Source organism: Paracoccus methylovorus (assembly GCF_016919705.1).
GTDB classification, from domain to species: Bacteria; Pseudomonadota; Alphaproteobacteria; order Rhodobacterales; family Rhodobacteraceae; genus Paracoccus; species Paracoccus methylovorus.
Window position 1 is genome coordinate 1,843,181 of the sequence record NZ_CP070368.1, and the last position, 55,718, is coordinate 1,898,898.

A 55,718-nucleotide genomic window follows, 5' to 3' on the forward strand; every position below is an offset into this window, starting at 1 on the left:
GCAGACCGCAGCGGCCGATCTGGGGCTGGACCCCTCGACCCCGCTTGTGGGCTATGTGCTGCGCGACGACTGGATCGCGGCCAATCCGGCGCTGGCGGCAGGGCTGTCCCGTGCCTCGCGCGCGGCCAAGGACCTGCTGGCCAGCGACGATGCGGCGTGGGAGGAGCTGCGCCCCTTCATGGAGGCCGCCGATGAGGCCGAATTTCAGGCGCTGAAGGCCGGCTGGCGCGCCGGTATCCCCGCCCCCGGACCCGTGGATGCGGCCAATGCGCAACAGATGTTCGCCACCATGGCCGAACTGGGCGGCGAAGAGCTGACCGGCGGCCTCGCCACGCTGCCCGAGGGCCTGTTCTGGTGGCCGGAGTAACCCCGCATTGACGGAAACACCCAAGCCCCCCTCGTTACGTCCGGGCCTTGTGCCCGGCGTGCTGTCGATCCTCGCCATGTTGCTTGTCTGGACGCTGGCCTCGCAACTGACGGACCGGCCGCAGACCCTGCCCCCGCCGTGGGAGGTCGCGGCGCGTATCGCACGGCTTTGGTCCAGCGGAGAGCTGTGGTTCAACGCCGGCATGACCCTGTTCCGGGTGGTCGCAAGCTTTGCGCTGGCAATGGCCGTCGGCATGGCGCTGGGGTTGTGGATGGGTCGTTCGCGCGGCGCGGATCAATGGCTGAACCCCGGCCTCATCATCTTGCTGAACGTACCGGCGCTGGTGGTGATCGTGCTGTGCTATATCTGGATCGGCCTGAACGAGACCGCGGCAATTCTTGCCGTGGCGCTGAACAAGATCCCCGTGGTGACGGTGATGATCCGCGAAGGTACGCTGGCGCTGCGCCCCGATCTGGACGACATGGCCCGCGCCTTTCGCATGCCTCCCCTCAGCCGGCTGCGCCATGTCGTGCTGCCGCAGCTTGCACCGCATATCGCGGCCTCGGCGCGGGCCGGCATCTCGCTGATCTGGAAGATCGTGCTGGTCGTCGAATTTCTGGGCCGCTCGAACGGCGTGGGGTTCAAGATCCACCTGTTGTTTTCCAGCTTCGATGTGACGGGGGTGCTGGCATGGGCGCTGGCCTTTGTCGCCGTCATGCTGGCCATCGACCTGTTCCTGCTGCGGCCATTGGAACGGCGCGCCAACCGCTGGAGGCAGGATGCAGCTTGACCTGACCGGCAAATCCTTTGGCGCGCGCGAGGTGCTGGGGGCGCTGACGCTTTCCGTCACGCGCGGGGAACGACTGGCCATCCTTGGCCCGTCCGGCATCGGAAAATCGACGCTGCTGCGCATACTGGCCGGGCTGGACCGGGAATATCGCGGCCGGCTTGAGGGTGCCGACCGTCTTGCCGTGGTGTTTCAAGAGCCGGTATTGCTGCCATGGCGCGATGCGGTGGCGAATATCACCCTGCCGACCGGCTGCGACGCGGCCACCGCGCGGGACTGGCTGGGACAGGTGGGGCTTGCGGGGCACGAAGGCAAGTTTCCCCGCCAGCTTTCTCTGGGCCAACAGCGGCGACTGGCCTTGGCCCGCGCCTTTGCAGCGGGCCCCGATATCCTGCTGATGGATGAGCCCTTCGCCTCGCTGGACGCCGGGACCGGCGCGCGGATGGTGGCGCTGACCGCCGCACTGCTGACGCGCACCGGCGCGGGGCTTGTGCTGGTCACCCACGATCCCGCCGAAGCCGGGGCGCTGGATGCCCGAGCCCTGCAACTGACCGGCAACCCGGCCCGGCTTCAGAAGGACTGATCCCAGATCCTGCCGTCGGTATCCTCGGCATGGACCGTCACCGGCCCGTCGCCCGGTGCATGGGCAAAGCGAAACACCGGATCTTCCGAGATCGAGATGCCGGCCTCCATGGTGAACAACGGCGTTTCGCCCTGTTTCACCTCAAGCGTCTGGATGAACTCGGCGGGGATGGTCAGCAGCGTCAGCTGATCGCGTTGCAGGCCCGAGAAATTCGGGTGCCGGATCATCAGCGTGCCGATCCGGCGGCCGTCCTCGTCCGCCGTGCGATAGCGCATCTCGCCCATGGTGGCGCGCACCTCGTCCATGCTTTTGCCCGCAGGCGCGGCGCACCCGCCCGAAGCTTTCACGAACCGCCCCGCCATCACCTTGCGCCCATCCGCCAGCGTGGCGATGGCGCGCAGGTCGGAATAGGTATCGACCCGGACCCGGACCTCGAAATCCAGGGGCATCAGCGCCTCGCCAAAGGTGAATTCGGCCGCCACCGGCGCGGGGTTACCGTCGACCACCAAAGCCAGCGAACGGATCGCAGGCGCGCCGGCCGGTTGGGTGATGCGCACCGGTACCAGCGCCGGATTGTCGGCGCGCGGCGGCGCATCCAGATCGAAGATCGCCGGATCGACCGGCGGTTCCTCGTCAACGCCGATCACCGCAAGCCGCATGTCCTCCCACAGAGCCGAGGGCTGCATGGGGTTCGCCACCTCGGCTGCCATGGCACCGAGCCCAAGGACCGGCACAGCCAGCAGGGCAAGCACCAGCGCACGTTTCATCCCCGCTTCTCCCTTGTCATGCGGCGATAGACCAGTGCGGTCGAATCGCTGGCGGCCTCGGCCTCGGCGGTGGCGCGCAGCCGGGCATGCAGATCCGAGAGCGAGCAGACCGGATCGGTCGCCCGCGCATCGCCGGCAAACGCCATGGCCTGACAGCGGCAGCCGCCAAAGTCGATCTCGCGCCGGTCGCAAGAGGCGCAGGGCTCGGGCATCCATGCGGTGCCGCGAAAGGCGTTGAAGGCCGGGCCGTCATGCCAGATCCGGGCCAAGGGCACATCGCGCACATTTTCGAACTCAAGCCCCTTGATGGTCTGGGCAGCATGGCAGGGCAGCACCATGCCATCGGGCGCGACGTTCAGCCCGGTCGAGCCCCAGCCGCCCATGCAGCTTTTCGGATAGGCGGCCAGATGGTCGGCGGGCACATAGTCGATGACCATGCGTCCGTGCAAACGCCGGCGCGCCTCGTCCACGACCTGGCGGGCGCGGGTCGCCTGATCCTGGGTGGGCATCAACGGACGGCGGTTCAGATCGGCCCAGCCGTGGAACTGAACGGTTGCGACCTCGATCCGGCGGCATTCCAGCCGCTCGGCCAGATCGATCATCTCGGGCAGGCGGTCGAGGTTCTGGCGGTGAACCACGGCGTTCAGCGTCATCGGAAAGCCGATGGCCCGCACCCATTCCGCGACCTGCATCTTGCGCGCGAAACTGCCGCCATAGCCGCTGATCCAGTCAGCCATCTCGGCGTCGATGCCTTGCAGGGAAAGCTGGATGTGATCGACCACGCCGTCCAGTTCGCGCAGCCGCGCCTCGGTCAGCCCGATCCCCGAGGTGATGAGGTTGACGTATAGCCCGGCATCGCGGGCCGAGGCGGCGATTTCGGTCAGATCCCGCCGCGAAGCCGGCTCGCCCCCCGACAGATGCACCTGAAGCACGCCCATATCCGCGGCCTGCCGGAACACATCGGCCCATTCCGCCGTCTTCAACTCGGCGCTGATGCTGGTCAGCTCCACCGGGTTCGAGCAATAGGGGCAGGCCAGCGGACAGCGATGCGTCAGTTCCGCCAGCATCGCCATGGGCAGGCCGACCCGGACCGGATTGCCGTCGATGTCGCGGGGGGTGGGATCGTCTCTCATGATGCCCCCTCGGGGTTATCGTTCAGAAACACCATGCGCCGGTCCATCAGACCGCGCAGGAATTCCTGCACGTCGCCCTCGATCTGCTCGGCCGGCGCGTCGTAGCGGGTGCAAAGCGTCAGCACCACGTCCGACAGGCTGCGCTTGCCGTCGAGTTCGGACAGGATCGCGTGGCCCACCGGATCAAGCTGGATCACCCGTTCCGGCGCCAGCAGCACGCGAATGCCGCGCACGCGGTCGTCATGCAGCCGCACCCCCCGCGGCAGATAGGGCACCGCAGCGCCGCTGATGCGATCCGCGGTCATGAAACCGCCGCCCTCTCGGGTCCGGCAGGCTCGGGGATGGCCGCGGCCAGCAGCCCCTCGGTCGGGCGCCAGGCGCCGTGCGGAATATTGCCCTGCACATAGCCGTGCCAAAGCGCATCAAGTTGCGCCCAAAGCACATCGGTCTTGAAGATCAGCGCCGCCGCTGCCGCATCCTGTTTTTCCAGCGTGTCGGCATGGTCCAGCACATAGTTCAGGCCGAACTCCACGTCCTTGGGGGCCTCGGCCAGCCGCTTGCGGAAATAGGCAAGGCTGGTGTCGTCGGCGAAATCATAGTGCTTCAGCAGACCTTCGATACGCTCGGCATGGATCTTGGGCGCAAACATCTCGGTCAGGCTGGCGGCCACGGCATCCAGCAGCGGCATGTCGCGCACGAAACGCACATAGGCATCGACGGCAAAGCGGGTGGCCGGCATCACGCCCGCACCGCTGGCGACGTAATCGGGATCAAGGCCCACGGCGCGCGCCAAGGCCAGCCAGCGCCGGATGCCGCCGCCCTCATCGACGCCGCCGTCGTGATCCTCGATGCGCGACCGCCAGATGCGGCGCAGTTGCGGATCATCGACGCGGGACAGGAAGGCCGCATCCTTCATCGGAATGCGCGACTGGTATTGCCAGCGGTTGATGACCCAGGCGCGCACCTCGTCGGGGGTGCATTCGCCACCGTGCAGGCGTTTATGAAACGGGTGACGGTCATGGTAACGCTCGGCGCCGATGCGCCGCAGACGTTCGTGGAACTCGGCGCGTGTCTGGGCACGATGGTCGGCAAGTTTCATGGCGCGATCTCCATACCGTCATGGCCGACCTGCCAGCCCGCCGCCGCTGCCTGCGCACGTTCGGGGCTTGCCGGATCGACCAGCGGGTTCGAATTGTTCAGATGCACGTAAATGCGGGCGCCCAAGGTCACGTCGCGCAATGCCTCGAGACTGCCGTCCGGGCCGGATACCGGCACATGACCCATCCGGCGTCCCGACTTGATCCCCAGACCGGCGCGGATCATCTCGTCATCGGTCCAAAGCGTGCCGTCGAACAGCAGCGCATCCGCCCCCGCGACGCGTTCGCGCAGCCAATCAGGCACAAGGGCGCAGCCGGGGATGTAAAAGACACGCCGGCCGGCGGCCTCCAATTCGACCCCCACGGTCTGCTCGCCCATCAGATCGGTCTCCACCCGCTCGCCCTCCATATAGAGCGGCACCTTGCCGGGCACGGCGAAAAGACGTGCCGCAAGGCCGGGTGCAAGCTCGACGCTTTGCTCCAGCGCAACCTCGCGCCGGACAACGATTCCGGGGTCCAGAGCGGACAGCATCGGGTTGGCGGACAACACGGCGTGAATGGCGGGCGTCGCATACAGATCGAACCCCTGCCCCTCACGCAGGGTCAGCAGCCCCGCCACATGGTCGATGTCGCCGTTCGTGACCAGCACCGAGCGGATCGGAGAGCCACGCAGCCCCCCCGGCCGCAATGCCGGGGTCACAGCCAGTTGCTGGCGCAGATCGGGCGAGGCATTGATCAGCGCCCAATCCCGACCGTTTGCCGAAACGGCAATCCCGCTTTGGCTCATGGCGGGAATGCGCCCTGCACGCGCAGCCTCGCAGTTGGGGCAGCCGCAGTTCCACTGGGGCACACCGCCGCCAGCGCCGCTGCCTAGAATTACGATACGCATGGGAAAGGCTCCGGCAGGCCCGGCCCCCGTCATTCGGGGACCGGGTCAGGGAATATCGCCGGCGATTAGAACAGGACCGGCTCGTCCTCGGCCGGGGCATACATGTTGATCTCCATGCCGCAGGCGATTTCCTTGGGTGCAGGTTTGGTCCAGGCCATATATCCTCCTCCTCGAGTCCACCGCGTGAATGCGGCTGTAACGATGCTAAGCCGCTTACGCAGCCAGTCAACACGCCAAAAGTCGTAGATGGCCAGGTCGCGGGCTTGTGTTAGCGTTGCGACGCGAAAGGAAAGCGGATGTTCCATCTGGTCCTTGCCGCCTGTCTGGCGGCCCAGCCCGCCACGTGCCAATCGCGCCTGCTGCCCGCGGGCGACGCGCCCACGCGCGAGGATTGCGAACTTCGCGCCGCACCCATCGCCCGGGACTGGCTGGCCCGGCATCCCGACCTGACCGGAAACGGGCCGCGCTGCGTCGAAACCGCCGAACTGCCCGCCCTGACCGTGCAAGAGGTGGCGCCGGGGATTCAAGTGCATCAGGGCGCGATGGCGCAGATTTCGCCGCAGAACCGGGGGCGGATCGCCAACCTGTCCTTTGTGCTGGGCGACAGCGTGGCCGTCATCGACGCAGGCGGCAGCCGGGCCGAAGCCGAGGCGCTTTACGCCGCGATCCGTCAGATCACCGACAAGCCGATCAGCCATCTGATCCTGACCCATATGCACCCCGACCACATCCTTGGCGCCGAGGTGTTTTCCGAGGCCGGCGCGACCATCGTGGCCGATGCCCGCCTGCCCGATGCGGTGGCGTTGCGGGCGGATAGCTGGATGGCCTCGATCCCCCGGCAGATCGGCGAGGCGGCTTTTGCCGGCACCAGGGCGGCCCGCGTGGACCAGACGGTCGACGCCCCGCAAGAGCTGTCGCTTGGCGACCGGAAACTGGTGCTGACCCCCGTGGCCCCGGCCCATACCGGCAGCGACATGACCGTACTGGACGACGATACCGGCACGCTGTTCACCGGCGATCTGGTGTTTCTGGGGCTGACGCCGTCGCTGGATGGTTCGCTGTCGGGCTGGCTCGACTGGATGGCGCAGCCCCCCGACCCACTCCCGGCGCTGATCGTGCCCGGTCACGGCCCGGTCACGGAAAGCTGGGACGAGGCCATCGCCCCCCAAGACCGCTATCTGACCGCGCTGCGCGATGCCACGCGCGACGCGATCTCTGCCGGTCTGCCACTGTCGCGGGCGATTCCGGCCATCGTCGCCGCGATGAAGCCGGTGTCGGAGGGATGGGCCGATTTTCACGACACCACCGCGCGCAACGCCTCGGCAGCCTATGCGGAACTGGAGTGGGAATAGATTGCCTCGCCCGCGCACCGATGCCACAAGAGTTCCAGGCGCAGAAGGAGCAAGGTCATGGCACGTCCCATCTGGCACGGTTTTGTCACAGCGGCACTGGCCGGGCTTTTCATTGCCGGCACAGCCATGGCGCAGGACGCGCCCTTGCCCGAGCGGCGGCTGTCCTTGCAGGCCGATACCGATCTGCCGGGCGGCGACCTTGGCCCGATCTTCGACACCACGCTGCAAGCCTGCGTGCAGGCATGTGTTGGCAACGCCGACTGCCGCGCGCTGACCTATAACGAACGCGCCCGCGCCTGCTTTCCCAAGGGCGAGGCTGCGGGGACGCCAGCGGCCTTTGCGGGGGCGATTTCGGGCCATGTCCTGACGCCTTCGGCCGAAGTGCGGTTGCGCGCCGAATCGCGCATGGCGGCCGCACCCTTTATCGCCGCGCAAGACCGCGAAGCAGCGCATACTCAGGCGCGCCTGTTTGCGGCCATGCACCCGGCGCTGGGACCCGGCAATGCGGCAGATCTGGCCTCAAGCGCCGAAATGGCGGGCGATCTGGCCGGCGCAGCGCAGATCATGGCCTCGCTGGCGGCGCGTGACGACCGGGCCCCCGACTGGACCAATCTGGCGCGGCTGACGCTTTACACCAGCGAGCAATATGACCGCGAGGCGTCGGGCTCGATCGCCTCGATGTCGATCAACGGCTATCTGCGGGCGGGCGAGGACGCGGTGGCGGCCCGCGCCCTGTCATGGCTGGCCATGGCATGGGAGCGGCTGGACCGCGGCCGCGATGCGCTTTCGGCGTTGCGTCTGGCGGCGCAGCTTTCGCCCGGCGACAGCGCCATCGCCACCGCGCTGGAGGAATCCGAGGCCCGCAACGGCCTGCGCGTCACCGATACCCAGGTCGAGGCCGAGGGAAAGACCCCCCGCTTTTGCGCCATCCTGTCGCGCAACCTGTCCGAGGCCACCGACTATGCGCAATTCCTGCGCCTGCCCGGCCGCGACCTGACCGTCGAGGCAACAGGCGACAGGCTTTGCGTCGCCGGCCTGACGCATGGACAAGAGGTCGAACTGACCCTGCGCGCCGGCCTGCCCTCGGCCGACGGCGAACAACTGGCCCGCGACGTGACGCTGAAAGGCTATGTCCGCGACCGCAGCCCCGAGGTCCGCTTTCCCGGCCGCGCCTATGTGCTGCCTGCCTCGGGCGATCAGCGGCTGTCTATGGTCACGGTCAACGCCGACCAGATCAACCTGCGCCTGCTGCGCATTTCCGACCGCAACCTGATCCGCGCCATGGCCGAGGATATGTTCGCCACCCCCTTGGACAGTTGGCGTGCCGATTACTTCAGCGACCGCATGGCGCGCGAGGTCTGGGCAGGCACGGCGGATGTCGCAAAGCCCATGGGGCAAGATGCGCTGAATCAGGAATTGACCACCAGCCTTGCCATTCCCGCCCATGTCGGCCCACTGGAACCCGGCATCTATATCGTCGAGGCAGGAATCGAGAACCAGGACATCTCGGACACCGGGCTTGCGACGCAATGGTTCGTGATTTCGGATTTCGGCATCTCGACCTTCAGCGGCACGGATGGGCTGACCGTCGCGGTGCGCAGCCTTTCCGACACTTCGGCCAAGGCCGGGGCCGAGGTCGCATTGGTCAGCCGCTCGAACGAGGTGCTTGCCAAGGCCGCGACCGACGCTGACGGCATCGCGCATTTCGCACCGGGCCTGTCGCTGGGCCAGGACGGCGCCGCGCCGGCATTGGTGACGGTGACCGAATGGCAGGGCGAAGGCGCCGAGCGCGCGCCGCGCGACATGGCGTTCCTTTCGCTTTCCGACCCAGAATTCGACCTGTCGGATCGCGGAGTCGAGGGCCAGCCGCCCGCGCCGCCGATCGACCTGTTCCTGACCACCGACCGCGGCGCCTATCGCGTCGGCGAGACGGTAAATGCCACGATCCTTACCCGCAACGCCGAAGCCCGGGCGCTGGAAAACCTGCCCCTGACCGCCGTGATCCTGCGTCCCGACGGTGTCGAGGCGACGCGGATACCGGCGCAGGACGCAGGTGCGGGTGGCAGCACCGTCGCCTGGGCCATCCCCGGCAACGCCCCGCGCGGCACATGGCGGATGGAATTGCGCACCGAGGCGGATGGCCCGGCACTGGCCACCGCACGGATATTGGTCGAGGATTTCCTGCCCGAGCGCATCGACTTTACCCCGCGCCTGCCCGAAGGCGCGGCGCGCGCGGGCGGCACGCTTGACCTATCGCTTTCGGCACATTGGCTATTCGGCGCACCCGCCGCGAACCTGCCGGTCGAGGGTCAGTTGCGCCTGTCGCCGACCCGGACCCTTGACGGCTTCAATGGCTATGTCTTTGGCCGGCACGACGACGACACCTCGCCCGTGACCGACAGCCTGCCGCCGGGGGCCACCGATGCGCAGGGCAATTACCAGACCCGGATCAACCTGCCGCCGGCCAGCGAACTCGGCCCACGCCCGGTCGAGGCCGAGGTGGTGCTGGACATCCGCGAAGGTGCCGGCCGCCCGGTCGAGCGTAGTGAATCGCGCGTGGTCATGCCCGAGGCCCCGGCCATCGGCATCAGGCCGTTGTTCGAAGGCGACACCGTATCGGAAAACACCGAAGGCCGCTTTGCGCTTATCGCCGTCGGTCCCGACCTGAAGCCGGCCGCCGAGCCGGTGCGCTGGGTGCTGAACCGCATCGACACCGACTACCAATGGTATTCGCTGGGCGGCCAGTGGAATTGGGAGGTCATCACCACCCGCACCCGCGTCACCGAAGGCGTGGCCGAACCGGGCGACGCCCCGGCCGAGATCAGCGCCCCGGTCGAATGGGGCCAGTATGAACTGGTGGCCGAGCCGGCCTCGGGTCAGGGCGGACAAAGCTCGACGCAATTTTATGCCGGCTGGGGCGCGGTGGCGAATTCGGGGTCCGAGACGCCGGACCGCCTGCAGGTGACGCTGGATCAGCCCGCCTATCGCAGCGGCGATACCGCCCGCGTCCGGGTCGAGGCCGCCAGCGACGGGCTGGGCCTTGTCTCGGTGCTGTCGAACCGGCTGGTCTCGATGCAGACCGTGACGCTGAAGGCGGGCGAGAACGCCATCGACCTGCCCGTGACGGACGAATGGGGTGCGGGCGTCTATGTCACCGTCAGCGCCATCCGCCCGCTGGAGGGCGCACAGGGAGGCGACCGTCAGCCGGCGCGCGCGCTGGGTCTGGCCCATGCCACCGTCGATCCGGGCGACCGCAAGCTGTCCGCAAGCATCGAGGCCCCGGCCGAGACCCGGCCCCGCGGCTTGATTCCGGTCACGCTGAAAACCGATGGCGCGGCGGGCGAGACGGTATATGCCACCATCGCCGCCGTCGATCAGGGCATCCTGAACCTGACCGGGTTCCAGCCGCCCAACCCTTCGCAGCATTACTTCGGTCAGCGACGTCTGGGCGTGGCGCTGCGCGATCTTTACGGCCGGCTGATCCTGCCCACCGGCGCGCCCGATGGCGCGCTGCGCGAGGGCGGCGATGCCAATCTTTCCGGCAATGCCGAGGCTCCGCCGCCGACCGAAAAGCTGATGAGCTGGTTCTCGGGTCCGGTCACGGTGGGCGCTGACGGCACCGCGACGGTCGAAGTGCCCGTGGGCGATTTCAACGGCGAGGTCCGGGTCATGGCCGTGGTCTGGTCCGGCAAAGGCATCGGGCAGGCCGACGCCTCGGTTCTGGTGCGCGATCCTGTGGTCATGACCGTGACCGCCCCTGCCTTCCTTGCGCCCGGCGACCGGGCCCGGGTGGGGCTGCGGCTGACCCATGCCTCGGGTCCTGCCGGCGAAATGCGGCTGGCGGTGCAGCAGGTGGGCGGCGAGGCACCCCTGACGACGACCCTGCCCCAGGACAGCGTGACCCTGACCGAGAAGGCCGAGGCGCAGGTGCAGATGCCGGTCACCGCAGGCAATGCCGAGGGACTGGCCAATCTGCGGCTGACGCTGACCACCCCGGACGGCGAGGCACTGACCAAGGACATCACCATCCCCGTGTCGCTGAACGAAGCCGACATCCAGAACCGGGACCGGCTGGTGGTCGAACCGGGCCAAAGCATCACCGTGCCTGCCGGCCTGACCCAGGCCATGCTGCCCGGAGCCGAGATCACCGTGGCCATTGGGCCTTATGCAAGGCTGGACGTGGCGGGGGCTCTGATGCGTCTGGCGCGCTATCCCTATGGCTGCACCGAGCAGTTGACCTCGGGCGCCTTGCCGCTGATCTACCTGCCCAATCTGGCTGCCGTCGAGGGCGTCGACAGCGGCGGTGCGGGCGAGCAGGTGCAAAAGGCGATCACGCAGATCTTGACCCGTCAGGGCTCGAACGGCGGTTTCGGCCTGTGGTCGGCGGATTCGGGCGATCTGTGGCTGGAGGCCTATGTCACCGACTTCCTGTCGCGGGCGCGGACGGCGGGCTATCAGGTGCCCGACACCGCCTTCCGCATGGCCATCGACAATCTTCGCAACCGCACCAATTACGCAACCGAACCCCATGCCGCCTCGGCCGAGGAAAACGCGGCCCTTGCCTATGCGCTAGCGGTGCTGGCACGCGAACGGGCGGCGACCGTGGGCGATCTGCGCTATTACGCCGATACCGCCGCCGGGTCGTTCTCGACGCCGATGGCTGCCGCCAATCTGGGCGCGGCGCTGGCGTCCTATGGCGATCAGGGCCGGGCGGATCGCATGTTCACGCAGGCGCGCAACCTGCTGAACCTGGGCGCGCCCGAACCCCATGCCTTCCGCGCCGATTACGGCACCAAGCTGCGCGATGCGACAGCGCTGCTGGCGCTGGCGGCCGAGGCAAAGACCCAGGCCGTCGATGCCACCGACCTGACCAGCCAGATCGCCGAACGCATCGCACGGGCGGCAGAGGACGGGCGCAGCCTTTCCACGCAGGAATCCGTCTGGACGGTGATGGCGGCGCAATCGCTGTTCAGTTCCACCCCACCCGCGACGCTGAACGGGGTGGCGCTGAGCCAGCCGGTGGCAAGCCTGCCGACAGACGCCAGCATCGCCAACACCGGCGACCGCGCATTGGAGGTGACGCTGACCGCGACCGGCAAGCCTGCCGCCGCGCCATCGGCAGGCGGGCGCGGCTATTCCATCACACGCCACTATTACAGCATCGAGGGCGAGGCGCTGGACCCTGCCAACCTGCCACAAGGCACGCGAATGGTGGTGCAGCTGGAAATCTCGCCCCAGTCCGAGGGCGGTGGACGGCTGATCATCGCCGACCCCCTGCCCGCCGGGTGGGAAATCGACAACCCCAACCTGCTGCGCGCCGGCGATGTCTCGGCGCTGGACTGGCTGGATGCAGAGACCTCGGCCGAAATGACCGAGTTCCGCGCCGACCGTTTTGCTGCGGCACTGACATGGACCTCGGCTGAAAGCTTCCGGCTGGCCTATATCGTCCGCGCCGTAACGCCCGGAGAGTTCCGCCACCCCGCCGCCAGCGTCGAGGACATGTATCGCCCCGAGTTCCGGGCATGGAGCGACGGCGGCACGGTCACCGTCGCACCCTGAACCGCAGGCCACCCCGGCCCCCGAACACGGGCCGGGGTGGTGGCTTGGCGAAAGGATTGCTTGCCCCATCGCGTCCCCCCGGGCAATAATCCCCCCGATCGTATAAGGAAGGGGAGGACGCCTTGGCTGAAACCCGCCCGGTATCGCCAACCGCAACGCGCCACGAAGACCGCGTGGTCAAGGCGTCGCAATCGCCCGCCGCCGTCAGCCGGCTGGCGGCAAGCTGGCGCCGCTCGATCCTCAAGCATGGGCTTGACCCGACGCGCCCGCCCGACCGCCGCCGCCTGACCGAGCGCGAACTGTCCGAATGCGTCGAGCGCATGGACCGCTTCATCGCCATCGCCCGGCCGCAGCTCGACCAGCTTTTCCAGCTTGTCTGCCCGACCGGCTGCAACCTGCTGCTGACGGACGCCGACGGGATCGTGCTGGAACATCGCGTCAGCCAGGGCGATGCCACCACCTTTCGCGACTGGGGGCTGTGGCGCGGCATGGACTGGTCCGAGGAAGTGCAGGGCACCAACGGCATCGGCACCTGCCTGGCCGAAGGGCGGCAGGTCACCATCCACCGGGACGAACATTTCTATGCCAGCAACACCGGGCTTTCCTGCATGGACGCCCCGATCTGGGGTCCTGACGGGCGATTGATCGCGGCGCTGGACGTCAGCTCTGCCCGCTCTGACCACACCGAACGGCTAAACGCGCTGATCGCGGCACAGGTCGCGCATAGCGCCCGCGCCATTGAGGCGGCGTTTTTCCGCGTCTCTTTCCCCGGTGCGCGCATCATCACCGCGCAGGCCGAGGGGGCCGAGGACACCACGCTGCTGATTGCGGTGGACAAGGATGATCTGGCCATCGGCGCCAACCGGGCCGCACGTCGCGCCTTCGGCCTTGAGAAAGAGGGGCAGTTGCGCCCGCGCCCCGCCTCGGATCTGCTGGGCCGGCAGGACGATGCCACCGGCTTTGAACGCGCCGAACGCGCGGCCGTGATTCGCGCGCTGGCGCGGGCCGAGGGCAACGTCTCGGCCGCCGCCCGGGCGCTGGGGGTAGGACGCGCAACGCTTTATCGCCGCATGGCGCGGCTGGGTATCGACGAAAATCCCGGCAAACTGTCTCGCCCCTGAAACACATCGGCGGTGGGGCACGAAGGCTTGCGTTGACCGAACGCCCTTGCGGGCCCACCCTCTTGGACAACCGGCAGGAGGAGCCGGATGACAGGAGGAACATCATGCCGAACGATCAAACGCACCCCTTCAAGGGCGTGAACGCGCTGCCCTTCGAGGCGCGCTATGACAACTTCATCGGCGGCGACTGGGTGGCGCCCGTCTCGGGCAGGTATTTCACCAACACGACCCCGATCACCGGTGCCGAAATCGGCCAGATCGCGCGCTCGGAAGCGGGCGATATCGAACTGGCGCTGAACGCCGCCCATGCCGCCAAGGACAAATGGGGCGCGACCAGCCCGGCCGAAAGGGCGGCCGTCCTGCTGAAAATCGCCGACCGGATGGAACAGAACCTGGAACTTCTGGCCACCGCCGAAACCTGGGACAACGGCAAGCCGATCCGCGAAACCATGGCCGCCGACCTGCCGCTGGCCATTGATCATTTCCGCTATTTCGCCGGCGTGCTGCGCGCGCAGGAAGGCTCGATCAGCCAGATCGACGACGACACCGTGGCCTATCACTTCCATGAACCGCTGGGCGTCGTGGGTCAGATCATCCCATGGAACTTTCCGCTGCTGATGGCCTGCTGGAAGATGGCGCCCGCACTGGCCGCCGGCAACTGCGTGGTGCTGAAACCCGCCGAGCAGACCCCCGCCGGCATCATGGTCTGGATCGGGCTGGTCGGCGACCTGCTACCGCCGGGCGTCCTGAATATCGTGAACGGCTTCGGGCTCGAAGCCGGCAAGCCGCTGGCCTCCAGCAACCGCATCTCGAAGATCGCCTTCACGGGCGAAACGACGACCGGCCGGCTGATCATGCAATACGCATCGGAAAACCTGATCCCGGTGACGCTGGAACTGGGCGGCAAGTCGCCCAACATCTTCTTTGCCGATGTTGCGCGCGAGGATGACGATTTCTTCGACAAGGCGCTGGAAGGCTTTACCATGTTCGCGCTGAACCAGGGTGAGGTCTGCACCTGCCCTTCGCGCGTGCTGGTTCAGGAATCGATCTATGACCAGTTCATGGAACGCGCCGTCAAGCGAGTAGAGGCAATCAAGCAGGGCGACCCGCGCGAAAGCGATACGATGATCGGCGCGCAGGCATCCAGCGAACAGAAGGAAAAGATCCTCAGCTATCTGGACATCGGCAAGAAGGAAGGCGCCGAGGTGCTGACCGGCGGCAATGCAGCCGATCTGGGCGGCGAACTTTCGGGCGGCTATTACATCGAGCCGACGATCTTTCGCGGCAACAACAAGATGCGGATTTTCCAAGAGGAAATCTTTGGCCCGGTGGTTTCCGTCACCACGTTCAAGGATCAGGCCGAAGCCTTGGAGATCGCCAACGACACGCTTTACGGGCTTGGCGCAGGCGTGTGGTCGCGCGACGCCAATACCTGCTACCGCATGGGTCGCGGCATCAAGGCGGGTCGGGTCTGGACCAACTGTTATCACGCCTATCCCGCCCATGCGGCCTTCGGCGGCTACAAGCAGTCGGGTATCGGGCGCGAAACCCACAAGATGATGCTGGACCACTATCAGCAGACCAAGAACATGCTGGTCAGCTATTCGCCCAAAAAACTGGGCTTCTTCTGACGCAAAAAGGCCGGGCGCATGCACCACGCGCCCGGCACGCTTCCTTTCCCTGCCCTCCTCTCCCAAGACCAACCACAAGGAGATCCTTCATGGCCAAAACCATGAAAGCTGCCGTCGTGCGCGAATTCGGCAAACCCCTGACCATCGACGAGGTCCCGATCCCCGAACCCGGCCCCGGTATGATTCAGGTCAGGATCCATGCCTCGGGCGTATGCCATACCGACTTGCACGCGGCCGAGGGCGACTGGCCGGTCAAGCCGAACCCGCCCTTCATTCCGGGGCACGAGGGCGTGGGCTTCGTTTCCGCCGTGGGCGCCGGGGTAAAGCATGTCAAGGAAGGCGACCGGGTGGGTGTGCCCTGGCTTTACACCGCCTGCGGTCATTGCCGTCATTGTCTGGGCGGATGGGAAACCCTGTGCGAAAGCCAGCTCAACACCGGCTATTCGGTGAACGGCGGCTTTGCCGATTACGTGGTGGCCGATCCGAACTATGTCGGCCACCTGCCCAAGAACATCGACTTTCTGGAGATCGCCCCGGTGCTATGCGCAGGCGTGACGGTCTATAAGGGGCTGAAGGTCACCGACACCAAGCCCGGCGACTGGGTGGTGATCTCGGGCATCGGCGGGCTTGGGCACATGGCGGTGCAATATGCCAAGGCCATGGGCATGAACGTCGCCGCCGTCGATATCGATGACGAAAAGCTCGCCTTGGCCCGAAAACTGGGTGCGACGGTCACGGTGAACGCCGCAACCGACCCCGATCCGGCCGCCGCGATCAAGAAACAGACCGATGGCGGCGCGCAGGGCGTGCTGGTCACCGCAGTAGGCCGCAAGGCGTTCGAGCAGGCCATAGGCATGGTTTCGCGCGGCGGCACGGTCGCGTTGAACGGCCTGCCGCCCGGGGATTTCCCGCTGGATATCTTTGGCATGGTGCTGAACGGCATCACCGTGCGCGGCTCGATCGTCGGGACCCGGCTGGATCTTCAGGAATCGCTGGATTTCGCCGGCGAAGGCAAGGTCAAGGCCACCGTGCATCGCGCCAGACTGGAAGATATCAACGACATCTTCGGCCAGATGCACAAGGGCCAGATCGAAGGCCGCATGGTGCTGGATATGGTGGACTGACCATGGAACCCGTCGCCAATCCCCAGGACCTGAATCAGGTCGAGGCCACCCCGGCAGCACTGGCGCTGCTGGCCGAGATCGTCGCCGATCATGGGCCGGTGCTGTTTCATCAGTCCGGGGGTTGTTGCGACGGGTCTTCGCCCATGTGCTATCCGCAAGGCGAATTCCGCATCGGCGAACATGACGTGAAGCTGGGCGAGATCGGCGGCATGCCGTTTTACATCTCGGGCAGCCAATACGAAGCCTGGAAGCATACCCGCCTGATCATCGACACCGTGCCCGGGCGCGGCGGCATGTTCAGTCTGGACAACGGACGCGAGCGGCGCTTCCTGGTGCGGTCCGAGATCTGCCGGCTCTGACCGCGGGGCGGGCGCACGGCCTCCCCTGATCCACCCGTGCGCCCGCCTGTTTCTCAGGCGCGGATCTGGCGCGCCTCGTTAAGCAGCATGATCGGGATGCCGTCCCGGATCGGAAAGGCCAGCCCCGCCGCCTCGGAAACCAATTCCTGCGCCTTGGCGTCATAACGCAGGGTGGCATGGGTCACCGGGCAGACCAGCGCCTCCAGCATGTGGCGGTCATAACCGCGTTCGGTGGTGTCGGTCACTGAATCGTCTCCTCATTGTCGCCGCCATGCAGGGCGTATTCCAGCAGCCCTTCCAACAACACGCGACGCTCGGCAAGCGTCGGCGCCTCCAGCAGGGCCTGCTTTTCCTCGGGCGCAAAGGGCAGTAGCATGGACAGCGAGTTGACCAGCGTTTCTTCCTCGGACGCCTTTGCGGTGTCCCAGTCGGTCGAAAGGCTGCGCTGTTCCATATAGCGGCCAAGCCGCGCCATGAACCCCTTGCGCTCGAAACCCACGTCCTCTTCGGGCTGGACGGCCAGGTCGCCTTCATAGCCCGACCAATCCACTTGCCCGCGCAGATATGGGGTAAAGCCGGGGCGCACCTCGTTCAGCCGAAAGCGCGAGCGCGCCCGGAGCGAGATCATCAGCCGCCCGTCGTCCAGTTCGGAGAATGCCACGATACGCCCCGCACAGCCGACCTGAGCCAGCGAATCCAAGCCCCCCTCGGCAGGTTGGATCATGCCGATCAGCCGCGAAGGGGTTTTCAGAACATCCTCGACCATTTGCAGATAGCGCGGCTCGAATATCTGCAGCGGCAGGCGGGTGCGGGGCATCAGCACCGCGCCCGGCAGAGGAAACAGCGGGATGCCCTCGGGCAGATCGACGCCGCGCGCCATGTCAGGCGAAGATCAGCGAGGACAGTCGCCGCCGCCCCTTCTGCGCCAGCGGATCGGTGGGCTTGAGCGCATCGAAAATAGTCAGAAGCTGCGCCTTGGCCGCTCCGTCGTTCCATTCCCGGTCGCGGCTGAAAGCCTCGAGAAGCTGGTCTATCGCCCCCTCGACCTCGCCCGCCGCATGCAGCGCGGTGGCATAGTCGAAACGCGCCTGCTGGTCGGTCGGATCGGTCTCGACCTTCTGGCGCAACTCATCCAGCGGGCCGGCCGAAGCCGCCTGCCGCGCCAGTTGCAACTGGGCACGCGCCGCCTCGACGGGCGCGGCATTGGCCACGGCTGCGGGCACCTGCGCCAATGCCTGCTCGGCGCGGTCCTCGGCACCCCCAGCCAGATGGGCGCGGATCAGGCCACCCCAGGCGGCGGCATTCTCGGGCTCTTCCTCAAGGATCGCGGCAAAAGTCTCGGCAGCATCTTCGGGCGCGCCTTCGGCAATCATCGCCTCGGCGGCGTCCAGCGCCTCGGCCAGACCGCCGTCATCGCCACCCAGCGCAACAAGCTTGTCGACGAACTGCTTGATCTGGCTTTGCGGGACCGCGCCCTGGAACGCATCGACCGGCTGGCCCTGAAAAAAGGCATAGACCGTCGGGATCGACTGCACGCGCAACTGGCCGGCGATCATCTGGTTCTCATCCACATTGACCTTGGCCATGCGGACGCGGCCCTTGTGGCGGCCGACCTCGGCTTCAAGCTGCGGGCCAAGCGTCTTGCAGGGGCCGCACCAAGGGGCCCAGAAATCCACGATCACCGGAACCTTCATCGAAGCTTCGACGACATCGGCCATGAAGGTCGCTTCGGTCACATCCTTGATGATATCTGCGGGGGCGGCATCTTTAGGGGCGGAGCCAAGCTCGAGCATCGGGTATCCTCATGCGAAAGGGTTGCCCCTTAGATGGCGCAGCGACCGGCGCGATGCAAGATTCGGCTGTCGCACCGCATCCCGTCAAAGATCAAAGTTGGCCAGCACCGGAACGTGGTCGCTGGGCTGCTGCCAGCCGCGCACAGGGCGCAGGATGCGGCTGCCATGGCCCGCATTGGCAATATCCGGCGTGGCCCAGATATGATCGAGACGTCGGCCCTTGTCGGCGGCATCCCAGTCGCGTGCGCGATAGCTCCACCAACTGTAGAGCATGCCTTGGGGAATATCCTTGCGGGTGACATCGACCCATTTCCCGGCATCCTGCGCCGCAGCCAGATGTTCGACCTCGACTGGGGTGTGGCTGACGATCTTCAGTAACGCCTTGTGGTTCCAGACGTCATCCTCGCGCGGGGCGATGTTGAGATCGCCCACCATGATCGCGCGCGCGGGCCTGTCGGCATGAAAGACGTCGCGCATCTCGGTCAGGAAATCGAGCTTCTGGCCGAACTTGAGGTTCTGTTCACGATCAGGAATATCGCCACCCGCCGGAACGTAAAAGTTATGGACGGTAACGCCGTTCTCCAGCCGCGCGGCAACATGGCGGGCATGACCCAGCCCGGCATAATCGCGATCGCCCGCATCCTCGATCGGCAGTTTGGACAGGATGGCCACGCCGTTGTAGCCCTTTTGCCCGCGCGCCACGAAATAGTTGTAGCCAAGCGCCCGGAACGCCTCGAGCGGAATATGCTCGACCGGACTTTTCGTTTCCTGCAGGCAGAGGATATCCGGGGCTTCTTCGGTCAGGAGACGGGCGACAAGCGCCTCGCGCAGGCGAACCGAGTTTATGTTCCAGGTAGCGATGGTGAACACGGGCAGGCTCCTTTTTCGGGCGTGACCCTAGGGACCCCAACTCTGCTTGTCCACCGCTGCCGTGACCGGGGGCTTTGCGCCCCCGGACCCCCGCAGGATATTTGGTCACGAAAGAATAACGAAATCGCACACGTAGATGGTCCATCTTTCGTGTGGAAATATCCTCGGGGGGTGCGGGGGGCGAAGCGCCCCCGCGCAACGGACAAAATATGAAACCCGGCCGCCGATCTGGATCGGGGCCGGGTCGTCATGTGGCCGCATCCTCCGACCACCGGGCTTGGCAAGAAAAACCCCCAAGTCAGACGAAGGTTTCGTCGCTCAACATATATCAAGCCACCAAGCGATAGCCGCCGGATTCGGTAACCAGCAACCGAGCATTTGAAGGATCGGGCTCGATCTTCTGGCGCAGGCGATAGATATGGGTTTCCAGCGTATGCGTGGTCACGCCGGCATTATAGCCCCACACCTCGTGCAACAGCACGTCGCGCGGCACCACTCCGTCTTGTGCACGGTAAAGGAATTTCAGGATATTCGTTTCCTTTTCCGTCAGGCGGATCTTGCGGTCCTTCTGGTCGATCAGCATCTTCATCGCCGGCTTGAACGTATACGGGCCAAGCTGGAAGATCGCATCCTCGGATTGCTCATGTGTCCGCAACTGGGCACGAAGCCGTGCCAGCAGCACCGGAAACTTGAAGGGTTTGGTGATATAGTCGTTCGCACCGCTATCGAGACCGAGAATCGTGTCGGCATCGGTATCGTGGCCGGTCAACATGACGATGGGGCATTTCACGCCCTGCTTGCGCAGGCGCTTGCAAAGCTCGCGCCCGTCGGTATCGGGCAAGCCGACATCAAGGACGACAAGGTCGAAGATCGCACCCTTGGTCCTTTCGACCGCCTCATGGCCCGAGCCCGCCTCGAACACTTCGAAATCTTCGGTGGCGACCAATTGCTCGGCCAGCGCCTCGCGCAGGTCATCCTCGTCATCGACCAGCAAGATCTTTTTCAGTCCGGCCATTCTTGCCTCCTTTGGCGTTATGGCCGAAAACTGTGGTGTGGCGCGGCAAGCGTCCAGCGGTTTGCAGCAATTCTCACATGGAGTTGTCGGAAATCCGTCTTATGTTTCAGATTGTTTCAGACATGCAGGCCCGATGACCCTGATCCCGACCCTGACCGAGACCCTGTCGCGCGCCCGCGCCGACCTGCGCATGGGATTGCCCGTGGTCATCGGCGGGCATCTTGTCGCCGCGGTCGAGACGCTGCGCCCCGACCGGCTGGAGGCGATGCGCGCCCTTGGCCCCCCCGTGCTGGCGATTACCCAGCCGCGTGCCGAGACGCTGAAGGTGCGGGTCTACGACCGCGATCTGGCGCGGATCGAGGTGCCGGGCGATGCGGACCTTGCCTGGCTACGGGCGGTGGCCGATCCGGCGGGCGATCTGATGACGCCGATGAAGGGGCCCTTCCGCAGCCCGCGCGGCGGCGATGTCGATGCGCATCGCGTGGGCATTGCCCTGGCGAAATCGGCGCAGCTTTTGCCCGCCGTGCTGGTGGTGCCTGCGACCGAGCCCCTCGGGGGGCTGACGCATCTGTCCCCGGGGCCCGCGCTTGCGCAGATGGCGACCGAGGCAGCGATGGCCCCCGTCGCCGCGGCCCGCCTGCCGTTGCTTGCGGCCGAAAACTCCAAGCTGCATATCTTTCGCCCCGATAATGGCGAGGCCGAGCATTACGCGGTGGAAATCGGCACGCCTGCCCGCGATGCCCCGGTTCTGGCGCGGCTGCATTCGGCCTGTTTCACCGGCGATGTGCTGGGCAGCCTGAAATGCGATTGCGGTCCACAACTGCATGCCGCGCTGGCCGCCATGGGTCAGGCGGGTGCGGGCGTTTTGCTGTATCTGAACCAGGAAGGGCGCGGAATCGGCCTTGCCAACAAGATGCGGGCCTATGCCCTGCAAAATCAAGGTTTCGACACGGTCGAAGCCAATCACCGGCTGGGCTTCGAGGATGACGAGCGTGATTTTCGCATCGGGGCCGGCATTCTTAAGAAAATGGGCTTCCGCTCGGTTCGGCTGATGACCAACAACCCCAGGAAGGTGGCGATGCTGGAAGGCCACGGCATCCAGGTGGCCGAGCGTGTGCCGCTGATTACGCCCAGGAACCGCCACAACACCGGTTATCTGGACATCAAGGCGCAAAAGTCGGGCCATTTGCTGTGAGGCTGCTCTTGACCCCTATGGGGCTGCGGGCGGGCGCCCGGGTCATCCCCTGCTCGGTCGGGCGCGGCGGGATCTCGACAGCCAAGCGCGAAGGGGATGGGGCGACGCCGCAGGGCCGACATCGCATCGTCGGGCTGCTTTACCGCCCCGACCGCGTGGCTCGGCCGAACGGGTGGGCACAGCCGATCCTGCCCGGCGATCTGTGGTGCGACGCGTCGGACCATATCGCCTATAACCATCCGGTGCGCGCACCCTTTGGCCACAGCCACGAAGCGATGCGACGCCCCGACCCGCTTTACGATATCGTCCTGATTACCGACTGGAACTATCCGCAGGCCCGTGCGGGCATGGGTTCGGCGATTTTCCTGCACCAGTGGCGACGGCCGGGTTTTCCGACAGCCGGCTGCATCGCCATGGCGCGGCGCGACCTGCTTTGGCTGGCCTCGGCCGTGGCACCCGGCGATGTGCTGGAGGTGCCAGCCCTGCCGCGCTGGCCCGCGCGTCGGGCGGCGGCGCGGCAGGGCAAGGATTAGCGCCCCGTTTCAGGCGGCGGTATAGCCGCCATCCACCAGATGATAGCTGCCGGTGATAAAGCTGGCGCGATCCGAAAGCAGGAAGGCAACAAGAGCCGCGACCTCATCGGCCTTGCCCAGCCTGCCGACCGGGTGGCGGGCAATCAGCGCCTGAATCGTGGCGTCGTCCATATGGGCAAGCAGCGGCGTGTCGATAAAGGCCGGGCCGACCGAATTCACCCGAATGCCCTTTTGCGCATATTCCAGCGCCGCATTCTTGGTCATACCGACGACACCATGCTTGGCCGAAACATAGGCGCCCGCTCCGTTGAACCCCACCGAGCCAAGAATCGAGGCCATGTTGACGATCGCCCCGCCGCCAGAGTCCAGCATCACCGGAATCCCGTAGCGCATCCCGTAAAAGACCGCGTTCAGATTGATGTCGATGACCTTTTTCCAGCCGTCGAGCGGATATTCCCCGATAGGCGCGCTGGGGCCGCCAATGCCGGCGTTGTTCACCAGCAGGTGCAACCCGCCCAGCCGCTCGGCGACGGCGATGGCCTTGCGGACCTGTTCGGGATCGGAAACATCGCCCGCCACGGCCTCGGCCCGGCCGCCGGCCGCAACGATTTTCCCGGCGGTGGCTTGGGCGGTCTGCTCGTGCAGATCGGCCACCACGACCGTGGCCCCCGAGGCAGCAAGCTCCAGCGCTATCGCCTCGCCCAGACCCGAGCCGGCACCGGTCACAAGGGCGATCTTGTTGTCGAAACGAATATCCATCGGGCAATCTCCGCGCGTTCAGGGGCCTGTCGCAGGAATTGCGGCCCCTCTGATCTGTCTGTCAATGCAGCGGCGGCGATCCGGGTTCCTGTGTCATAGTGGCGCAGTCTGCCAGAGCCTGATCTTCAGCCCGCCATGGGCGACATAGGGTCCCGGCTCGTGAAAGGGCAATCCGGTGGCGCGGGCGAGTTGCGCGTCGCTGGTGACAAGGCCGACTCGCCAGCCCTTGAAACGGCTGCGCAGCACCTCTCCCATTGCCGCGTGCAAACCGAACAGCGGACCCTTATTGCCGATACGCGCGCCATAGGGCGGGTTGATGATGACAAGGCCGGGCGGGCCCTCGGGCCGTTCAAGCTCGCCGATGGCACGGTTTTCAAAGCCGGTCCAGCTTTCCAGACCGGCGCGGGCGGCGTTTTCGCGGCTCATGCGGATCGCGCCGGGATCACGGTCGCTGCCGTGATAGCGGACCTGCGCGGGCACAGGCGGGATCGCGGGGGACGCGCGCATCGCCTGCCACGCCTGCTGGTCAAAACCCGGCAGATGTTCGAATGCGAAGTGGCGCATGCGGCCAGGGTGCAGGCCCGCCGCGATCTCTGCCGCCTCGATGACGAAGGTGCCCGAACCGCACATCGGGTCCAGCACCGGTTCGCGCCCGTCGAAGCCGCATTGGCGCAGGAACATCGCCGCCATCGTCTCGCGCATTGGCGCCTTGCCCACCGCCTGCTTGTGGCCGCGTCGGTGCAGGGATTCGCCCGAGGTATCCAGACTGATGGTGCACAGGTCGTCCTCGATACGGATCTTCAGCGTAAGCGGCGCATCCTCGGCGACGGGGACACCAAGACTATCGCGGATCGCCGCCTCGATCCGCTGGGTGATGGCGCCGGCGTGATAGATGCGGGATTTGCGGCTGGTGGCCTCGATGCGGATGGGAATGTCCGGGCGCAGCCAGTCGGCCCAGGGAAAGCGGCGCGCGCGCTTGTCGAGTTGCGCGGGATGCATGGCGCGGAAGGCGCCGATACGTGCAAGCACCCGCGTCGCGCCTCGGATGGCCAGATTGGCCCGCCAGACATCGGGCCAGCCGCCGATAAAGCTGACGCCGCCGGGTTGGGGTTGCGCGTCAAAACCCAGCGCGCGGGCTTCTTCGGCCAGCGGCTGTTCGAGGCCGGGTGTGGCGACCAGAAAGATTTCCATTCGCGCCGGATCGGCGGCCAACGGTGCGGCCTCAGGCTGCGGGTTGGGCGGGGTCTGGCTGGATGCGGTTTTGGCAGTGCGGGGCTTCATCGGGTTCCGGCGGGAAAAAGGACCCCGCATCATGCGCCGGGGAGCGGGTGAAGGCAATGTGCGCAATTCGGGCCGGCGTTTCGTGAAACGGTCGGTGCGGCGCAATCCCCTGTCGCACAGGGGGCGAGGCAGGCGGGGGCTCTGCCCCCCGTTTCTCTGGCCCCTCGACGGGGCCGAAGAAACGCCCCCCGGGATATTTGTCCACGAAAGAAAATCAGCCGGGGTGCCAGAGGTCGTTCCGCCGGGTAAAATGCAGGTGTTGGGGCGGGCCAAAGCCGGGCTCGTTCATGGGGGCGACGTGGCGTTCGACCAGCAGGTCGGGCCCCGAGAAATCCAGCACGGCGAATTCGTTCTGCCGGTCCCCGGGGCGGTCGCAAAGGGCAGTGCCTGCCTGCACCTGCAGGATCGGTCGCCCCTGTTCGCCCAGAAAGGCGCCGATCGACCACAAATGCAGGTGGCCGGTCAGGACCAGATCCACGCCCTCGGCCTCAAAGCCTGCAAGAGCCGGCCCAGCGCCCTGCATCAGCGCCTTGTCCACCTGCGGACGTTGCTGCATCGGATGATGCAGCGCGATGATATTGATGCAAGTAGGGTCCAGCCCCGCAACAACGCGCGCCACTTGCGCCGGGGTGATGATGCCGCGCTGCCAGGCCATCGGATCGACGCTGTTCACCCCTTGCACCCGCAGATTGCCGACATGGCCCACCGGCTCCAGATTTTCGGCGATGGCGCGGCGCCAGCGGCGATAGGGCCGCATCACCCGATCCGCCAGCTTGTAGAGCGGGATGTCGTGATTGCCTGGAACCGCAAGCAACGGCGCCTCGATCCGGCGCAGAAACTCTGCCGCCTGCGCGAATTGAGCCGAACGGCCGCGATGGGTCAGATCACCCGTTACCACCACCAGATCGGCCTGCGCGGCATTGATCCGGTCGAGCAGCGGCTCGACCAGCGGCTTGCGTTCCAATCCGAAATGCAGGTCCGACAGATGCAGGATGCGGGTCATCCGGCGTCCCGCCCGGCGCTTTCCGCCGGCACAAGCACCCGCAGCGCCTCGTGGCGCACGCGGACGCGAAAGGGTGAATCCATCCAGGTCTTTTCACCGTCATGGGCGACATATTCATGGCACGGCACGGTTTCCAGTTCAAACTCATCGGCGCAGATCAGGTCGAAATCGGCGTAGCGCGCCGTCTTGCCCAAAGCCAGCCGCAGGGCCGAGCGCACCAGCGGTCCGGGCCGCTTCGCCCGCGCCACCAAAAGCGCCAACTGGCCGTTTCGCACGCAATCCGCCCCTTCCAGCCCGAAACTGTCCAGCTGATAGGCGCTTTTCGCGACAAAGGCCAAGGCGGTGGTGAACTGGCGTTCCTGGCCGTCCGCGCGCACCGTCAGCCGCAGCGGGCGGCGCAGGTTCCACAGCGCCGCGACCGCCGACCAATAGGCCGCAAGCCGTGAGCGGCCCCAGCGGCGATAGATGCTTTCGCGGCGCCGCAGGATCTCGGGGTAGGCGCCGAAGCTGACGTTATTCAGGAAGATCATACCGTTCATCTCTCCGACATGAACGGGGCGAATGCGGGGAGTGTCAAACATCTTCAGCGCCTGCTCGACCGTTTCGCCCGAGCCGAGGTCGCGCGCGAAATAGTTGAAGGTGCCACCGGGGATGACCGCCATTGCCGCACAGGTGCCGGTCACCGCACCGGCAACAGCCGCCTGCGTGCCGTCGCCCCCGGCCGCGACGATCAGGTCGAACCCCTGGGCCACGGCCTCGCGCGCCATGGCGGGCAGATCGGCACCCTGTCCGGTGCCGCGGATGTGAAGCTCGGCCACCCGGTCCTGCAATGTCGTGCGCAGCTTGTCCGCGATGTCATCGCCCGCCTCGCGGCCCGAGCCCATGTTCACGATGACGCAGACCCGGGCCCGGGCCAGATCGAAGTCAAAGTTTTCGGCCAGATCACCTTGGCTTGTCATGTCGTTGTCTTTCCGCATTGGGCCACCCGCAACCCCCCGGCCCCATGACGGGTTCCGATCCCGGCCTTGCGCGACTGTTGCGGCAATCAGGCCGGAGGGAATAATCCTGATCTTTTTACTTGCCTTTGCCGGAGGGCTTTGACAGATTGCGCGCGGGAAGCTGAGGGGCGGGATTCACACCTTGCCCGACCGGTCGTACCTTTCGGGGAATGGGCGGTTCGCCACCCGAGTTATCAGTTACCTAACCCCTGCGCAGGAGAGTTCTGTCCCGAATAACTGATCGCAGCATTACCCATGTCTGCGCAACCTGCACCATTCTTGCCGCTGCGGGCGGCGATCAGGATCGGGGACAAAATTCGTTTGATAAAGAGATGCATCATGAACATCTGCCTGTCCGAGGCGTCGAAAAAATCGGCGGCGCCCGTGTCTGATCAGGTTCTTTTCGGTTTCGACGGCCCATCGGGACGCATCCTGGGCCGGGGACCGGCGCAGCAGATTACCGCCGGCAATGCCGCAACGCTTGAAACCCGCGTGACGGCGGCCCTTGCCACGGCCGCGCCTGACAAGATGATCGGCGGTGCCCTGCCCTTTGACCGCGATGCCGATGATTGCCTGTGGCAATGCCCCTGCAGCGAGGCGCCTCTGCCCAGGGGCATCGCGCCGCAAGGCCTGCCGCTGCCAAGCTGGGAGATGACCGCCGAACCCGCGGCGCAGGTCTATGCCGACGCCGTGACGCGCGCACTTGGCATTATGGCCGAGGAAACCGGCGGCCCGGATGCGCTGGAAAAGATCGTTCTGGCCCGCACACTGCTGGTCGAATCCGCCGTGCCGATCCCTGTCGAGGCGTTGATGTCGCGTTTGCGTGCAGACCGCAGCGTCACTGCCTTTCGTGTGGCTCTGCCCAAGGGTCCGGACCATCCGCATGGCCGCACGCTGTGCGGCGCGACACCGGAATTGCTGGTCGAGAAACGGGGCCGGCGCGTCATCTCGCATCCGCTGGCAGGCTCGGCCCCTCGGCAGGCCGATCCGGTCGCCGACCGTGCCTTTGCCGATGCGTTGTTCGGTTCGTCCAAGGATCAGCGCGAACATGCGCTGGTCGTCGAGTCGATCCTGGACACGCTGGCGCCTTTTTGTCGCGAGCTAAGCTGCCCCGAAGGCACCCGCCTTACCTCGACCCGCAGCATGTGGCATCTGGGCACCCGGATCGAGGGCCGGTTGAAGGACGAAGGCACGCCCTCGGTCCTGCTGGCCTCGGCCCTGCATCCGACTCCGGCGGTCTGCGGCGTGCCAAGGGCGCGGGCGGCGGGTTTCATCAAGGCGCTTGAACCCGTGGCGCGGGATTTCTATGCGGGTGCGGTCGGCTGGTGCAAACCCAGCGGCGATGGCGCATGGTATGTCGCCATCCGATGCGCCGAAATCAGCAACCGGCAGGCCCGGCTATACGCGGGCGCGGGAATCGTTCCCGGCTCGGACCCGATGGCCGAGGCCGCCGAGACCGGCGCGAAATTTGGCGCGCTTCTGACTGCCCTGGGCCTGCCGCAGGATGCTGCATTGCAGGGCGTTGTGCGTAATGGAGAGATCTGATGGCCCTGCCCGGCATCACCCCCTATGACCCGCCGTCCGAGGCCGAACTGCCCACCCCCCGCGGCGCATGGCAACCCAACCGCGACCGGCTTGCGCTGCTGGTTCACGACATGCAGCGTTATTTCTGCCGTATCTATCCGGACGCCGCACCCCTGACGCCCGTGGTGGCGAATATCGCACGGCTGATCCGGGCGGCGCGGGATGCGGGCGTGCCGGTGTTCTATACCGCGCAAAAGGGCGACCAGTTCCGCCCCGACCGCGGGCTTCAGGCAGATCTGTGGGGTCCCGGCATGAGCGCCACCCCCGAGCATGAAGAGATCCTGCCCGAACTGGCTCCGGCCGATGGTGATATCGTGTTGGTCAAGCATCGCTACAGCGCCTTCCAACGCTCCAATCTGGAACATCTGATGCGCGTGCGCGGCCGGGATCAGCTGATGATCTGCGGCATCTATGCCCATATCGGCTGCCTTGCCACCGCTGCCGAGGCATTCCAGCGCGACATCGAAGTCTTTGCCGTCGCAGATGCGCAGGCCGATTTCTCGCGCGAGAAACAGGATATGGCGATGGGCTGGATCGCCGCAACCTGCGGTGTGCCGCTGTCCACCCGACAGGCCGTTGCTGCATTGAACGAGGTAAAATGATGCATCTGACTGGGTTCGAAGGCAAAACCGCCATCGTCAGCGGCGCGGCCGGCGGCATCGGTCAGGCGGTGGTGCGCGCGCTGCTGGATGCAGGGGCGAAAGTCGTCGCCACGGATACCGAGGAGGCGTTGGCCGCAAATTCGGTGGCGGGAGCCGAGAACCGACCGCTCGACGTGCGCGACGATCAGGCTGCCGAAGCGCTGGTGGCCGAGGTCGAGGCGGCGCATGGCCCGCTGGGCCTTGGCGTCCACGCCGCAGGGGTGCTGGCCATCGGGCCATTGCTGGAGCTTGCGCCCGAAGAGTGGGATCGGGTCCTTGGCATCAATGCCACCGGGACTTTCAACGTGACCCGCGCCTTTGGCCGGGCCATGGCCCGCAACGGCGGCGGCGCCATCGCCGCAGTTAGTTCGAACGCGGCGGGAATTCCGCGAATGAACATGGGCGTCTATGCCGCGTCAAAGGCAGCGGCGACCATGCTGATCCGTTGTCTGGGGCTGGAACTGGCCGGCCATGGCGTGCGCTGCAATATCGTGGCGCCCGGTTCGACGTTGACGCCGATGCAGACCGGCATGTGGGCCGAGGACGGCGGCGCGGGCGAGCGGTCGGTGATCGAGGGAAACCTTGAAGCCTATCGCACCGGCATCCCGTTGAAAAAGCTGGCAACCCCCGAGGATATCGCCAGCGCGGTGATGTTTCTGCTTTCGGATCAGGCTGGCCATGTCACCATGGCCGACCTTTACGTCGATGGCGGGGGAACGCTGCGCGCCTGACCCCGCCGCCGGGTCACAGGCGCGAGGCGATCAGCGCCCACCAATTTTCCAGCGCCGGCTCGCGCGCCAGTTCCTCGAAACTGGCCTCGACACCGATCTGCTTGAGCTCCGACGAAAAAGTCATCACCGCAATGGAATCCAGCCCATAGAGGACGAGGTTCTCGGACGGCTCGATCTCGCAATCGTCCTCGATCATCTTTTGCACGCGGGCAGCCAGCCACTCCGGGGTAAGGTCGGCTTTCTGGGCAATATCCATGGTCATCCTTTCAGGCGGTTTCAGTCGCGAGGCTGTCGCGCAGGCGGCGCTTGTCGATCTTGCCCACTGCCGTCAGCGGCAGTTCGGGCAAAAAGCGGAAACGGTCGGGCAGCTTGTATTCGGCCACCCCCAGTTCCAGCAGATACCGGCGCAGCGTGGGCGGAGACAACTTGCCCACCCCCTCGCGCAGCACAAGGAAAGCGCAGCTTTTCTCGCCCAAATGCGCATCCGGGGCGGCAACCAGCGCGGCATGGGTGATGTCGGGAAAGCGGACCAGCAGGTTCTCGATCTCTTCTGCAGCGATCTTTTCACCGCCCCGGTTGATCTGATCCTTGATGCGGCCCACGACGCGCAGGTTGCCGCCCTGCCGGACGACCACGTCGCCCGAATAATAGAAACCTTCGGAATCAAAGGCCTGTGCGTTATGTTCAGGGCTGCGGTAGTAGCCGCGGAAGGTATAGGGGCCGCGCGTGGCCAGGGCGCCCGGTGTGCCGTCCGGGACATCATCGCCGTCTTCGTCGACGATACGAATCTCATCGTCCGGGCTGATCGGGCGGCCTTGCATGGTAAAGATCACCTCGGCCGGATCGTCTAGGCGGGTATAGTTCACCAAGCCCTCGGCCATGCCGAAAACCTGTTGCAAGCGGCAGCCCAGCAGTTCGGGGACGCGACGGGCCGTCGCCTCGGCAAAGCTGGCCCCGCCGACCAGCATCAGGTCAAGACTGCCCAGCATGGCACGACGCGACGGGTCCTCTTCGACCGCGCGCAGCCACAGCGCCACGGCGGGCGGGACAAGCGGGACCATTGTGACACGCTCGCGCGCGACGATTCCGAAACAGGACAGCGGTTCTGGGCTGGGGGCCATGACGACGGCGCCGCCGGCATGGAACACCCCCAGCGTGCCGGGCGAGCTCATGGTAAAATTATGCGCAGCCGGCAAAGCGCAAAGAAAGCGCGTGGCCGAGGTAACGCCGCAGATTCCGACACTGGCACGGATGCTGTAGTCGTAATCGTTATGTGTGCGCGGGATCAGCTTGGGCGTGCCGGTGCTGCCCCCCGAAAGTTGGAAGAATGCGACCTGATCGGCAGGCGTCGGACCTGCACCGTCGGGCAGATCGCCGCCATAGGTCAGCCAATGGGTCAGGCTGCGTTCTGGGTCATCCTCGCCCAGCAGCAAAAGTTGCGCAACGCCACCGGCACGCAGTTCATCGGCAAAGGCATCGTCGCGGAAAAGCTCATGCTCGCGCGCAGCGATCACCACGCGCGGCTGGATCTGGCGGGTATATTCGGTCAGTTCCAGCCGCCGATGGCTGAAAAGCGCGTTTACGGGTGCCACACCGATTCGCAGCAATGCGAAAAAGGTGACGAAGAACTCGGCCACATTGGGCAACTGCACCAGCGCCGTATCGCCATGCCCCAGCCCGCAAAGCGCCAGCCGTGCGGCCAGATTGCGCGACTGCCGGTCCAGATCGGCATAACTGAGGCGGCGGGAACCGCAAACCAGCGCCTCGGCCTGCGGATTGGCGGCCAGTTGCGCGTCCAGGATATGGGACAGCGGCTGGTCGATCCAGTAACCGGCCTTGCGATAATGCTGCGCAAGGTCGTGCGGCCAAGGGTTGAATTCGATCATGCGGATACCTGTTCTGACAACAATGGGCCGCTCAGGGCGCCAAAGGCACCTTGACCGGCGATAATAGTTGAGTATTTTTATCCCGCTTACTCTCTTGAAGCAAGCCAGCCGCGCCCTTTCATCGGTGCAACCAAGCCAGCCCTCTCTCGTTCGAAACGCCGGATCTGCTAGCCGCGATAGGGAATCGTCGCCCCGGCAGCGGGACGCTGCGGACCCGCAGGGATAAAGACACGGGCAATGCACCCCGATTCGTCACGATCAGACAGTCCATGCGGACGACGCTGCGGCAGTTCGAAAGCGGCACACAGCAGATAGCTGCGCGGGCCAGTCACCTCGTAATGATATGGCGCGCCGGTAAAAGGGTCGGCCAACCGCAACTGCCAGTCGCATCCCGGCGTTGTCCGCACGCTCTCGGGCAGGCGGTTGCCGTTTTCGCGCGCCAGACATCCCACCAGCCGGCTAAGATGGGAAAGGTCGCTTTCACGCTCGCGGTCGCGGCGTTCCTTGCGGGCCTGACCGGGGCCGCCGGTCAGCACCAACCCGGCAACGATGGCCACCAAGGCCAAAAGCGCGATGGCCAGCGTGGCCCAGCCCTTAGTCATTCAACTCGTCCCGGTAATAGGCAAAGATCAGCCCGGCAATTGCGGCCACCAGTGCAGCCTTGGCGGCGAAGCGCGCGGTCAGATCGCCATTGAGCAGCGCATAGATCACATAGATCCCGTCCGCCAGGAACACCAGCGCGACGACCAGCAGCGTCAGCGAGGCGAACCACTTACGCACCAGCGACCGCCGCCGGCCCGCGTCACCCCGGCTTAGCCGTGCCACCCTGCGGTTAAGCAGCAAGAACAGCGGCACAAAGGCAATCAGCGAGGCGATGGACCAACGCACCGAACTGCCCGGCCCGTAATAGCGGCTGTCCGAGGGGTCCGGGATCAACAGGTCGATCAGCGCCATGCCCAGTTCGCATACATGCCAGCCGATCATCCCAAGCGACAGGAACAGCAGGCCGTAAAGCAGCGCCTCTTGCGCCGAGGCATAGGGACGCGGACGCGGCACCGGCGGCAGGCCGGGCGCGGATTCCCATCCCCCCAGCGCCTCATCAATCTCGGGCGCGGACCAACCGGCATGGGTCAGCGCCCTTGCGATACCGTCGTGGTCCCCGCCTTGGGCCAAGGCATGGCGGACGAATTCGGAAAGCTGGTCGGATGGTTTCATCGCGCGTCCCCTTACGGCAGGAAGGTTTCGGCAAAGCCGGCCGCCGGTCAAGCCCATTGCCGTCCCTTGCGGCCTTTCACCCGCCCCCGATGATGGTGCGAAAATTTTCCAGGCGGTGCGATTTTTACCCTTGCACCCCCCGACGCGCTCCCATAAATGACGCCTCACCGAAGGCGAAGCGCCGTCGGGATGGAGTGCGGGCGTAGCTCAGGGGTAGAGCATAACCTTGCCAAGGTTAGGGTCGTGAGTTCGAATCTCATCGCCCGCTCCAAAAAATCTTCCTTAGGGATTGCGAAAAACGGCCTACGGGCCGTTTTCGGCTTTTCTGGTCAGACATTTAGCCATGCAAGCACAACCTGTGGCAGATTGTCCCACCTGCCTCTGGTCATTTTCCGTGGTTTGGGTCTAGTATGGTAACCAGAGTTGCCCCGGCTGCCACATCCGGGACAGTCGTCAGGAAAAAGCTGCCGCGCATTCGCAACCCCATTCCATTGAATCGCGGCCAGCCCAAGCGTGAGGTGATCATGCCGGCTCTGGAAGCTCTGATCGAACGGAAATTGCAACAACTCTCGGTCCCGCTGGCGGTGCGCCTGCCTTCGGGGCAGCGGCTGGGTCCGCCCGATGCGCGCGTCACCATCTCGTTCAAGGACATGACTGCGCTGGCGCCGCTGGCCTCGGCCCGGCTGGACCGGCTGGGGGACGAGATCGTACGCGGCCGCGCCCGGATCGAGGGCTCGATGCGGGACCTCATGCGAATCGTCGCCGCTCTGGTTCCCGGCGGCGGGCAATTGATCCAGCCCAAGCCCTGGCGGCGGCTGTTTTATCATATCAGCTCGGTGGTGCATCACAGTCGCGACCGCGATGCCCGGCAGATCCGCGCACATTATGATGTGTCCGACGAATTCTATGCGCTCTGGCTCGACCCGCGAAGGGTTTATTCCTGCGCCTATTTCGCCGATCCGCAGATGACGCTGGCAAAGGCGCAAGAGGCCAAGCTGGATCTGATCTGTCGCAAGCTGGACCTGCGCCCGGGCGAGCGTTTCGTCGATATCGGCGCAGGCTGGGGTGGGCTTTTGCTGCATGCCGCGCGGCATTACGACGTCGACGCCACGGGCATCACCCTGTCGCAAAACCAGTTCGACCATGTAAGCCAGACCATTGCCGACGAGGGGCTGGGCGACCGGGTGCGAGTCCTGCTGTGCGATTATCGCGATCTGGTGCCCGACAAGCCCTTTGACAAGCTGGCCTCGGTAGGGATGTTCGAACATGTCGGGCGCGCCAAAATGGCCACCTATTGCGAGACCCTGCGCCACCTCCTGCGACCGGGCGGTTTGGCGTTGAACCACGGCATCGCCGCCTCGGGGGTGGATGATGCGATGGTCGGGGGCGGGCTGGGCGCCTTCATCGAGAAATACATCTTTCCGGGCGGCGAGCTGATCCATGTCAGCCAGGCCATCCGCAGCATGTCGCAGGCCGGGCTGGAAATGGTCGATACCGAGAACCTGCGGCCACATTACGCCCGCACGCTCTGGGCATGGTCGGATGCTTTGGAGGCGCAACTGCCCGAGGCCCAGCGGGTGCTGGCACGCTCTATGCCGCCCGAACGCGCCGCCGAGATATTGCAGGCCTACCGGCTTTATCTGGCGGGCTGTGCGCTGGCCTTTGAACAGGGCTGGGTGGCGCTTTATCAGATCCTGCTGATCCATCCCAACCCGGCCATTGCGACGCCTGACCTGCCCGGCGCGCAATCGGCCTATCCGTTCCGGCGCGACTATATCTATCGCTGATCCGCCACGCAGCATGTCGCCCGGCGCGCGCCCGGCCTTGGCAAACAGGTCCGGCTGCGCATAGTTAACGATAACATCGGTTCGTCGCCAAAACCGGGCGAATGTCGCACGTATGATGGGCCGGACGATACAAGCGGAACGGAGCGGGACCACGATGACAAAGGCGCAAATCGGCCTGATCGGCCTTGGCACGATGGGGGCGGCGCTGGCGCTGAACATCGCCGAAAAGGGCTTTCCCATCGCGGTCTGGAACCGCACGACCGCGGTCACGCGCCGTTTTCAGGCCGAGGCGGGCGAGCTGGCGGATCGCGTGATACCGACCGAAAGCTTGGCCGATCTGGTTGCTGCCATCGCCCCGCCCCGCGCCATCATCCTGATGGTTCCCGCAGGTCAGCCGGTCGATGACCAGATCACTGCACTGGCCCCGCTGCTCGACCCCGGGGATTTGCTGGTCGACGCCGGCAACGCCAATTTCCACGACACCAACCGCCGCACGGCCTCGGACCTGCCGATGCGGTTTCTGGGCATGGGTGTGTCCGGCGGCGAAGAAGGCGCGCGTCACGGCCCCGCCATCATGGGCGGCGGGGCGCGTGCCGACTGGGATCGCATCGCCCCGATCATGCAGGCCATCGCTGCCCGCGCCGAGGACGGCACCCCCTGCGCGACCTGGATGGGCGACGCCGGCGCCGGTCACTTCGTCAAGACCGTCCATAACGGCATCGAATATGCCGACATGCAAATGATCGCCGAGATTTATGGCCTGATGCGCGACGGCTTGGGCATGGATGCCTCTGGCATCGGCGAGACCTTCGCCCTCTGGAACGAAGGCCCGCTGAAATCCTATCTGATCGAGATTTCGGCCACCGTCTCGCGCGCCAGCGATCCGCTGACGGGGGCACCGATGCTGGACGTGATCCTCGACGCGGCCGGTCAGAAAGGCACCGGACGCTGGACCGCCGTCGAGGCGCAGCATCTGGCCGCGCCGATCCCGGTGATCGAAGCGGCAGTGATGGCGCGCAACGTCTCGGCCCGTCTGGATGAACGAAAGGCGGGCGAGGCGCGGTTCGGCCCCGCCCCCCAGCCGCTGGAACTGGCAACAGCCGAGTTGGAGGCGGCGCTGATCGCCGGCAAGATCCTGTGCTATGCGCAAGGTTTCGCGATGATCGAGGCCGCAGGTCGCAATTTCGGCTGGCAGTTGGATCTGCCGGGTATCGCCCGGGTCTGGCGGGCGGGCTGCATCATCCGCTCGGCCATGCTCAACGACATGGCAGCGGCCCTGGCCGAGAACCCGGCGCGCAACCTTGTGCTGGCGCCGGCCTTCGCTGAAAGGTTGCAGGCCAGCATCCCGGCCCTGCGGCAGGTGGTGGCGCAAGGGGTGCTGCACGGTCATGCGCTGCCGGCGCTTGCTTCGGGGCTGAGCTGGTTCGACATGATGCGCACCGGCCGCGGCACGGCAAACATGATCCAGGCCCAGCGCGACTTTTTCGGCGCCCACGGGTTCGACCGGCTGGACGGCAGGGACACGCATCACGGTCCTTGGGGGCACTAGGCAGGCAGGCTGACGTCGGACTTACAGAGCCAAATGCCGGGTGATAGCCCGCCTCGGTTACTCCCCGCCGCCCGGACAAGCGATTCCGCGTCCAAGGCGATTTCTGGGGAAAGCACCGGGCAAAGCAACAACCCCCTTGACCGCGCCGGACGAAAACCCTAGCAAACGCGAGGCTCCGGCGGGTTGGCGGAGAGGTTACGCAGCGGATTGCAAATCCGTGAAGACCGGTTCGATTCCGGTACCCGCCTCCAAATCTTTTCAATAGCTTGCGCCATATCTGGCTTTCCCCTCATTCCGGCGTTTACAGTAGCGTTTACAATTTTGTTCACTTTGTGCCCCCTTTCGACTGGGCGAGCTTGACCAGAATGCCGTCCGATTCATCGGGCGAAACGCGGGCGTAATGCTCGATCACAGCCGCCGCGTAGCGGACCGACCAGCCCATGTGCGAGGCGATATGCGCCAGTTCCAGCCCCGCGTTTAGCAGGCGAGTTGCGGCCGTCCCGCGCGTGTCTTGCAAGCGCAGATCGTACCCAATCGCTTCGGGCGTCAGCCCCGCCTTGTTGCGCCAGTAGCGCAAGCTGTCCGAAGCGTGGCGGCCAGTCATCGGCCGCCCGCGATCACTGACTAGGATCAACATGCGGTCGGCCGGCGTGGCGTCGATCAGCGCGGCCATGGCCGGCGTGACTGGAATCGTGGCGGTGCGATTACGCTTGTTCGTCCTGATGCGAATGCGGCGCCCCTGTGGCGTCTTCTCGATCTGGTTGCGATGCAGGCGCACTAGGTCGGCAGGCCGCAGCCCGGTTTCGCATCCAGCCGTGAGGATGCGCTGCACCCACTCTGGCGCATGGGCACAGACCGTCTCGCGCTGCGCGGGGGTCCACACGATTTCCGAACGGTCGACCTCATAGACCTTCCGAAAGTCGCCGCAGTAGTGCATCCGGATCTTGCCGGCGTCCTTCCATGCCCAATTGAGCATCCGCGTCACCACGGTGCCGGCATAGTCGTACTGCCGTGGCGAATGCGCCCATTGCTTGCGCCACTCGTTGACCTCGCCCCGCGCTTCGGGCTCCTCGAACATCGCGGCGGGATCGTCCTTGAACGCCGCCGAGAAGCGCAGCGCCCACAGGCGATAATCCTGCCGAGTGCGCTCGCCCTTGGGCATTTCCGCGCTCGACAGAAAGTCGTCAACCATCTGGACGGTCATGTAATGCGCCGGCTTGGGACGCGCGGTGGCGTCTGCAAAAGCCACGAAGAAAGCCGGATCGTTCGGAAAGCGGGCGGTATCCTCCCAGAACTTCGGACCGCCGCGCCAGGCGTAGAAATGAAACTTCGCGCCAGCTTTGGTGACGCGACGGACGCGATGGGCACCCTTCGGCAGGTTAGATCGAGGCATTGCGCGCCCTCCGTTGCGACACCAGCGACGGGGCACCATCGGGGCCGCGCGACGGCGTGAGGATCTCCATGCCCTGAGCTGCGTCAAGACGCTGACGGACGTGCTTGGGATCGAACCATCCGGGGCGCCCCGGTACATGCCGCAGGCCGAGTTTCGCGCAGAAATTGCGAAAGGCGCTATTCGCGCCGGCATAGCCCCATTCCTCGGCCAGATCCTCGGCGCGGATCAGGCCAATCATCTGCCTAAATTGAGAAGGTAGCACGGCCATGTCTCTCATATTCCGTTTTAGTGGGCCGGGGTGGATGCAGCTGTCTCTCCAGCCCAGCCATTGCGGGCGGCGCGCCGCAGAAGCTGGGCCGGCGCCGATTTGAAGCGGGTGTAATCGAAGGCGGCGACAGCCTTCGCCCGCTCGCCTTCGCCGGTGATTTCGTCGCAGAAATTCAGCGCCAGCGCCTCCTCTGCGTTCATCCAACTCTCGGCATCCATCCACGCGCGAATGCGGCTCAGCGGGTGGCCGGTGCAGCGCGAATAGGCCGCCGCATAGGTATCCGCTATCTTGTCCAGCGTAGTTGCCTCCCCGCGCAACTCGTCGGCAGTGCCGAAGGCCAGCGCGGCGGGGTTGTGGATCATCAGCAGTGCTGCCGAGTGCATGGCGATATGCGCAGCCTCCATCAGCAGCAGCGAAGCGGCGGAGGCGGCAATCCCCAGAACCTCGGCACGCACCGTGCCGTGCTGGCCGATCAGCGCCATCATCGCCGCGCCTTCGGCCGCGTGTCCGCCGAAGGAATTGACCGTGACGCGAACCGGCTCGCCGGCATGTTGCTCGAGAAAGGCGCCAAGCGCAGTGGCGGTATTCTCGCCCTCGCCAAGCCGCGGTAATTTCAGCCACCAGCTTTTGCGCAACGGTCTCCAATTCAGGCGGCACGATCAGCAGCGCTGGCTGCACCTGAATCGCCTCACCCGAAAGACCCTTCTGCCGGCGCATCGCCACGCGCGCGGCCGAGAGGGTTTCGATGCTCAGTGCCCCGCCAGCCGTCGGCCGGTTTCCGTGGTCGGCATGGAAGAGCGTACGACCATCCGAGAGGGCCGGCCCCGCCCCGCCGTTCTTCTCCAGTAAACCAGCAAACAGCCGCGCCTCAGTCAGCGCGGCACCCTGCCCAAACAGGCGCGAGCTCTGGTCAAAGCTGCCCAGATCGTCATTTACCAACGCCTGCCGAGTCAGGCCGAAGATCTTGCCATAGGTCTCTACGGCAAAGGCCTCCCCCGCATCGTTGATCACGCCGGCAGTAAACTCACCGCCTTCATTCACTTTGCCGAGTTCAACACCGCCTGAGACGCGCACGGTATTGATGGGGCGGAAGTCGGGTGCCGAAACTTGCCGCGACGCCTTCTTGATCTGCGATTCGGATGCCTCATAGGCGTTCAGCAGAACCTTGTTCGAGGCGATCGCCAGGGCGAAGCGGAAATCATCAGTGCTCATTGCTCCTGCAACCATCATGGTGCCCGTGCGCCGGGTCGCGTAATTGCCGCCATTGGACAGGTGCGCCATCTCATCCAGACGCATTGCCGCATATTGACGGCCATGGGTCGGGATATGGCCGGCCTGCATACGCGCCAACAGCCCGTCTGCCATCGACTCCGCGCGGCTGGGCATCGCATGGCGACTATCGGCACGCGCCGGCACGATCAGCCCGGCAACATCGAACTGGCTCGGGTAGACGCGCCCGGGCGGCTCTGCAGCGGCCATAATGACCTGCGTCTCTTCACCTGCCGCCGTGGCAATGGCTTGGGTGCGGGCAGCACTGTCTTCGCCCGTGATTGCGGCCCCGGCCTTGAGAGCGTGTCGAGTGATCCGCAGCATTGCCGCCTGATCGAGCCGGCCAGAACTCACGAAGGGCTGGGTCATCTCATGAAGCTGGGCGAGACCCTGTGCTGTCGCCTCGGCGGTGGCGGAGGTCACGCCTGCCTCGGCCATCAGGTCGGCATACTGCGCCGGGATGCCGGCCTTGCGGACTGCCAGACGCATCTGCGCCAAGTGACGTGCGGACGGTTGCGCCGCGTCGGGTTTCAGATTGTCGAACATGGATTTTCCTTTGCTTTCGACGTTGAGCAGATCGGCCGCCCTTCCGGTCCCGCACGGGACAACAACAACAGCAAGTACAATATCAATGCGGTATTAAATTACCTCTTTCATCTGTAACGGGGCGCGAATGACCCCCGTGCGGTCCTTTAGGGGGAAGGACCCGCCGGGGAGTGCGAGGGGTTGGACCGGTCATGGGCTGAGCCCCGCTCGCCGCATCTGATCGGTCGTCACCAGCCCGTTCTTGAGCATGCAGCTGGCCAGCGCCGGATTGATGGCCGAAGGTGGCACGTAGCGCCCGGATTTGATCTTGTTGGCCCAGAAGACCGCAGCCCTTGCATCGCTGCCTTCGACCGATTGAGGCAATGGCTCGCCCGGAAAGTCGCGCCAACGCTGGTTCTCAAGCCAGGTGGTGGAATAGGCGACGTACATCGCCTTGTTGCCAGCGTTCTCGGCCGCGTAGCGTTCGGCTGCTTGGATAATCCGCTTGGGATCTTCCCCAGCCTCCACCGCATCAGCAAAGAGCTTGGCAGAAGCCTCTCGGTCACGAGGCCGAGGATGGGCTTTCCAGAGGGTTTGAAAGTCCGCCGAGTTGTGTGCGGCGCTGGCGCCGCCAACACAAGGTTCTCTTAAAGGTTCTCTTACAAGGTTAGTGTCGGAATTTCCGACACGGCTTTCCGGGTAAATCCGACACGGCTCTGCCGGAATTTCCGACACGGGTTTTTCGGCCCGAGTCGGGATTTCCGACACGGCTTTTTCCTCCCCATTCGAGGGCTGCGAACCGCCGTCGCTCGTCGCGAAATCATCCTCAAAGGCGAGCTTATATCTGGTCGGGCGCTGGCGCTTCGTCACCGGATCGACCGAGCGCACTCGACGGATCAGGCCACGAGCTTCCAACAGCTTCAGGTGTTCGTTCACCGTGTCTCGGTGGATCTCGCATACTGCAGACAGATAGGCTTGGGACGGAAAGCAGCCATAGACGGGATTGTGACAGTCGGCCAAGGCGAGCAGAACCAGCTTCGCTGTTCCCACGCCGCGCTGCTTGAAGGCCCACGAGGTGGCGTCATGGCTCATGCCGGCACCACATCAGCAACAGAAATGCGGCCAGCGGCGCAGTCCGAACGGTTTACGACCGCAGCATAAGTCTTTGATTTATGAGCGTGAACAAAGCAGGGGCGTTTACAAAGATTTCTAGTATTTTCAAGGTTAGGAGAAGGATTGCAAATCCGTGAAGACCGGTTCGATTCCGGTACCCGCCTCCATAATCTCCATGAGATGTATGAAAATACCGTAAAATTTTAACCGTTTCTGCTCCAACCCACCAAAGAACCCGCCGTCTTTGGATTGACTGAATGCGACAGATTCAACGGTAAGATGCTCCGTCCATCATGCGCTCATGGCCAGCGGACGGTGGTTTTGCAGGTGGCGCAGGCCGAGCTTGCGGGCCTGGCGGCCGGAGGGCAGATAGCGCGCCGGCTCCGGGACATGATCGGGATCCGCCAGTTGCGGGAACAACGCGAAGATTTCCTCGACCGCCGCCTTGCCCACGGATTTCAGCGCCTCGGGGCCGGTATAGAGCGATTCCGTCTCAGCCCCGTTCGACACCACCACCTCATGCCGGTCGAACAGCATGTGGAAATAGGTGACCTCTGAAACATCCGTGGCGATGTCGAAGCCATCCAGTTGCAGAAGTTGCTTGGCGGCGACCAGCACCTCGGATGCTCCGAACATCTTCTGGGCGATCTTCGAGCGCACCAGCACCCGGTGCTGCGGCGAAACCAGCAGGTCCTGTCGTGGTGCATCCGGCCCCAGCGCCCCGGCCTTGACACGGATCGGCTGCAGCTTCGGCATGGCGGCCAATTCCGCCGCACCCAGCTTTTGCGAACCGATCCAGCGCACCGGCTGCAGGCCGTTGTCTCGGGTCTGCACCAGATCGCCAACGCCGATCTGCTCGATCGGCACTTCGCCATCTGCCGTCAGGATTAGCGTTCCCGCGATGAAACACACGACAAGACCCTCTACAACCGCTGGAAACGGTGGAGCGAAAAGAGAGTGTTCGCCCAGATGAGGATGGTCTATGCCTTAGCTCCGGCGACGTTTGGACTGCTGCGCTCAAGTGGAGGGAACAATGCATCCGATACGCTGTTCCTCTGCCGCCGCCATTCAGCTGGCCGCGATCAGTTGCATGCCTGCCGGGCGGGGCCTGACTTCGGGTTGTCCAGACCAAAGGTAAACAGGGTCGGGAACGTGCTGAGAATGCAGCGCGGCACCCGGATCGTGGACGGTCAGGTCATTGTCACGCGCAAAGCAGCACTCCCGGAAACTGCCGTTCGGACGCGATGCTTCGAAATTCGCGTGGGAATGATATCCTTGTCGCACCGGTCTGGATGCCTCGCATGAACTCGGACACGTCGGATGCACCCCATGTCGGGTCTGCATCAGGCCCTGCCCTGCCAGGCCTGTCGGCGGATCGCCCGTACACGCGTGACCGCCGCCGTGATCTGCGCTTCGGTCAGGGTCCCTTGGGCGATGGCCTTGCGAACCCAGCGCACCGCGCGTTGTGGCAGCAAGGGGTCGTAGCCAAACAGATTCTTGATCATGATCAGGTCATTTCCGGCGGCTAGCGCCTGCACGACAGCCTCCCTCCGGCTCATAAGATGCCTGATGGCGTCCATGTCGACATCATCTGTCATCACGACGCCCTTGTATCCGAACTTCTGCCGCAGAAGACCCGTCACGATGGGGGCCGAGACGGTGGCCGGTCGCCCGTCGGGCGCCAGACGGTCAAGACGCAGATGACCCATCATCACCATAGCGGGGGCGTGAGGCGACGCGAACAGTCGCATGAAAGGCTCCAGCTCCGCCTCGGTCCAATGCGCCGAAATGTCGGCGACCCCGTGGTGGCTATCACTCACGGAGCGGCCATGGCCGGGAAAATGCTTGGCCGTGCAAAGAATGCCCGCGCTGGCAAAACCGCTGGCAAAGGCCTCGGCATAGGCGGCTATGCGTTCGGGATCGGTGCCATAGGACCGCTTCGGCCTGCCGATCACCGGATTTGCAGGATCGTCGACATCCAACACGGGACCGAGATTGATGTTGAAGCCAAGCGCGGCAAGCTCCTGCCCCGCCCCTGCATAGAGCTGGCGGGCCTCAGTCGGCGACAGGGTTGCGGCGACCGTTCGGGCGGCCGGTAACCGAGTGACGCCATGCGCCTTGGTCAGTCGCTGAACGATACCGCCTTCATGATCAATGGCGATCAGCGGCTGATTGCCGCCAGCGCGGAACAGACGCATCAGATCGGTCAACTCGTCGATTGGGCCGATGTTCTGGGCGACGAAGAACACCCCGCCGACCTGGCCGCGATGGACCTGCCGGGCCAGAAGCCGCGCCGAGGAGGACCGGGAATTCGAACCGTAGAATCCCACGACAAGCAGTTCTGCGACCGCCGCAGCCAATTCATCGCGCGGCCGGAACAGACCGAACCACGCGGCGGGGTAGCCGAGCATGCCACGTCCGAAACCCAAAACTGCGCGCGCGGCGCGCCAAAGCCGTCGCAAGCGCGCGCGAGGGTCGCCAAGCGCGCGGATTGTAGCCTTGCGCAGGCGCTCCAAAGCATCGGCAAACCGCGTTGCCACGGTCAAACCGGATGCAGGCAGCCATGTGCCTGTGCGAGGTGAGGATGATCGGGGACGGTCCTTCTCCCGTCGCAATGGCGGTCAAGGTGACGAAGGATCGTCCCGGCGAGGGCGCCGACATTCTCGGGCGTAAAATAGTGCCCATGAGCCCCAGGGATGATCTCGACATGATGGCCCGCAGGATAGGCGGTACGAAACAGCTGTTCCGGCGCATCGATATGACCATAGGGATTGAGATAGCTGCCCGCTCCGAAGAGGAGGAGAGTGGTGCCCGGATAGTGGAAGAAGCGACCCTGCTCCATGAGGATGGTCAGGGCGACGTCACGGCCCCGACGCATCAGTTCCAGCCCGGCCTCGCGGATCACGAGGCCCCCTTGGCAATTCCCTCCGAGGAACAGCGGGCCGGTCGGAGCAACGGCTGCAATCTCGTCGGCATAGAGCCGGCCAAGCGCCTTGAGAGTATCGGCACTGTATTCGACGGCAAGATGCCCCGAGCGCAATCCGAAAACGGATGCCGCGTCGCGCAGGCTCTCGCTCAGTCGTGAAAGCTCATGGCCTGCCTGAAGGCACCAGAAGAGCTTCGGAAGCGGCCGCTCGTCGCTCAGGCTCCGCACCAGCCCGACCTTGCCAAGCCGCCGGCCGGGCCATGTGGCGAGATATGGCGTGATCTTCGCGGTCAGCACATCCTCGAGACCGGGCGACGAGGGCGCATGTGGGGCTTTGAGCTGTGCATCCACCATCAGGGCGAGGACTTCAACGGTGTCGAAACCCGCCTCGAATCCGATATCGAGCGTGATGCCGAAAGCATCCTCGATCGCGAACAGGAGATTCGCCATCGACAGCGAGTCGACTCCGGCATCGCGCAGGCTGTCCCGCGTGCCGGTGACGACATTCGCCCCGACCTGTTCATCGATCAGCCCCATAAGCTTTGCCTCTGTCGCAGTGCCGATGGTGCAGGCCTTTGACGGCTGCATCAGTTGCGGCGGCACCGGCAGCGCGTTGCGGTCACGCTTGCCGCTGGCATTGCGCGGGACCTCGGGAACCGGAAGGAAGACCGAGGGCACCATGTAGGACGGCAGGTGCCTCAGCAGCCGCTCGCGCAGGTCCACCGGATCGGGCGAGGACGCGCCGGGCAGCATCACCACATGGGCGATCAGGCGATCAGAGGAATGAGGAGAGGAAGCGAGCGACACGGCCGCGTCAATCACGTTCGGCAAGTTGCACAGGGCCGCCTCGACCTCGCCGGGCTCGATGCGATAGCCGTTGAACTTCAACTGGCTGTCCATGCGCCCCAGATAGACGAGTGCGCCATCGGGTCCAGCCTTTACCCGGTCTCCGGTGCGATAGATGCGGATGATGCCTTGGCCGGGGATGTGAACCACCGGGAACTGCTGTTCGGTCAGCGCGGGCAGGTGCCGATATCCCTTGGTCAGACCCGGCCCGAATAGGCAAAGTTCCCCCTCCTGTCCCGGTACGGCAAGCTGGAGGTTCTCATCCATCAGACAAGCCCCCATATTGTCGATCGGCCGCCCGATGGTAACCGGCTTGCCGGGCACGCAAATGGCGAACAGAGCCTCGACCGTGGCTTCCGTCGGCCCATAGGCGTTGATGAAGCTGCGGCCTTTCCCCCAACGCTCGACCAGCGCGGGCGGGCAGGCTTCGCCCGCAACGATCACATGGGTCAGCTCCGGATGCTCTGCCTGGGGAATGATCGACAGGGCCGAGGGCGTCAGCGAGAGATGCGTCAGCCGGGCCTGCGCGATGAAGCGACCGACGGGCGGGCCAGGGATCGCCTGCAAATCCGTGGGGTAGACAAGACAGGCCCCTGCGGCCAGTGCCATGGCCATGTCCCCCACCGAGACATCGAAGCCGAAGCCGCTGATCTGCGAGACGCGCGCGCTGTGGGCGATCTGGAAATGTCGGGACGCCGCGACCGCGTAATTGGCAAGCGCGCCGCGCGAGATCTCGACCGCCTTGGGTTGCCCGGTCGTCCCGGAGGTGAAGATCATATAGGCCAGCGCATCCGCCGCACTTTCCTTTGGTCGCCAGTCGACCCCGGGCCTTCCGCCACAATCCGGCAGTTGGCCGCAATTGACGAAGCGAAGGCCGATGTCCGGCAAGGCGGGGCTTGCGGCATTCACGATGACCGTCCGCGCGCCTGCGGTCTCGAGCATGTAGTGTAGCCTCTCACTCGGCAGGGCCGGGTCGAGCGGCACGAAGATGCCGCCAAGCTGGAGAATGGCAAGGAACGCGGTCACACGGTCCACCGTCAGGCCAAGGCAGACGCCGACGCTGTCGCCGGCCCTGACACCGGCTGCGGTAAGGGTTGCGGAGAGATCATCGGTCCTGAGGACAAGATCCGCATAGCTGAGACGGCGGTGCCCCATTTCAACGGCGGGCGCCGCGGGCTGCCGGGCGGCGTGCCCGGCAACGAGGGTCAGCAGATCGGGCGGCAAAGGCCGCCTTTCTCCGTTCAGAACGCTTGAAGCAGGCCCGGGCGCGGGCGGGCGCGAAAGCGCCTCGGAAAGTCGCTCGGCGATCCCCGCTCCGCTGGCGCCCGCCATGACGACAAGCGTGTCGTCGCTTTGCAGATCGTCCTGCAACCGCAGCAGCAGCTCTGACCAGTCCGAGACGTGTTGGCAGGACAGTCCCATGGAACGGCAGGCATCGGCCAGCGCGGCATCTCCATTCCCCTCTTGCACGGCCTCGCCAAGCGTCGCCACCGGCAGGATGAAGCTGTGGTCCGCCGCACCCAGAGCCTGCGCAAAGCGCAAGGCCATGCGCGCGACCCGGCTGTGCAACTGAGGCTCAAAGATCGCGATCAGCCGGCCCTGCGTCGTCTCGCGAAGGACAGCGATCGAGGCTGCGATCTCGGCCGGATGGTGGGCAAAGTCGTCGAAGATGCGCAGCGGGCTTTCGGTGGGAATGCGCTGCAACCGCCGCGCGACCCCGTGAAATTCGGCCAGCGCACTGGCCGCAGTCTGGAACCCGACGCCAAGCGTGAGCGCCATTCCAAGAGCGCCCAGTGCATTGAGCAGATTGTGGCGCCCCGGAACGGCCAGAGACAGCGATCCCATTTCCTTTCCGTGCAGGAAGACGGTGGCGCTTCCGGGCCTATCCTGAATGGCCCGCAACGAATTCTCATCGCGGAAGCCATATGTCAGGGCCGCACAGCGCGCCTCGCGCAGGACTTCGATGACACGCGGATCGTCGCCGCAGGCCATCACCTTGCCCTCCGGTGGCAATCGCGACAGGAAGGCCGCGAAGGCTCGTCTCAACTCGGTCAGCCCGCCATAATGATCCGCGTGATCGTCATCGAGGTTGGTCAGGATGGCATGTGAGGGCCGCCAGTGCGCCAGAGCGCCATGGGCTTCGCAGGCTTCGGTCACGAAGGGCGCGGCAGGCACGCCCAATCGCGCGGGAGCAATATCGGGGGCGGCAAAGGATGCGCCCAGCATATAGCCGAAATCACCTTTTCCCGCAGCGCTCAGGATGTGGATGAGCATCGCCGTCGTCGTCGATTTGCCATGACTGCCCGCCACGCAGATATTGAGACGGTCGGCGATCAGCTCGGCCAGCACCTGGGCGCGGGTCTTGACGGGAACGCCGTCGCGTCGCGCCGCCCGCCGTTCCACATGGGTCTCGGGAATGGCCGGGCTTACCACGACGCAATCCGCAGTTTTCACACGGGTCGGATCGGCCCCCGAAAGAACCTCGATCTCCTGTGCTTCCAGCATAGCAAGACGCGCGGGGGCGCAGAGATTGTCGCTGCCGGTGACAGGGTGGCCCGCCTGCTTGAGCAGCAGCGCCAAAGGCAGCATGCCGCTGCCCCCGACACCGATCAGATGCATCCGAGCGAGATCAGACATCGTCCAGGTCCCCCTTGAGTGCATATTCACCGATCTTTCCCAACTCGGCGAATATGCGCTGTCGGCCCTGTGCGGTCTGCCACCAGGTTTCCGCAGAAAGATCGCCGGGATCCTCCGGGGGCTGGGCAATCAGCCGCACATCGGCTGGGACATGTCGGCGAAGGGTCATGATCGCGCGGCGCATGTGAAAGGGCTTGGTGCAGACGGCAAGACTGCGGACCTTCGCCCAACCCAGTTCCTTCTCGATCAGAGCCGCACCGAAAGCCGCATTCTCAGCGGTATTGCGGGCGGCCTTCTCAAGCAGGATCGCGCTTTCCGCCACGCCCGAGGCAAGGGCATGGTCGTGATAAAAGGACCACTCCACCGATCCATCGACGGCAGTGCCCGCGCCTGAAATCAATATTCTCGGGGCCAGCCCTGACTTGTAGAGCGTAATGGCCGGATGGATGCTGCTGATCGTCGGGCTACAAAGGACAAATGCCAGATCCACAGGTTCCGGGCTGCATTTCTTGAAGAGGAAGGTACTGATGGCTGTGCGGCTATCATATAGATCCATGCGGCATCCGTGCGATTCTGTGCGGGCTTTTCAAGGGCCTGAACTTACGCGATATTCACCTTGGGGCAATCGGAAACGGCGGCGTGGATGCGGTGCCTCCCGCAACCGCATCGGTATCCGAAGGGCTTGGTTGCCATGCCCCTCCGCCTGTCATCCATCCGACACCAATGCCTGTGTTCAAATTGGACCGAAACCCATCATCGGATCAGCCGGAGTTGGCGGTCCGCAGCCTCAGATTTCGGGCTGGCCGAGGGCAGCTTCACGCCGCCCAGCGCATTGGAAATCGCCAGCCGGGAAGCGGAGGAACTGGCCGAAGCCGAGAAGGCGGAAAAGCACGTGCTGGCCTTCCGGCGCGAGGCTATTCCCATTCACGGCACTATCGCGGAAACCTTTCTGTGGGGTAGGGGCATCACCTGCGCCTTGCCCGACACGCTGCGCTTTCGTCCCGCTTCCTGGCACCCCACCGCCCGCCGCTTCCCAGCCATGGTGGTGCCGATCACGGGGCTTCCCCGGCTCGCCCTATATCGCACCCATCTGCGCATGGACGGGACAGGGAAGGCGGATGCCGAGCCTGCCGAAGCGATGCTGGGAGCGACAGCCGGCGGCGGCGTGCGGCTTGCGGACGAAAAGTGGCCGCTGGTGGTGTCCGACGGCATCGAGACCGCCTTGGGCCTTGGCCAGCGGACTTATCCGTCGCCCCAGCCCGGATCTGGGCCGGCATGTCCACCAGCGGCATGTCGGGCCTGCGCCTGCCCGATAAACCTCATCGCCTGACCGTTTGCCAACGATGGTGATAAGGCTGGCCGCGAAGCCGCGCATAAACTGGCCGAACGGCACTCGGCGCTCGGCTGGACCGTAAGCATGTTCCCCGCCCCGGATGGGCGGGACTGGAATGTTATTCTGAATATGATAGGGTCCTGCGCATGAGTGCCCTGCCCGTGTAACTCGCGCGCACTATCGTGGGCGGTCGACTTACCTTCTCTTTCCCAAGGGACCAGAGATCCCTGTCGCGCTCACGACAGCTTCGCGACCACCCTTGCCCTTGCCTCGATTCGGACGCATGGCTGGGCGCGTCGGAAAGGAGGCACGCATGAGCGAATGGACCAAGGGCTTCTGGGCGATGATCGCGGTTTGCGTGATCTGGGGTCTGTCGCCGATCTTTTACCGTGCGCTTGCCGACGTTCCGACCGTCGAGGTGCTGGCCCATCGCACCATCTGGTCGCTGGTGCTGTTCCTGATCGTGCTTGCCGTCCAAGGCCGGCTCGGTCAACTGCGCAGCGCGCTGACCGGGAACCAATTGGGGCGGATCACCTTTGCCGCCGTGACGATTTCGACCAATTGGGGCATGTTCATCTGGGCGATACAGGCCGGCCATGTGGTCCAAAGCTCGCTTGGTTATTACATATTTCCGCTGGTCGCCATGGTGTTGGGGGTGCTGATCTTTGGCGAAAGCCTGACGCGGACGCAGGCGCTGGCCGGTCTGCTGGCCGCGCTGGCCGTGACGGTGCTGACTTGGGGCTTGGGCGTCGCACCTTGGATCAGCCTGGGGCTGGCCATCACTTTCGTGCTTTACGGCGTGGTCAAGAAGGCGTTGCCGCTTGGCCCTGTGCTTTCCGTCGCGGCCGAGGTCGCGCTGCTGACACCCCTGGCGCTTGGTTGGCTGCTGGCACAGGCGTTCGGCATCATGCCAGCCCCGCTGGCCCAGCCGATCGGGTTTGGTACGAATCTGCCGGTCTCGCTTTTGCTGATCGCATCGGGTGCGATTACCGCGGTGCCGCTGATCCTGTTCAGCTATGCGGCACGCCGGGTAGAGATGACCACGCTGGGGCTGATGTTCTATCTGAACCCGACGCTGCAATTCCTGTGCGCCGTTCTGCTTTTCGGCGAAACCTTCACCGGCTGGCACATGATCGCCTTTGCGATGATCTGGACGGCGCTGGCGATGTATTCCTTCTCGGCCCTGCGCCAATCCCGCCGCGCGCCGCCATTGGCAAACGGGTGAAACCCCGTATAGAACAGCGCGAAAGAAAATCCGGGGGCGATATGGCCAATCAGAACGACAGCTTCATCGACGAGGTCACCGAGGATCTGCGCCGCGACCGGTTGTTCGCGCTGTTCCGCCGTTATGGCTGGATCGCATTGCTGGTGATTCTGGGCATCGTTGGCGGGGCCGCCTGGCGGGAATATTCCAGCACTCAGGCCGAAAACCGTGCCCAGGCCTGGGGTGATGCCGTCCTGGCCGCCCGGCAAGGCGAGGACCCGCTTACCGCGCTTTCCGCCATTGATCCTGCGGGTTCGGTCGGCCGCAAGGCTCTGGCGGAAATGTTGGCCGCTGGCGCCGAGGCTCAGGCCGGCCTGCCGCAAAAGGCCGCCGAGCGGCTGAAATCTGCCGCGGCCGGCCTGCAAAACGATCCGGTGCTGCGCGATCTGGCATTGCTGCAGGCGGTGATGGTAGCAGGCCCGGCGATGGATGCGGCTGAACGCGACCAACTGCTGGCCGACCTGTCCAAGCCCGGCGCACCCTTCGAACTGCTGGCGCTGGAGCAAAAGGCGGTCGCGCTGATCGGCGCCGGCCGCACCGAGGACGCTATTACGCTGATCGGCCAGATCCAGCAAAAAGACGGCCTCTCCGAACCCTTGCGCCGCCGTCTGTCCGAGATGATGATCACGCTGGGTGTCGAACCTGACCGCAGCGAAGGTCCCGTTCCGCAAACCATGCCGGCCCCCGCCGCGAATTGATGCCCGGCGTTGCCGGCAAACCGAACCAACGCGCCCGTGGCCGTATCCCGATCCCGCGCCCGGCCTGGATAAAGGAGAAAGCGATGAAAAGGCTGTACCTGATCGCCGCTCTGGCTGGCCTGACCGCCCTTTCGGCCTGTGCCAAGCGCGATACGATCCTGCCCGGAGAACGGCTGGATCCCCGCGCCGTGCTGTCGCCCGAGGGAGCGGCCGTCGAAGGCGCCCCGGCACCGACCACCGCAGCCCTGTCGCTGCCGCCGGTGCGCGCCAATTCCGACTGGCCGCAGCGTGCAGGCAGCGCCAACCATGCACCGGGTAACGTGGCGATCGGCGGCGGCACCAGCCGGGTCTGGGCTGCGAATATCGGCGCGGCATCGGACAAGCGCTACCGCATCACCGCCGACCCGGTGGTCGCGGCCGGGTTGGTGTTTACTCTGGACAGCCAATCCTCCGTCACCGCCACCACCACCGGCGGCGGGCGGGTCTGGAGCGTCGATCTGCGCCCGGCGGGCGAAAGCGACCGCAGCGTCTCGGGCGGCGGCCTGGCCTTTGAGGGCAACCGCGTCTTTGCCACCACCGGCTATGGCGAGTTGGTGGCGCTGGACGCCCGCACCGGCGGCATCCTGTGGCGGCAAAGGGTCGAATCGTCGATCGGCGGCGCGCCGACAGTCGCAAACGGCGTCGTCTATGTGCTGGATCGCGAACAGACCGGCTGGGCGGTGCGTGCCACCGATGGCCGGGTGCTGTGGCGCAGCTTCGGCAACAAGGACATGGCCGGCGTGATGGGCGCCCCCGCGCCTGCGGTATCGGGCAATACGGTGGTCTTTCCGTCGAACACCGGCGCGCTGACGGGCGTTGAAGCATCGGACGGAAGCCAGCTTTGGACGGCCAACGTCGGCGGCACGCGGCTGGGTCGCGCGGTCAACTATTTCCGCGACATGACCGGCGATCCGGTCATCCTGGGCAATACGTTTTATGCCGGCACCAGCTCTGGCGGGGTCGGCGCCTATGACCTGACCACCGGCATGATGAAATGGCACGCCCGCGAAGGCGCCGCCAGCCCGGTTCTGGTTGCCGGGAATTCGGTCTTCCTCGTGAACGATCAGGCGCAGCTGATCCGGCTGGACGCAGCCAACGGCGGCCGGGTCTGGGCGCAGAAACTGCCCCTGTTCACGGAATCGATCATTCGCAAGCAGGACCGGATCTGGAACCACTACGGACCCGTGCTGGCCGGAAACAAGCTTTACCTTGCCTCGTCGGACGGGTATCTGCGCGTCTTCGATCCCGCGTCGGGCGCGCTGATCGGCACCGCCCAGATTCCGGGCGGCGCCGCGACCGCCCCCGTTGTCGCGGGCCAGACCCTTTACGTCGTCTCTCATGACGGCCAATTGATCGCATACAGATGAGCTTTACCCTCGCCATTGTCGGGCGCCCCAATGTCGGCAAGTCCACGCTGTTCAACCGCCTTGCCGGCAAACGGCTTGCTTTGGTCGATGACCAGCCCGGCGTGACCCGCGACCTGCGCGAGGGACAAGGGCGACTGGGCGACCTGCGCTTTATCGTTGTCGATTCGGCCGGTCTGGAAATGGCCGACGACGACAGCCTGCAAGGCCGCATGCGCCGCCTGACCGAACGCGCGGTGGACGAGGCCGACGTTTGCCTGTTCGTGATCGACGCCCGCATCGGGGTGACGGCGGCCGACGAATATTTCGCCGATATCCTGCGCAGGCGCGCAAAGCACGTGATCCTTGCCGCCAACAAAGCCGAGGGTCGGGCAGGCGAAGCCGGCGCGATGGAGGCCTATGCCCTGGGTCTGGGCGAGCCCCTGCGCGTCTCGGCCGAGCATGGCGAGGGCATGGACGACCTTTACCGCGTCCTGCTGCCCCTGGCCGAAGAGTTCGAGGCGCAGAACATCCAGCAAGCACCCGAGACCAATGTCGCCGTCGAGGATGGCGAAGAGGTCGAGGATTGGCGTCCCTCGGCACAAAAGCCCCTGCAGATCGCGGTGATCGGCCGGCCGAACGCCGGAAAATCGACCCTCATCAACAAGATATTGGGCGAGGACCGCCTGCTGACCGGCCCCGAGGCCGGCATCACCCGCGATTCGATCAGCGTCAGCACCGATTTCATGGGCACGCCGGTCCGCATCTTTGACACGGCCGGCATGCGCAAGAAGGCCCGCGTAACCGACAAGGTGGAAAAGCTGTCCGTCGCCGACGGTCTGCGCGCCGTGCGCTTTGCCGAGGTCGTCGTGGTGCTGCTGGACGTGGATATCCCGTTCGAACAGCAGGACCTGCGCATCGCCGATTTCGCGGAAACCGAAGGCCGCGCCGTGGTCATCGCCGCGAACAAGTGGGATCTGGAAGAGGACAAGCCGCAAAAGCTCAACGAACTGCGCGAGGCGTTCGAGCGGCTCTTGCCGCAGTTGAAGGGTGCGCCGCTTGTCACCGTCTCGGCCCGCACGGGCAAGGGGCTGGACCGGCTGCATGGCGCGATCCTCAAGGCGCATGAGGTCTGGAACCGCCGCATCACCACCGCCAAGCTGAACCAGTGGCTTTCCGCAATGACCGAGGCACATCCGCCGCCCGCGCCGGGTGGGCGCCGTATCCGACTGCGCTACATGACGCAGATCAAGACCCGGCCACCGGCCTTTGTCGTGATGGCGACACATACCGACAAGCTGCCCGACAGCTATGCGCGCTATCTTGTCAATGGGTTGCGACTGGATTTCGACATGCCCGGTACGCCGATCAGGCTGAACTTCCGCGATCAGGGGACGAAGAACCCCTACAAGGACAAGGCAGCCAAGATCAACCAGTCCGGCGCCCTGTCCAAACACAAGCACCGGCAAAAGCCGAAGGGCGGGGTCTAGGTCATCACGCGCACCAGCGCCACCGCTATGATGGCGATGGCAATGACGGTCATGGCGGCGATGGCGGCATCGGCGGTAATGGTGCCCGCGGCCACGCCGATCAGCCCCCAGATCAGCGCCACGCTGAAGCCGATGCGGCGCCCCAGCCGCAGTTGCACGCTGACCGCAGCGACCGAACCGATCAGCATGGCGATGATGGCGGCGCCCTCTTGCGGCATGCCAAGTTCGTCGCTGAGGAACCCGGTAAAGGCGGCAAGACTGGCCAGTATCCCCCAGCCAGCCACGAACCCCAGCGAAGAACTGCGCTGCACCAGGGTGCCGACACGAATGCTGCGCAACGCCGCCGACAGAAACCCCGCCAGCATCACCGCCGCTAGAAAAAGGGCAATAAGCGGATAACGCCCCTGCAACCACGGCCAGACAGCCCCAGCCAGCAGCCCCAGAATCAGCGGCGCATGTTCGCCCAGAATGGCCTCGCGTTCATGCAGCCGCAACAGATGGCCCGGCGTCAGTGGACCTGAACTCAGCGGCGGCAGGACGGCCCCCTCTTCCGACGGGGCGACGCGCGCAAGACGCATCCGCCGCACCTCCACCCAGCGCCGGCCGGCGTGATAAAGCAGCGCCGCCCAGGTCATACCAAGAAGCCACGCCATGCCAAGACTGGAGGGCCGCAGAAACAGCGCCGACATATCCACCGGCTGCGACGTGCTGGCGGAATAGCTTTGCCAAGGTGACAGCGCATCGCCTTGCTCTAACAAGGGCAGCATGCCGGGGCCGGGTTGCAGCGCAAAAATCAACGTGCTGGCAACAAAGGCCAGCACGGCCATGATCAGCAGAAAGGCGCCCACGCGAGACATGGGCAGGAAACGCCGCCCGCTTGCACCGGGTTTCGCCGGGTCGGTCTTTTATCGCGTCAGGCCAGAACGCCGTCCGCGCCCAACCGCGTCTTGCCCCGCAGATAGGGATGCAGCGCCTCGGGCAGGACGACCGAGCCATCCGCCTGCTGGCCGTTTTCCAGCACCGCAATCAGCGTGCGCCCCACCGCCAGTCCCGAGCCGTTCAGCGTATGGACGAACTCGGGTTTCCCGCCTTCCGCGGGGCGATAGCGGGCGTTCATGCGCCGCGCCTGAAAGTCGCCGCAATAGCTGACGGACGAAATCTCGCGATACTTGCCCTGTCCGGGCAACCATGCCTCCAGATCATGGGTGATGCGGGCACCAAAGCCCATGTCGCCCCCACACAGCACGATGGTCCGATAAGGCACGCCCAGCCGCTCCAGCACGGTTTCGGCGCAACGTGTCATGCGGGCATGTTCCGCAACGCCCGAGGCCGCATCCGTGATCGAAACCATCTCGACCTTCTCGAACTGGTGCTGGCGCAGCATGCCGGCCGTATCGCGCCCCGCGCTGCCGGCTTCCGAGCGGAAACACTGGCTATGCGCCACCATGCGACGCGGCAGGCTGGCATGTTCGACCAGATCCCCGTTCACCGTATTGGTCAGAGGCACTTCAGCGGTCGGAATCAGCCACCATCCTTCGCGGGTCTGATAGCTGTCCTCGCCGAATTTCGGCAATTGCCCCGTGCCTTCCATCATCTCGGACAGCACCAGCACCGGGGTCCAGGTTTCTGCCAGCCCGTGTTCTTCGGTATGCAGGTCCAGCATGAATTGCGACAACGCGCGGTGGATACGGGCGACACCGCCCGACAGCACCACGAAACGTGCGCCCGACAGCTTGGCGGCGGTCTCGAAATCCATGCCCGGCTTGACGCCCTCGATCTCGAAATGCTCGCGAGGGGTGAAATCAAAGGCGGACGGCTCACCCCAGCGCCGGATCTCGACGTTGTCATTCTCGTCCTGCCCCGCAGGCACGCTCTCCAAGGGCAAGTTGGGAACGGTCAGCAGCAATTCGCGCAGCTTGGCATCCAGCGCCCCGGCTTCGGCCTGCAAGCGGGCGGTTTCGTCCTTCTTGGCACTTACCAGCGCGCGCAGACGCTGGAACTCGGCCTCATCGCCGCGACCCTTGGCGGCACCGGCTTCCTTGCTGGCCCGGTTCTGTTCGGCCTGCGCGGCCTCGGCGTTGGCGATACGGGCACGGCGATCGGCGTCCAGCGACAGAATCTCGGACGAAACCGGCGGCAGGTTGCGCAGGCCAAGGGCTGCGTCGAAAGCGGCGGGGTTTTCGCGGATGGCGCGGATGTCGTGCATAGGCCCATTCCTCTGACAGGTTACGCGGCTTCGATAACCCAAGCCCGCGCAAGGCGAAAGCCTCAGCCTGCCGCTTCGGTCAGCATGTCGCGCATCACGTCGAAAAACCGCTCCTGCCCGGGATAACCCTCGAAGCGCACCAACTCGACCCCGCCCCGCAACAGGATGAACGTCGGGGTCAGCCATGGCCGCCGCGCCAACACCAGACCGTCAGGCCAGGGCCCGTCCAGATCGACCGTCAACAAAGGCGCCAGGCGTCCCTCGGGATGGCGATCATAGACCGGCGCAATCTCGCGATCCCATTGCGCGCAATAGATGCAGCCCCGCCGACGCGCCATCAGCAGCCGCAAACCCGGCGCCGCCATAAGAGGGCTCCCGATGACAGCCGCCGCCATCCCTGCCAGAACTTCCCGCCGCGTCAGCATGACCCGCTCCGTTTCCGCCCCGAACTTACCCCCCGCGCCGATGCGCCACAACCGCCCGGCGTTTACATGTCTTCCGTGTGGAAATATCCACGGGGGTGCGGGGGCAGTCAGCCCCCGCGTCACAAGGACGCAACGGGATTGGCATGGACGAGCTGACCGAACCCCTGACGCAAGGCAACCGTCGCGCACTGTCCCGCGCGATCACGCTGATCGAAAGCACCCGCCCCGACCACCGCGCCCGTGCCGTGGCCCTGCTGGCCGAGCTGCCCCGGCATCAGGCCCTGCGCATCGGCCTGTCAGGCACGCCCGGCGTCGGTAAATCCACCTTTATCGA

The 55,718-nt window shown here is 65.3% G+C and carries 55 protein-coding genes, 2 tRNA genes and 1 pseudogene (2 of these 58 running past the window's edge); 26 read left to right on the plus strand and 32 right to left on the minus strand.

Going from position 1 to position 55,718, the window contains the following annotated elements; translation table 11 throughout:
• The 3 genes in view from JWJ88_RS09195 to JWJ88_RS09205 are tightly spaced (at most 7 nt apart) and all read left to right on the plus strand, a layout consistent with a single transcriptional unit that may run on beyond the window.
• Positions 1-367 carry the 3' portion of an ABC transporter substrate-binding protein gene (locus tag JWJ88_RS09195; RefSeq protein WP_205293807.1) on the plus strand. The gene continues 623 nt to the left of window position 1, outside the view, so only the last 367 of its 990 coding nucleotides appear in the window; its start codon lies off the left edge, out of view; the stop codon is at positions 365-367.
• Between the two features lie 7 nt (positions 368-374).
• Complete coding sequence (locus JWJ88_RS09200) at positions 375-1,157, plus strand: ABC transporter permease (RefSeq protein WP_205293808.1); 783 nt, start codon at positions 375-377, stop codon at positions 1,155-1,157.
• Complete coding sequence (locus JWJ88_RS09205; protein WP_205293809.1) at positions 1,147-1,737, plus strand: ATP-binding cassette domain-containing protein; 591 nt, start codon at positions 1,147-1,149, stop codon at positions 1,735-1,737. The genes JWJ88_RS09200 and JWJ88_RS09205 overlap by 11 nt, the downstream gene beginning before the upstream one ends.
• Here JWJ88_RS09205 and JWJ88_RS09210 read toward each other — a convergent pair.
• The 6 genes from JWJ88_RS09210 to pqqA form a co-directional block, all read right to left on the minus strand.
• The gene (locus JWJ88_RS09210; RefSeq protein WP_205293810.1) at positions 1,725-2,504 is read right to left on the minus strand and encodes a quinoprotein dehydrogenase-associated SoxYZ-like carrier; all 780 of its coding nucleotides are present in this window, start codon (positions 2,502-2,504) and stop codon (positions 1,725-1,727) included. The genes JWJ88_RS09205 and JWJ88_RS09210 overlap by 13 nt on opposite strands.
• Positions 2,501-3,637: a pyrroloquinoline quinone biosynthesis protein PqqE gene (gene pqqE / locus JWJ88_RS09215; protein ID WP_205293811.1), complete on the minus strand. Its 1,137-nt coding sequence runs from the start codon at positions 3,635-3,637 to the stop codon at positions 2,501-2,503. Before pqqE ends, JWJ88_RS09210 begins: the two co-directional genes overlap by 4 nt.
• Positions 3,634-3,942 (minus strand): pyrroloquinoline quinone biosynthesis peptide chaperone PqqD, encoded by a 309-nt coding sequence (gene pqqD / locus JWJ88_RS09220; RefSeq protein WP_205293812.1) that lies wholly within the window; start codon positions 3,940-3,942, stop codon positions 3,634-3,636. Before pqqD ends, pqqE begins: the two co-directional genes overlap by 4 nt.
• Entirely contained in the window at positions 3,939-4,736 is a 798-nt protein-coding gene (gene pqqC / locus JWJ88_RS09225; RefSeq protein ID WP_205293813.1) for a pyrroloquinoline-quinone synthase PqqC, read from the minus strand. The genes pqqD and pqqC overlap by 4 nt, the downstream gene beginning before the upstream one ends.
• Positions 4,733-5,623, minus strand: a complete 891-nt coding sequence (gene pqqB, locus JWJ88_RS09230; RefSeq protein WP_205293814.1) for a pyrroloquinoline quinone biosynthesis protein PqqB — start codon at positions 5,621-5,623, stop codon at positions 4,733-4,735. The genes pqqC and pqqB overlap by 4 nt, the downstream gene beginning before the upstream one ends.
• Positions 5,624-5,688: 65 nt before the next feature.
• Positions 5,689-5,781, minus strand: a complete 93-nt coding sequence (pqqA, locus tag JWJ88_RS09235; RefSeq protein WP_024843519.1) for a pyrroloquinoline quinone precursor peptide PqqA — start codon at positions 5,779-5,781, stop codon at positions 5,689-5,691.
• Positions 5,782-5,919: 138 nt separating this feature from the next.
• On the opposite strand from pqqA, the gene JWJ88_RS09240 reads away from it, so the two are divergent.
• The 6 genes from JWJ88_RS09240 to JWJ88_RS09265 all read left to right on the plus strand — a co-directional run bounded on the left by JWJ88_RS09240 (position 5,920) and on the right by JWJ88_RS09265 (position 16,769).
• Positions 5,920-6,975, plus strand: a complete 1,056-nt coding sequence (locus tag JWJ88_RS09240) for a quinoprotein relay system zinc metallohydrolase 2 (RefSeq protein ID WP_205293815.1) — start codon at positions 5,920-5,922, stop codon at positions 6,973-6,975.
• A gap of 57 nt (positions 6,976-7,032) precedes the next feature.
• Complete coding sequence (locus tag JWJ88_RS09245) at positions 7,033-12,534, plus strand: alpha-2-macroglobulin family protein (RefSeq protein ID WP_205293816.1); 5,502 nt, start codon at positions 7,033-7,035, stop codon at positions 12,532-12,534.
• Positions 12,535-12,656: 122 nt separating this feature from the next.
• Entirely contained in the window at positions 12,657-13,655 is a 999-nt protein-coding gene (locus JWJ88_RS09250; RefSeq protein ID WP_205293817.1) for a GAF domain-containing protein, read from the plus strand.
• A gap of 104 nt (positions 13,656-13,759) precedes the next feature.
• Positions 13,760-15,286 carry an aldehyde dehydrogenase gene (gene adh, locus JWJ88_RS09255; protein ID WP_205293818.1) on the plus strand — a complete coding sequence of 509 codons (1,527 nt, stop codon included), beginning with the start codon at positions 13,760-13,762 and terminating at the stop codon, positions 15,284-15,286.
• 89 nt (positions 15,287-15,375) lie between these two features.
• Positions 15,376-16,410: an alcohol dehydrogenase AdhP gene (gene adhP, locus JWJ88_RS09260; RefSeq protein WP_205293819.1), complete on the plus strand. Its 1,035-nt coding sequence runs from the start codon at positions 15,376-15,378 to the stop codon at positions 16,408-16,410.
• Between the two features lie 2 nt (positions 16,411-16,412).
• Entirely contained in the window at positions 16,413-16,769 is a 357-nt protein-coding gene (locus tag JWJ88_RS09265) for a DUF779 domain-containing protein (RefSeq protein WP_205293820.1), read from the plus strand.
• Between the two features lie 53 nt (positions 16,770-16,822).
• Here JWJ88_RS09265 and JWJ88_RS09270 read toward each other — a convergent pair whose 3' ends face one another.
• From JWJ88_RS09270 to JWJ88_RS09290, 5 genes are all read right to left on the minus strand, one after another.
• A complete protein-coding gene (locus tag JWJ88_RS09270) occupies positions 16,823-17,014 on the minus strand; it encodes a Trm112 family protein (protein ID WP_240200142.1) in 192 nt (63 codons plus the stop codon).
• Positions 17,011-17,649, minus strand: a complete 639-nt coding sequence (locus JWJ88_RS09275; RefSeq protein WP_205293821.1) for an LON peptidase substrate-binding domain-containing protein — start codon at positions 17,647-17,649, stop codon at positions 17,011-17,013. The genes JWJ88_RS09270 and JWJ88_RS09275 overlap by 4 nt, the downstream gene beginning before the upstream one ends.
• A gap of 1 nt (position 17,650) precedes the next feature.
• Positions 17,651-18,562, minus strand: a complete 912-nt coding sequence (locus tag JWJ88_RS09280) for a thioredoxin family protein (protein WP_205293822.1) — start codon at positions 18,560-18,562, stop codon at positions 17,651-17,653.
• Between the two features lie 84 nt (positions 18,563-18,646).
• Positions 18,647-19,432, minus strand: coding sequence for an exodeoxyribonuclease III (locus JWJ88_RS09285; RefSeq protein WP_205293823.1), 786 nt, complete (start codon positions 19,430-19,432; stop codon positions 18,647-18,649).
• Between the two features lie 328 nt (positions 19,433-19,760).
• Complete coding sequence (locus JWJ88_RS09290; RefSeq protein ID WP_036757032.1) at positions 19,761-20,447, minus strand: response regulator transcription factor; 687 nt, start codon at positions 20,445-20,447, stop codon at positions 19,761-19,763.
• A 133-nt stretch (positions 20,448-20,580) separates the two neighbouring features.
• On the opposite strand from JWJ88_RS09290, the gene ribA reads away from it, so the two are divergent.
• Positions 20,581-21,642, plus strand: coding sequence for a GTP cyclohydrolase II (ribA, locus tag JWJ88_RS09295; RefSeq protein ID WP_205293824.1), 1,062 nt, complete (start codon positions 20,581-20,583; stop codon positions 21,640-21,642).
• 17 nt (positions 21,643-21,659) lie between these two features.
• Complete coding sequence (locus JWJ88_RS09300) at positions 21,660-22,175, plus strand: L,D-transpeptidase family protein (protein WP_205295173.1); 516 nt, start codon at positions 21,660-21,662, stop codon at positions 22,173-22,175.
• A 9-nt stretch (positions 22,176-22,184) separates the two neighbouring features.
• Here the strand turns inward: JWJ88_RS09300 and JWJ88_RS09305 are convergent, their stop codons facing one another.
• The 5 genes from JWJ88_RS09305 to JWJ88_RS09325 form a co-directional block, all read right to left on the minus strand.
• Complete coding sequence (locus JWJ88_RS09305; RefSeq protein WP_205293825.1) at positions 22,185-22,934, minus strand: SDR family NAD(P)-dependent oxidoreductase; 750 nt, start codon at positions 22,932-22,934, stop codon at positions 22,185-22,187.
• Between the two features lie 93 nt (positions 22,935-23,027).
• Positions 23,028-24,215, minus strand: coding sequence for a THUMP domain-containing class I SAM-dependent RNA methyltransferase (locus tag JWJ88_RS09310; RefSeq protein ID WP_205293826.1), 1,188 nt, complete (start codon positions 24,213-24,215; stop codon positions 23,028-23,030).
• A 214-nt stretch (positions 24,216-24,429) separates the two neighbouring features.
• The gene (locus tag JWJ88_RS09315) at positions 24,430-25,218 is read right to left on the minus strand and encodes a metallophosphoesterase family protein (RefSeq protein ID WP_205293827.1); all 789 of its coding nucleotides are present in this window, start codon (positions 25,216-25,218) and stop codon (positions 24,430-24,432) included.
• Entirely contained in the window at positions 25,215-26,177 is a 963-nt protein-coding gene (locus tag JWJ88_RS09320) for a diacylglycerol/lipid kinase family protein (RefSeq protein ID WP_240200143.1), read from the minus strand. Before JWJ88_RS09320 ends, JWJ88_RS09315 begins: the two co-directional genes overlap by 4 nt.
• 233 nt (positions 26,178-26,410) lie before the next feature.
• A complete protein-coding gene (locus JWJ88_RS09325) occupies positions 26,411-26,557 on the minus strand; it encodes a hypothetical protein (RefSeq protein WP_205293829.1) in 147 nt (48 codons plus the stop codon).
• On the opposite strand from JWJ88_RS09325, the gene JWJ88_RS09330 reads away from it, so the two are divergent.
• From JWJ88_RS09330 to JWJ88_RS09340, 3 genes are read left to right on the plus strand one after another with little or no spacing between them, the layout of a single operon-like run.
• Positions 26,556-27,761: an isochorismate synthase gene (locus JWJ88_RS09330; RefSeq protein WP_205293830.1), complete on the plus strand. Its 1,206-nt coding sequence runs from the start codon at positions 26,556-26,558 to the stop codon at positions 27,759-27,761. The two genes, JWJ88_RS09325 and JWJ88_RS09330, sit on opposite strands and share 2 nt — an antisense overlap.
• Positions 27,761-28,402, plus strand: a complete 642-nt coding sequence (locus JWJ88_RS09335) for an isochorismatase family protein (RefSeq protein ID WP_205293831.1) — start codon at positions 27,761-27,763, stop codon at positions 28,400-28,402. The genes JWJ88_RS09330 and JWJ88_RS09335 overlap by 1 nt, the downstream gene beginning before the upstream one ends.
• On the plus strand, positions 28,399-29,172 hold the full coding sequence (locus tag JWJ88_RS09340) for an SDR family oxidoreductase (protein ID WP_240200144.1): 774 nt from the start codon (positions 28,399-28,401) through the stop codon (positions 29,170-29,172). The genes JWJ88_RS09335 and JWJ88_RS09340 overlap by 4 nt, the downstream gene beginning before the upstream one ends.
• Positions 29,173-29,185: 13 nt before the next feature.
• Here JWJ88_RS09340 and JWJ88_RS09345 read toward each other — a convergent pair whose 3' ends face one another.
• From JWJ88_RS09345 to JWJ88_RS09360, 4 genes are all read right to left on the minus strand, one after another.
• A complete protein-coding gene (locus JWJ88_RS09345; protein WP_205293832.1) occupies positions 29,186-29,428 on the minus strand; it encodes a phosphopantetheine-binding protein in 243 nt (80 codons plus the stop codon).
• A gap of 10 nt (positions 29,429-29,438) precedes the next feature.
• A complete protein-coding gene (locus JWJ88_RS09350; protein WP_205293833.1) occupies positions 29,439-31,058 on the minus strand; it encodes a (2,3-dihydroxybenzoyl)adenylate synthase in 1,620 nt (539 codons plus the stop codon).
• Positions 31,059-31,225: 167 nt separating this feature from the next.
• Positions 31,226-31,660 (minus strand): hypothetical protein, encoded by a 435-nt coding sequence (locus tag JWJ88_RS09355; RefSeq protein WP_205293834.1) that lies wholly within the window; start codon positions 31,658-31,660, stop codon positions 31,226-31,228.
• Positions 31,653-32,273, minus strand: coding sequence for a DUF5671 domain-containing protein (locus JWJ88_RS09360; protein ID WP_205293835.1), 621 nt, complete (start codon positions 32,271-32,273; stop codon positions 31,653-31,655). Before JWJ88_RS09360 ends, JWJ88_RS09355 begins: the two co-directional genes overlap by 8 nt.
• Positions 32,274-32,469: 196 nt before the next feature.
• Here JWJ88_RS09360 and JWJ88_RS09365 point away from each other — a divergent pair.
• From JWJ88_RS09365 to JWJ88_RS09380, 4 genes are all read left to right on the plus strand, one after another.
• Positions 32,470-32,544: transfer RNA gene (locus JWJ88_RS09365), tRNA-Gly, on the plus strand.
• 253 nt (positions 32,545-32,797) lie between these two features.
• Positions 32,798-34,060 carry a class I SAM-dependent methyltransferase gene (locus JWJ88_RS09370; RefSeq protein ID WP_205293836.1) on the plus strand — a complete coding sequence of 421 codons (1,263 nt, stop codon included), beginning with the start codon at positions 32,798-32,800 and terminating at the stop codon, positions 34,058-34,060.
• Between the two features lie 154 nt (positions 34,061-34,214).
• On the plus strand, positions 34,215-35,609 hold the full coding sequence (gene gndA / locus JWJ88_RS09375) for an NADP-dependent phosphogluconate dehydrogenase (RefSeq protein ID WP_205293837.1): 1,395 nt from the start codon (positions 34,215-34,217) through the stop codon (positions 35,607-35,609).
• Between the two features lie 177 nt (positions 35,610-35,786).
• Positions 35,787-35,860 (plus strand) — tRNA-Cys (locus JWJ88_RS09380).
• A 74-nt stretch (positions 35,861-35,934) separates the two neighbouring features.
• Here JWJ88_RS09380 and JWJ88_RS09385 read toward each other — a convergent pair.
• From JWJ88_RS09385 to JWJ88_RS22155, 4 genes and pseudogenes are all read right to left on the minus strand, one after another.
• Positions 35,935-37,002, minus strand: coding sequence for a tyrosine-type recombinase/integrase (locus JWJ88_RS09385; RefSeq protein WP_240200145.1), 1,068 nt, complete (start codon positions 37,000-37,002; stop codon positions 35,935-35,937).
• Positions 36,989-37,240, minus strand: a complete 252-nt coding sequence (locus JWJ88_RS09390) for a hypothetical protein (RefSeq protein ID WP_205295188.1) — start codon at positions 37,238-37,240, stop codon at positions 36,989-36,991. Before JWJ88_RS09390 ends, JWJ88_RS09385 begins: the two co-directional genes overlap by 14 nt.
• 47 nt (positions 37,241-37,287) lie before the next feature.
• Entirely contained in the window at positions 37,288-37,905 is a 618-nt protein-coding gene (locus JWJ88_RS09395; RefSeq protein ID WP_240200146.1) for a head maturation protease, ClpP-related, read from the minus strand.
• A 31-nt stretch (positions 37,906-37,936) separates the two neighbouring features.
• A pseudogene (locus JWJ88_RS22155) lies at positions 37,937-38,749 on the minus strand (phage major capsid protein); the annotation flags it as partial.
• Here JWJ88_RS22155 and JWJ88_RS09400 point away from each other — a divergent pair.
• Positions 38,660-39,202: a hypothetical protein gene (locus JWJ88_RS09400; RefSeq protein ID WP_205295189.1), complete on the plus strand. Its 543-nt coding sequence runs from the start codon at positions 38,660-38,662 to the stop codon at positions 39,200-39,202. The pseudogene JWJ88_RS22155 and the gene JWJ88_RS09400 overlap by 90 nt on opposite strands.
• A gap of 72 nt (positions 39,203-39,274) precedes the next feature.
• Here JWJ88_RS09400 and JWJ88_RS09405 read toward each other — a convergent pair whose 3' ends face one another.
• From JWJ88_RS09405 to JWJ88_RS09425, 5 genes are all read right to left on the minus strand, one after another.
• Positions 39,275-40,156 carry a helix-turn-helix domain-containing protein gene (locus tag JWJ88_RS09405; protein ID WP_205293838.1) on the minus strand — a complete coding sequence of 294 codons (882 nt, stop codon included), beginning with the start codon at positions 40,154-40,156 and terminating at the stop codon, positions 39,275-39,277.
• A 312-nt stretch (positions 40,157-40,468) separates the two neighbouring features.
• The gene (locus JWJ88_RS09410) at positions 40,469-41,089 is read right to left on the minus strand and encodes a Hint domain-containing protein (RefSeq protein ID WP_240200147.1); all 621 of its coding nucleotides are present in this window, start codon (positions 41,087-41,089) and stop codon (positions 40,469-40,471) included.
• 431 nt (positions 41,090-41,520) lie between these two features.
• Entirely contained in the window at positions 41,521-42,717 is a 1,197-nt protein-coding gene (locus JWJ88_RS09415; RefSeq protein WP_205293839.1) for a glycoside hydrolase family 3 protein, read from the minus strand.
• 2 nt (positions 42,718-42,719) lie between these two features.
• On the minus strand, positions 42,720-46,586 hold the full coding sequence (locus JWJ88_RS09420; RefSeq protein ID WP_205293840.1) for an amino acid adenylation domain-containing protein: 3,867 nt from the start codon (positions 46,584-46,586) through the stop codon (positions 42,720-42,722).
• The gene (locus JWJ88_RS09425) at positions 46,579-47,142 is read right to left on the minus strand and encodes a YdcF family protein (protein ID WP_205293841.1); all 564 of its coding nucleotides are present in this window, start codon (positions 47,140-47,142) and stop codon (positions 46,579-46,581) included. Before JWJ88_RS09425 ends, JWJ88_RS09420 begins: the two co-directional genes overlap by 8 nt.
• A gap of 135 nt (positions 47,143-47,277) precedes the next feature.
• On the opposite strand from JWJ88_RS09425, the gene JWJ88_RS09430 reads away from it, so the two are divergent.
• The 6 genes from JWJ88_RS09430 to der all read left to right on the plus strand — a co-directional run bounded on the left by JWJ88_RS09430 (position 47,278) and on the right by der (position 52,753).
• Positions 47,278-47,916, plus strand: a complete 639-nt coding sequence (locus tag JWJ88_RS09430; RefSeq protein ID WP_205293842.1) for a DUF7146 domain-containing protein — start codon at positions 47,278-47,280, stop codon at positions 47,914-47,916.
• A 48-nt stretch (positions 47,917-47,964) separates the two neighbouring features.
• On the plus strand, positions 47,965-48,069 hold the full coding sequence (locus JWJ88_RS22160) for a hypothetical protein (protein ID WP_205295178.1): 105 nt from the start codon (positions 47,965-47,967) through the stop codon (positions 48,067-48,069).
• A gap of 163 nt (positions 48,070-48,232) precedes the next feature.
• The gene (gene rarD / locus JWJ88_RS09440; protein WP_205293843.1) at positions 48,233-49,144 is read left to right on the plus strand and encodes an EamA family transporter RarD; all 912 of its coding nucleotides are present in this window, start codon (positions 48,233-48,235) and stop codon (positions 49,142-49,144) included.
• A 41-nt stretch (positions 49,145-49,185) separates the two neighbouring features.
• Positions 49,186-49,881, plus strand: coding sequence for a tetratricopeptide repeat protein (locus JWJ88_RS09445; RefSeq protein ID WP_205293844.1), 696 nt, complete (start codon positions 49,186-49,188; stop codon positions 49,879-49,881).
• A gap of 83 nt (positions 49,882-49,964) precedes the next feature.
• Positions 49,965-51,287 carry an outer membrane protein assembly factor BamB family protein gene (locus JWJ88_RS09450; RefSeq protein ID WP_205293845.1) on the plus strand — a complete coding sequence of 441 codons (1,323 nt, stop codon included), beginning with the start codon at positions 49,965-49,967 and terminating at the stop codon, positions 51,285-51,287.
• Positions 51,284-52,753, plus strand: a complete 1,470-nt coding sequence (der, locus tag JWJ88_RS09455) for a ribosome biogenesis GTPase Der (protein ID WP_205293846.1) — start codon at positions 51,284-51,286, stop codon at positions 52,751-52,753. The genes JWJ88_RS09450 and der overlap by 4 nt, the downstream gene beginning before the upstream one ends.
• On the opposite strand, the gene JWJ88_RS09460 is transcribed toward der, so the two are convergent.
• From JWJ88_RS09460 to JWJ88_RS09470, 3 genes are all read right to left on the minus strand, one after another.
• Positions 52,750-53,610: a hypothetical protein gene (locus JWJ88_RS09460; protein ID WP_205293847.1), complete on the minus strand. Its 861-nt coding sequence runs from the start codon at positions 53,608-53,610 to the stop codon at positions 52,750-52,752. The two genes, der and JWJ88_RS09460, sit on opposite strands and share 4 nt — an antisense overlap.
• Before the next feature lie 56 nt (positions 53,611-53,666).
• Positions 53,667-54,959, minus strand: coding sequence for a serine--tRNA ligase (serS, locus tag JWJ88_RS09465; protein ID WP_205293848.1), 1,293 nt, complete (start codon positions 54,957-54,959; stop codon positions 53,667-53,669).
• 62 nt (positions 54,960-55,021) lie between these two features.
• Entirely contained in the window at positions 55,022-55,324 is a 303-nt protein-coding gene (locus tag JWJ88_RS09470) for a thioredoxin domain-containing protein (RefSeq protein ID WP_240200148.1), read from the minus strand.
• A 203-nt stretch (positions 55,325-55,527) separates the two neighbouring features.
• On the opposite strand from JWJ88_RS09470, the gene meaB reads away from it, so the two are divergent.
• Positions 55,528-55,718: the 5' portion of a methylmalonyl Co-A mutase-associated GTPase MeaB gene (meaB, locus tag JWJ88_RS09475; protein ID WP_205293850.1), read on the plus strand. It continues 811 nt past the right edge of the window; 191 of the gene's 1,002 nt are visible here — the first part of the coding sequence; its start codon is at positions 55,528-55,530; the stop codon falls past the right edge of the window.

Bases quoted from the DNA above. Each gene is read 5' to 3' on its own strand.
- JWJ88_RS09205 (WP_205293809.1), top strand. From the start codon at position 1,147: ATGCAGCTTGACCTGACCGGCAAATCCTTTGGCGCGCGCGAGGTGCTG.
- JWJ88_RS09210 (WP_205293810.1), bottom strand. From the start codon at position 2,504: ATGAAACGTGCGCTGGTGCTTGCCCTGCTGGCTGTGCCGGTCCTTGGG.
- pqqE (WP_205293811.1), bottom strand. From the start codon at position 3,637: ATGAGAGACGATCCCACCCCCCGCGACATCGACGGCAATCCGGTCCGG.
- pqqD (WP_205293812.1), bottom strand. From the start codon at position 3,942: ATGACCGCGGATCGCATCAGCGGCGCTGCGGTGCCCTATCTGCCGCGG.
- pqqC (WP_205293813.1), bottom strand. From the start codon at position 4,736: ATGAAACTTGCCGACCATCGTGCCCAGACACGCGCCGAGTTCCACGAA.
- pqqB (WP_205293814.1), bottom strand. From the start codon at position 5,623: ATGCGTATCGTAATTCTAGGCAGCGGCGCTGGCGGCGGTGTGCCCCAG.
- pqqA (WP_024843519.1), bottom strand. From the start codon at position 5,781: ATGGCCTGGACCAAACCTGCACCCAAGGAAATCGCCTGCGGCATGGAG.
- JWJ88_RS09240 (WP_205293815.1), top strand. From the start codon at position 5,920: ATGTTCCATCTGGTCCTTGCCGCCTGTCTGGCGGCCCAGCCCGCCACG.
- JWJ88_RS09245 (WP_205293816.1), top strand. From the start codon at position 7,033: ATGGCACGTCCCATCTGGCACGGTTTTGTCACAGCGGCACTGGCCGGG.
- adh (WP_205293818.1), top strand. From the start codon at position 13,760: ATGCCGAACGATCAAACGCACCCCTTCAAGGGCGTGAACGCGCTGCCC.
- adhP (WP_205293819.1), top strand. From the start codon at position 15,376: ATGGCCAAAACCATGAAAGCTGCCGTCGTGCGCGAATTCGGCAAACCC.
- JWJ88_RS09265 (WP_205293820.1), top strand. From the start codon at position 16,413: ATGGAACCCGTCGCCAATCCCCAGGACCTGAATCAGGTCGAGGCCACC.
- JWJ88_RS09275 (WP_205293821.1), bottom strand. From the start codon at position 17,649: ATGGCGCGCGGCGTCGATCTGCCCGAGGGCATCCCGCTGTTTCCTCTG.
- JWJ88_RS09280 (WP_205293822.1), bottom strand. From the start codon at position 18,562: ATGCTCGAGCTTGGCTCCGCCCCTAAAGATGCCGCCCCCGCAGATATC.
- JWJ88_RS09290 (WP_036757032.1), bottom strand. From the start codon at position 20,447: ATGGCCGGACTGAAAAAGATCTTGCTGGTCGATGACGAGGATGACCTG.
- ribA (WP_205293824.1), top strand. From the start codon at position 20,581: ATGACCCTGATCCCGACCCTGACCGAGACCCTGTCGCGCGCCCGCGCC.
- JWJ88_RS09300 (WP_205295173.1), top strand. From the start codon at position 21,660: ATGGGGCTGCGGGCGGGCGCCCGGGTCATCCCCTGCTCGGTCGGGCGC.
- JWJ88_RS09305 (WP_205293825.1), bottom strand. From the start codon at position 22,934: ATGGATATTCGTTTCGACAACAAGATCGCCCTTGTGACCGGTGCCGGC.
- JWJ88_RS09310 (WP_205293826.1), bottom strand. From the start codon at position 24,215: ATGAAGCCCCGCACTGCCAAAACCGCATCCAGCCAGACCCCGCCCAAC.
- JWJ88_RS09315 (WP_205293827.1), bottom strand. From the start codon at position 25,218: ATGACCCGCATCCTGCATCTGTCGGACCTGCATTTCGGATTGGAACGC.
- JWJ88_RS09320 (WP_240200143.1), bottom strand. From the start codon at position 26,177: ATGACAAGCCAAGGTGATCTGGCCGAAAACTTTGACTTCGATCTGGCC.
- JWJ88_RS09330 (WP_205293830.1), top strand. From the start codon at position 26,556: ATGAACATCTGCCTGTCCGAGGCGTCGAAAAAATCGGCGGCGCCCGTG.
- JWJ88_RS09325 (WP_205293829.1), bottom strand. From the start codon at position 26,557: ATGATGCATCTCTTTATCAAACGAATTTTGTCCCCGATCCTGATCGCC.
- JWJ88_RS09335 (WP_205293831.1), top strand. From the start codon at position 27,761: ATGGCCCTGCCCGGCATCACCCCCTATGACCCGCCGTCCGAGGCCGAA.
- JWJ88_RS09340 (WP_240200144.1), top strand. From the start codon at position 28,399: ATGATGCATCTGACTGGGTTCGAAGGCAAAACCGCCATCGTCAGCGGC.
- JWJ88_RS09345 (WP_205293832.1), bottom strand. From the start codon at position 29,428: ATGGATATTGCCCAGAAAGCCGACCTTACCCCGGAGTGGCTGGCTGCC.
- JWJ88_RS09350 (WP_205293833.1), bottom strand. From the start codon at position 31,058: ATGATCGAATTCAACCCTTGGCCGCACGACCTTGCGCAGCATTATCGC.
- JWJ88_RS09355 (WP_205293834.1), bottom strand. From the start codon at position 31,660: ATGACTAAGGGCTGGGCCACGCTGGCCATCGCGCTTTTGGCCTTGGTG.
- JWJ88_RS09360 (WP_205293835.1), bottom strand. From the start codon at position 32,273: ATGAAACCATCCGACCAGCTTTCCGAATTCGTCCGCCATGCCTTGGCC.
- JWJ88_RS09370 (WP_205293836.1), top strand. From the start codon at position 32,798: ATGCCGGCTCTGGAAGCTCTGATCGAACGGAAATTGCAACAACTCTCG.
- gndA (WP_205293837.1), top strand. From the start codon at position 34,215: ATGACAAAGGCGCAAATCGGCCTGATCGGCCTTGGCACGATGGGGGCG.
- JWJ88_RS09385 (WP_240200145.1), bottom strand. From the start codon at position 37,002: ATGCCTCGATCTAACCTGCCGAAGGGTGCCCATCGCGTCCGTCGCGTC.
- JWJ88_RS09390 (WP_205295188.1), bottom strand. From the start codon at position 37,240: ATGATTGGCCTGATCCGCGCCGAGGATCTGGCCGAGGAATGGGGCTAT.
- JWJ88_RS09400 (WP_205295189.1), top strand. From the start codon at position 38,660: ATGGCGACTATCGGCACGCGCCGGCACGATCAGCCCGGCAACATCGAA.
- JWJ88_RS09405 (WP_205293838.1), bottom strand. From the start codon at position 40,156: ATGAGCCATGACGCCACCTCGTGGGCCTTCAAGCAGCGCGGCGTGGGA.
- JWJ88_RS09420 (WP_205293840.1), bottom strand. From the start codon at position 46,586: ATGTCTGATCTCGCTCGGATGCATCTGATCGGTGTCGGGGGCAGCGGC.
- JWJ88_RS09425 (WP_205293841.1), bottom strand. From the start codon at position 47,142: ATGGATCTATATGATAGCCGCACAGCCATCAGTACCTTCCTCTTCAAG.
- JWJ88_RS09430 (WP_205293842.1), top strand. From the start codon at position 47,278: ATGCCCCTCCGCCTGTCATCCATCCGACACCAATGCCTGTGTTCAAAT.
- rarD (WP_205293843.1), top strand. From the start codon at position 48,233: ATGAGCGAATGGACCAAGGGCTTCTGGGCGATGATCGCGGTTTGCGTG.
- JWJ88_RS09445 (WP_205293844.1), top strand. From the start codon at position 49,186: ATGGCCAATCAGAACGACAGCTTCATCGACGAGGTCACCGAGGATCTG.
- JWJ88_RS09450 (WP_205293845.1), top strand. From the start codon at position 49,965: ATGAAAAGGCTGTACCTGATCGCCGCTCTGGCTGGCCTGACCGCCCTT.
- der (WP_205293846.1), top strand. From the start codon at position 51,284: ATGAGCTTTACCCTCGCCATTGTCGGGCGCCCCAATGTCGGCAAGTCC.
- JWJ88_RS09460 (WP_205293847.1), bottom strand. From the start codon at position 53,610: ATGTCTCGCGTGGGCGCCTTTCTGCTGATCATGGCCGTGCTGGCCTTT.
- serS (WP_205293848.1), bottom strand. From the start codon at position 54,959: ATGCACGACATCCGCGCCATCCGCGAAAACCCCGCCGCTTTCGACGCA.
- JWJ88_RS09470 (WP_240200148.1), bottom strand. From the start codon at position 55,324: ATGGCGGCGCCGGGTTTGCGGCTGCTGATGGCGCGTCGGCGGGGCTGC.